Origin of the sequence: Lentzea sp. NPDC102401 (assembly GCF_044765805.1) — a bacterium.
Classification (GTDB): Bacteria; Actinomycetota; Actinomycetes; order Mycobacteriales; family Pseudonocardiaceae; genus Lentzea; species Lentzea sokolovensis.
Genome location: NZ_JBIWKS010000018.1, coordinates 1 through 51,451 on the forward strand (window position 1 = coordinate 1; position 51,451 = coordinate 51,451).

The 51,451-nt window shown below is 69.0% G+C and carries 78 protein-coding genes and 1 rRNA gene (1 of these 79 cut by a window edge); 17 read left to right on the forward strand and 62 right to left on the reverse strand.

Annotated elements, in window-relative coordinates; genetic code table 11:
- The 3 genes from rrf to ACIRG5_RS42220 all read left to right on the forward strand — a co-directional run.
- Window positions 1-93: ribosomal RNA gene (rrf, locus tag ACIRG5_RS42210) — 5S ribosomal RNA — on the forward strand; the annotation flags it as partial.
- An 848-nt stretch (window positions 94-941) separates the two neighbouring features.
- The gene (locus ACIRG5_RS42215; protein ID WP_319981433.1) at window positions 942-2,483 is read left to right on the forward strand and encodes a dGTP triphosphohydrolase; all 1,542 of its coding nucleotides are present in this window, start codon (window positions 942-944) and stop codon (window positions 2,481-2,483) included.
- A gap of 160 nt (window positions 2,484-2,643) precedes the next feature.
- Window positions 2,644-5,430 carry a S8 family serine peptidase gene (locus ACIRG5_RS42220; RefSeq protein ID WP_402916016.1) on the forward strand — a complete coding sequence of 929 codons (2,787 nt, stop codon included), beginning with the start codon at window positions 2,644-2,646 and terminating at the stop codon, window positions 5,428-5,430.
- A gap of 133 nt (window positions 5,431-5,563) precedes the next feature.
- On the opposite strand, the gene ACIRG5_RS42225 is transcribed toward ACIRG5_RS42220, so the two are convergent.
- On the reverse strand, window positions 5,564-6,466 hold the full coding sequence (locus ACIRG5_RS42225) for a helix-turn-helix transcriptional regulator (RefSeq protein WP_245822512.1): 903 nt from the start codon (window positions 6,464-6,466) through the stop codon (window positions 5,564-5,566).
- A gap of 319 nt (window positions 6,467-6,785) precedes the next feature.
- Here ACIRG5_RS42225 and ACIRG5_RS42230 point away from each other — a divergent pair, with 319 nt between their 5' ends.
- Together ACIRG5_RS42230 and ACIRG5_RS42235 are read left to right on the forward strand one after the other, a co-directional pair.
- Window positions 6,786-7,466, forward strand: a complete 681-nt coding sequence (locus tag ACIRG5_RS42230) for an acVLRF1 family peptidyl-tRNA hydrolase (protein ID WP_402916018.1) — start codon at window positions 6,786-6,788, stop codon at window positions 7,464-7,466.
- A gap of 31 nt (window positions 7,467-7,497) precedes the next feature.
- Complete coding sequence (locus ACIRG5_RS42235; protein WP_402916020.1) at window positions 7,498-7,884, forward strand: hypothetical protein; 387 nt, start codon at window positions 7,498-7,500, stop codon at window positions 7,882-7,884.
- A 178-nt stretch (window positions 7,885-8,062) separates the two neighbouring features.
- Here ACIRG5_RS42235 and ACIRG5_RS42240 read toward each other — a convergent pair whose 3' ends face one another.
- Together ACIRG5_RS42240 and ACIRG5_RS42245 are read right to left on the reverse strand one after the other, a co-directional pair.
- The gene (locus ACIRG5_RS42240) at window positions 8,063-8,269 is read right to left on the reverse strand and encodes a DUF397 domain-containing protein (protein ID WP_402916021.1); all 207 of its coding nucleotides are present in this window, start codon (window positions 8,267-8,269) and stop codon (window positions 8,063-8,065) included.
- A gap of 13 nt (window positions 8,270-8,282) precedes the next feature.
- Window positions 8,283-9,140 carry a helix-turn-helix domain-containing protein gene (locus ACIRG5_RS42245; protein WP_402916023.1) on the reverse strand — a complete coding sequence of 286 codons (858 nt, stop codon included), beginning with the start codon at window positions 9,138-9,140 and terminating at the stop codon, window positions 8,283-8,285.
- A gap of 205 nt (window positions 9,141-9,345) precedes the next feature.
- Here ACIRG5_RS42245 and ACIRG5_RS42250 point away from each other — a divergent pair, with 205 nt between their 5' ends.
- The 5 genes from ACIRG5_RS42250 (at window position 9,346) to ACIRG5_RS42270 (ending at window position 10,868) form a co-directional block, all read left to right on the forward strand.
- Window positions 9,346-9,624, forward strand: a complete 279-nt coding sequence (locus ACIRG5_RS42250) for a hypothetical protein (RefSeq protein WP_402916025.1) — start codon at window positions 9,346-9,348, stop codon at window positions 9,622-9,624.
- Between the two features lie 60 nt (window positions 9,625-9,684).
- Window positions 9,685-9,903, forward strand: a complete 219-nt coding sequence (locus ACIRG5_RS42255) for a hypothetical protein (RefSeq protein ID WP_402916027.1) — start codon at window positions 9,685-9,687, stop codon at window positions 9,901-9,903.
- Between the two features lie 4 nt (window positions 9,904-9,907).
- Window positions 9,908-10,225 carry a hypothetical protein gene (locus tag ACIRG5_RS42260; protein WP_402916029.1) on the forward strand — a complete coding sequence of 106 codons (318 nt, stop codon included), beginning with the start codon at window positions 9,908-9,910 and terminating at the stop codon, window positions 10,223-10,225.
- A complete protein-coding gene (locus tag ACIRG5_RS42265) occupies window positions 10,219-10,347 on the forward strand; it encodes a hypothetical protein (RefSeq protein WP_402916030.1) in 129 nt (42 codons plus the stop codon). Before ACIRG5_RS42260 ends, ACIRG5_RS42265 begins: the two co-directional genes overlap by 7 nt.
- Before the next feature lie 314 nt (window positions 10,348-10,661).
- Window positions 10,662-10,868, forward strand: a complete 207-nt coding sequence (locus tag ACIRG5_RS42270; RefSeq protein ID WP_402916031.1) for a hypothetical protein — start codon at window positions 10,662-10,664, stop codon at window positions 10,866-10,868.
- Window positions 10,869-10,987: 119 nt separating this feature from the next.
- Here ACIRG5_RS42270 and ACIRG5_RS42275 read toward each other — a convergent pair whose 3' ends face one another.
- From ACIRG5_RS42275 to ACIRG5_RS42445, 35 genes are all read right to left on the reverse strand, one after another.
- On the reverse strand, window positions 10,988-11,347 hold the full coding sequence (locus tag ACIRG5_RS42275) for a hypothetical protein (protein WP_402916032.1): 360 nt from the start codon (window positions 11,345-11,347) through the stop codon (window positions 10,988-10,990).
- Complete coding sequence (locus ACIRG5_RS42280; RefSeq protein ID WP_402916034.1) at window positions 11,347-12,213, reverse strand: hypothetical protein; 867 nt, start codon at window positions 12,211-12,213, stop codon at window positions 11,347-11,349. The genes ACIRG5_RS42275 and ACIRG5_RS42280 overlap by 1 nt, the downstream gene beginning before the upstream one ends.
- Before the next feature lie 4 nt (window positions 12,214-12,217).
- Window positions 12,218-13,015 (reverse strand): hypothetical protein, encoded by a 798-nt coding sequence (locus ACIRG5_RS42285; RefSeq protein WP_402916036.1) that lies wholly within the window; start codon window positions 13,013-13,015, stop codon window positions 12,218-12,220.
- Entirely contained in the window at window positions 13,012-13,236 is a 225-nt protein-coding gene (locus ACIRG5_RS42290) for a hypothetical protein (RefSeq protein WP_402916038.1), read from the reverse strand. Before ACIRG5_RS42290 ends, ACIRG5_RS42285 begins: the two co-directional genes overlap by 4 nt.
- Window positions 13,237-13,272: 36 nt before the next feature.
- On the reverse strand, window positions 13,273-13,806 hold the full coding sequence (locus ACIRG5_RS42295; RefSeq protein WP_402916040.1) for a hypothetical protein: 534 nt from the start codon (window positions 13,804-13,806) through the stop codon (window positions 13,273-13,275).
- 14 nt (window positions 13,807-13,820) lie between these two features.
- Complete coding sequence (locus tag ACIRG5_RS42300; RefSeq protein WP_402916042.1) at window positions 13,821-14,090, reverse strand: hypothetical protein; 270 nt, start codon at window positions 14,088-14,090, stop codon at window positions 13,821-13,823.
- Window positions 14,090-15,298 (reverse strand): DUF5047 domain-containing protein, encoded by a 1,209-nt coding sequence (locus ACIRG5_RS42305; protein ID WP_402916044.1) that lies wholly within the window; start codon window positions 15,296-15,298, stop codon window positions 14,090-14,092. Before ACIRG5_RS42305 ends, ACIRG5_RS42300 begins: the two co-directional genes overlap by 1 nt.
- On the reverse strand, window positions 15,298-16,110 hold the full coding sequence (locus ACIRG5_RS42310; protein ID WP_402916046.1) for a hypothetical protein: 813 nt from the start codon (window positions 16,108-16,110) through the stop codon (window positions 15,298-15,300). Before ACIRG5_RS42310 ends, ACIRG5_RS42305 begins: the two co-directional genes overlap by 1 nt.
- Before the next feature lie 3 nt (window positions 16,111-16,113).
- On the reverse strand, window positions 16,114-18,693 hold the full coding sequence (locus tag ACIRG5_RS42315; RefSeq protein ID WP_402916048.1) for a hypothetical protein: 2,580 nt from the start codon (window positions 18,691-18,693) through the stop codon (window positions 16,114-16,116).
- Window positions 18,693-19,136 (reverse strand): hypothetical protein, encoded by a 444-nt coding sequence (locus ACIRG5_RS42320; protein ID WP_402916050.1) that lies wholly within the window; start codon window positions 19,134-19,136, stop codon window positions 18,693-18,695. Before ACIRG5_RS42320 ends, ACIRG5_RS42315 begins: the two co-directional genes overlap by 1 nt.
- Before the next feature lie 147 nt (window positions 19,137-19,283).
- Window positions 19,284-19,595, reverse strand: coding sequence for a hypothetical protein (locus ACIRG5_RS42325; protein WP_402916052.1), 312 nt, complete (start codon window positions 19,593-19,595; stop codon window positions 19,284-19,286).
- A 1-nt stretch (window position 19,596) separates the two neighbouring features.
- A complete protein-coding gene (locus ACIRG5_RS42330) occupies window positions 19,597-19,947 on the reverse strand; it encodes a hypothetical protein (protein WP_402916054.1) in 351 nt (116 codons plus the stop codon).
- Between the two features lie 36 nt (window positions 19,948-19,983).
- A complete protein-coding gene (locus ACIRG5_RS42335; protein WP_402916056.1) occupies window positions 19,984-20,394 on the reverse strand; it encodes a hypothetical protein in 411 nt (136 codons plus the stop codon).
- A 22-nt stretch (window positions 20,395-20,416) separates the two neighbouring features.
- Complete coding sequence (locus ACIRG5_RS42340; protein WP_402916058.1) at window positions 20,417-20,791, reverse strand: hypothetical protein; 375 nt, start codon at window positions 20,789-20,791, stop codon at window positions 20,417-20,419.
- A 5-nt stretch (window positions 20,792-20,796) separates the two neighbouring features.
- The gene (locus ACIRG5_RS42345) at window positions 20,797-21,144 is read right to left on the reverse strand and encodes a hypothetical protein (protein ID WP_402916060.1); all 348 of its coding nucleotides are present in this window, start codon (window positions 21,142-21,144) and stop codon (window positions 20,797-20,799) included.
- Between the two features lie 18 nt (window positions 21,145-21,162).
- Complete coding sequence (locus ACIRG5_RS42350) at window positions 21,163-21,501, reverse strand: hypothetical protein (RefSeq protein ID WP_402916062.1); 339 nt, start codon at window positions 21,499-21,501, stop codon at window positions 21,163-21,165.
- Between the two features lie 15 nt (window positions 21,502-21,516).
- Entirely contained in the window at window positions 21,517-24,573 is a 3,057-nt protein-coding gene (locus tag ACIRG5_RS42355) for a phage portal protein (protein ID WP_402916063.1), read from the reverse strand.
- Between the two features lie 59 nt (window positions 24,574-24,632).
- The gene (locus tag ACIRG5_RS42360; RefSeq protein WP_402916065.1) at window positions 24,633-26,252 is read right to left on the reverse strand and encodes a terminase; all 1,620 of its coding nucleotides are present in this window, start codon (window positions 26,250-26,252) and stop codon (window positions 24,633-24,635) included.
- Complete coding sequence (locus tag ACIRG5_RS42365; protein WP_402916067.1) at window positions 26,236-26,637, reverse strand: hypothetical protein; 402 nt, start codon at window positions 26,635-26,637, stop codon at window positions 26,236-26,238. Before ACIRG5_RS42365 ends, ACIRG5_RS42360 begins: the two co-directional genes overlap by 17 nt.
- 347 nt (window positions 26,638-26,984) lie before the next feature.
- Window positions 26,985-27,431 (reverse strand): DUF6221 family protein, encoded by a 447-nt coding sequence (locus ACIRG5_RS42370; protein ID WP_402916069.1) that lies wholly within the window; start codon window positions 27,429-27,431, stop codon window positions 26,985-26,987.
- The gene (locus tag ACIRG5_RS42375) at window positions 27,428-28,072 is read right to left on the reverse strand and encodes a DUF6221 family protein (protein ID WP_402916071.1); all 645 of its coding nucleotides are present in this window, start codon (window positions 28,070-28,072) and stop codon (window positions 27,428-27,430) included. The genes ACIRG5_RS42370 and ACIRG5_RS42375 overlap by 4 nt, the downstream gene beginning before the upstream one ends.
- 225 nt (window positions 28,073-28,297) lie before the next feature.
- Window positions 28,298-28,600, reverse strand: a complete 303-nt coding sequence (locus tag ACIRG5_RS42380) for a hypothetical protein (RefSeq protein WP_402916073.1) — start codon at window positions 28,598-28,600, stop codon at window positions 28,298-28,300.
- Window positions 28,597-29,076, reverse strand: coding sequence for a hypothetical protein (locus tag ACIRG5_RS42385; protein WP_402916075.1), 480 nt, complete (start codon window positions 29,074-29,076; stop codon window positions 28,597-28,599). Before ACIRG5_RS42385 ends, ACIRG5_RS42380 begins: the two co-directional genes overlap by 4 nt.
- Before the next feature lie 2 nt (window positions 29,077-29,078).
- On the reverse strand, window positions 29,079-29,396 hold the full coding sequence (locus tag ACIRG5_RS42390) for a hypothetical protein (RefSeq protein WP_402916077.1): 318 nt from the start codon (window positions 29,394-29,396) through the stop codon (window positions 29,079-29,081).
- Window positions 29,393-29,683, reverse strand: coding sequence for a hypothetical protein (locus tag ACIRG5_RS42395; RefSeq protein ID WP_402916079.1), 291 nt, complete (start codon window positions 29,681-29,683; stop codon window positions 29,393-29,395). Before ACIRG5_RS42395 ends, ACIRG5_RS42390 begins: the two co-directional genes overlap by 4 nt.
- A 10-nt stretch (window positions 29,684-29,693) precedes the next feature.
- Window positions 29,694-30,311: a hypothetical protein gene (locus tag ACIRG5_RS42400; protein ID WP_402916081.1), complete on the reverse strand. Its 618-nt coding sequence runs from the start codon at window positions 30,309-30,311 to the stop codon at window positions 29,694-29,696.
- The gene (locus tag ACIRG5_RS42405; RefSeq protein WP_402916083.1) at window positions 30,308-31,369 is read right to left on the reverse strand and encodes a hypothetical protein; all 1,062 of its coding nucleotides are present in this window, start codon (window positions 31,367-31,369) and stop codon (window positions 30,308-30,310) included. The genes ACIRG5_RS42400 and ACIRG5_RS42405 overlap by 4 nt, the downstream gene beginning before the upstream one ends.
- Window positions 31,370-31,574: 205 nt before the next feature.
- The gene (locus ACIRG5_RS42410; protein WP_402916085.1) at window positions 31,575-33,701 is read right to left on the reverse strand and encodes an FtsK/SpoIIIE domain-containing protein; all 2,127 of its coding nucleotides are present in this window, start codon (window positions 33,699-33,701) and stop codon (window positions 31,575-31,577) included.
- A 131-nt stretch (window positions 33,702-33,832) separates the two neighbouring features.
- Window positions 33,833-34,012, reverse strand: a complete 180-nt coding sequence (locus ACIRG5_RS42415; RefSeq protein ID WP_402916087.1) for a hypothetical protein — start codon at window positions 34,010-34,012, stop codon at window positions 33,833-33,835.
- Window positions 34,013-34,096: 84 nt separating this feature from the next.
- Entirely contained in the window at window positions 34,097-34,264 is a 168-nt protein-coding gene (locus tag ACIRG5_RS42420) for a hypothetical protein (protein ID WP_402916089.1), read from the reverse strand.
- The gene (locus ACIRG5_RS42425) at window positions 34,249-34,446 is read right to left on the reverse strand and encodes a hypothetical protein (protein WP_402916091.1); all 198 of its coding nucleotides are present in this window, start codon (window positions 34,444-34,446) and stop codon (window positions 34,249-34,251) included. Before ACIRG5_RS42425 ends, ACIRG5_RS42420 begins: the two co-directional genes overlap by 16 nt.
- 2 nt (window positions 34,447-34,448) lie before the next feature.
- A complete protein-coding gene (locus ACIRG5_RS42430; RefSeq protein WP_402916093.1) occupies window positions 34,449-35,450 on the reverse strand; it encodes a hypothetical protein in 1,002 nt (333 codons plus the stop codon).
- The gene (locus ACIRG5_RS42435) at window positions 35,447-36,133 is read right to left on the reverse strand and encodes a hypothetical protein (RefSeq protein ID WP_402916095.1); all 687 of its coding nucleotides are present in this window, start codon (window positions 36,131-36,133) and stop codon (window positions 35,447-35,449) included. Before ACIRG5_RS42435 ends, ACIRG5_RS42430 begins: the two co-directional genes overlap by 4 nt.
- Window positions 36,134-36,197: 64 nt before the next feature.
- Complete coding sequence (locus ACIRG5_RS42440; RefSeq protein WP_402916097.1) at window positions 36,198-36,398, reverse strand: hypothetical protein; 201 nt, start codon at window positions 36,396-36,398, stop codon at window positions 36,198-36,200.
- The gene (locus ACIRG5_RS42445) at window positions 36,395-36,646 is read right to left on the reverse strand and encodes a hypothetical protein (RefSeq protein WP_402916099.1); all 252 of its coding nucleotides are present in this window, start codon (window positions 36,644-36,646) and stop codon (window positions 36,395-36,397) included. The genes ACIRG5_RS42440 and ACIRG5_RS42445 overlap by 4 nt, the downstream gene beginning before the upstream one ends.
- Window positions 36,647-36,827: 181 nt before the next feature.
- Here ACIRG5_RS42445 and ACIRG5_RS42450 point away from each other — a divergent pair, with 181 nt between their 5' ends.
- Entirely contained in the window at window positions 36,828-37,082 is a 255-nt protein-coding gene (locus ACIRG5_RS42450; RefSeq protein ID WP_402916101.1) for a hypothetical protein, read from the forward strand.
- 182 nt (window positions 37,083-37,264) lie between these two features.
- Here ACIRG5_RS42450 and ACIRG5_RS42455 read toward each other — a convergent pair whose 3' ends face one another.
- The 21 genes from ACIRG5_RS42455 to ACIRG5_RS42555 all read right to left on the reverse strand — a co-directional run bounded on the left by ACIRG5_RS42455 (window position 37,265) and on the right by ACIRG5_RS42555 (window position 46,519).
- Window positions 37,265-37,546, reverse strand: coding sequence for a hypothetical protein (locus ACIRG5_RS42455; RefSeq protein ID WP_402916103.1), 282 nt, complete (start codon window positions 37,544-37,546; stop codon window positions 37,265-37,267).
- Window positions 37,539-37,685 (reverse strand): hypothetical protein, encoded by a 147-nt coding sequence (locus tag ACIRG5_RS42460; protein ID WP_402916105.1) that lies wholly within the window; start codon window positions 37,683-37,685, stop codon window positions 37,539-37,541. Before ACIRG5_RS42460 ends, ACIRG5_RS42455 begins: the two co-directional genes overlap by 8 nt.
- Complete coding sequence (locus ACIRG5_RS42465) at window positions 37,682-37,888, reverse strand: hypothetical protein (RefSeq protein WP_402916107.1); 207 nt, start codon at window positions 37,886-37,888, stop codon at window positions 37,682-37,684. Before ACIRG5_RS42465 ends, ACIRG5_RS42460 begins: the two co-directional genes overlap by 4 nt.
- Window positions 37,888-38,280: a hypothetical protein gene (locus tag ACIRG5_RS42470; protein WP_402916109.1), complete on the reverse strand. Its 393-nt coding sequence runs from the start codon at window positions 38,278-38,280 to the stop codon at window positions 37,888-37,890. Before ACIRG5_RS42470 ends, ACIRG5_RS42465 begins: the two co-directional genes overlap by 1 nt.
- Window positions 38,273-38,512 (reverse strand): hypothetical protein, encoded by a 240-nt coding sequence (locus ACIRG5_RS42475; RefSeq protein ID WP_402916110.1) that lies wholly within the window; start codon window positions 38,510-38,512, stop codon window positions 38,273-38,275. The genes ACIRG5_RS42470 and ACIRG5_RS42475 overlap by 8 nt, the downstream gene beginning before the upstream one ends.
- Window positions 38,505-38,753 carry a LuxR C-terminal-related transcriptional regulator gene (locus ACIRG5_RS42480; protein ID WP_402916112.1) on the reverse strand — a complete coding sequence of 83 codons (249 nt, stop codon included), beginning with the start codon at window positions 38,751-38,753 and terminating at the stop codon, window positions 38,505-38,507. Before ACIRG5_RS42480 ends, ACIRG5_RS42475 begins: the two co-directional genes overlap by 8 nt.
- Entirely contained in the window at window positions 38,746-39,624 is an 879-nt protein-coding gene (locus ACIRG5_RS42485) for a hypothetical protein (protein ID WP_402916114.1), read from the reverse strand. Before ACIRG5_RS42485 ends, ACIRG5_RS42480 begins: the two co-directional genes overlap by 8 nt.
- On the reverse strand, window positions 39,621-40,079 hold the full coding sequence (locus tag ACIRG5_RS42490; RefSeq protein WP_402916116.1) for a hypothetical protein: 459 nt from the start codon (window positions 40,077-40,079) through the stop codon (window positions 39,621-39,623). Before ACIRG5_RS42490 ends, ACIRG5_RS42485 begins: the two co-directional genes overlap by 4 nt.
- Entirely contained in the window at window positions 40,076-40,360 is a 285-nt protein-coding gene (locus ACIRG5_RS42495) for a hypothetical protein (protein ID WP_402916118.1), read from the reverse strand. Before ACIRG5_RS42495 ends, ACIRG5_RS42490 begins: the two co-directional genes overlap by 4 nt.
- Window positions 40,357-41,106, reverse strand: a complete 750-nt coding sequence (locus tag ACIRG5_RS42500) for a hypothetical protein (protein WP_402916120.1) — start codon at window positions 41,104-41,106, stop codon at window positions 40,357-40,359. Before ACIRG5_RS42500 ends, ACIRG5_RS42495 begins: the two co-directional genes overlap by 4 nt.
- Before the next feature lie 97 nt (window positions 41,107-41,203).
- On the reverse strand, window positions 41,204-42,097 hold the full coding sequence (locus tag ACIRG5_RS42505) for a DUF2303 family protein (protein ID WP_402916122.1): 894 nt from the start codon (window positions 42,095-42,097) through the stop codon (window positions 41,204-41,206).
- Window positions 42,094-42,432: a hypothetical protein gene (locus ACIRG5_RS42510; protein ID WP_402916124.1), complete on the reverse strand. Its 339-nt coding sequence runs from the start codon at window positions 42,430-42,432 to the stop codon at window positions 42,094-42,096. Before ACIRG5_RS42510 ends, ACIRG5_RS42505 begins: the two co-directional genes overlap by 4 nt.
- Window positions 42,429-42,920 carry a hypothetical protein gene (locus ACIRG5_RS42515; RefSeq protein WP_402916126.1) on the reverse strand — a complete coding sequence of 164 codons (492 nt, stop codon included), beginning with the start codon at window positions 42,918-42,920 and terminating at the stop codon, window positions 42,429-42,431. The genes ACIRG5_RS42510 and ACIRG5_RS42515 overlap by 4 nt, the downstream gene beginning before the upstream one ends.
- Window positions 42,917-44,140: a hypothetical protein gene (locus ACIRG5_RS42520; protein ID WP_402916127.1), complete on the reverse strand. Its 1,224-nt coding sequence runs from the start codon at window positions 44,138-44,140 to the stop codon at window positions 42,917-42,919. The genes ACIRG5_RS42515 and ACIRG5_RS42520 overlap by 4 nt, the downstream gene beginning before the upstream one ends.
- Window positions 44,137-45,009, reverse strand: coding sequence for a PD-(D/E)XK nuclease-like domain-containing protein (locus tag ACIRG5_RS42525; RefSeq protein WP_402916129.1), 873 nt, complete (start codon window positions 45,007-45,009; stop codon window positions 44,137-44,139). The genes ACIRG5_RS42520 and ACIRG5_RS42525 overlap by 4 nt, the downstream gene beginning before the upstream one ends.
- On the reverse strand, window positions 45,006-45,263 hold the full coding sequence (locus ACIRG5_RS42530; RefSeq protein ID WP_402916131.1) for a hypothetical protein: 258 nt from the start codon (window positions 45,261-45,263) through the stop codon (window positions 45,006-45,008). The genes ACIRG5_RS42525 and ACIRG5_RS42530 overlap by 4 nt, the downstream gene beginning before the upstream one ends.
- 3 nt (window positions 45,264-45,266) lie before the next feature.
- A complete protein-coding gene (locus ACIRG5_RS42535; RefSeq protein WP_402916133.1) occupies window positions 45,267-45,395 on the reverse strand; it encodes a hypothetical protein in 129 nt (42 codons plus the stop codon).
- The gene (locus ACIRG5_RS42540) at window positions 45,392-45,529 is read right to left on the reverse strand and encodes a hypothetical protein (protein WP_402916135.1); all 138 of its coding nucleotides are present in this window, start codon (window positions 45,527-45,529) and stop codon (window positions 45,392-45,394) included. Before ACIRG5_RS42540 ends, ACIRG5_RS42535 begins: the two co-directional genes overlap by 4 nt.
- Window positions 45,526-45,759: a hypothetical protein gene (locus tag ACIRG5_RS42545; protein WP_402916137.1), complete on the reverse strand. Its 234-nt coding sequence runs from the start codon at window positions 45,757-45,759 to the stop codon at window positions 45,526-45,528. The genes ACIRG5_RS42540 and ACIRG5_RS42545 overlap by 4 nt, the downstream gene beginning before the upstream one ends.
- A complete protein-coding gene (locus ACIRG5_RS42550; RefSeq protein WP_402916139.1) occupies window positions 45,759-46,052 on the reverse strand; it encodes a hypothetical protein in 294 nt (97 codons plus the stop codon). Before ACIRG5_RS42550 ends, ACIRG5_RS42545 begins: the two co-directional genes overlap by 1 nt.
- Window positions 46,052-46,519 (reverse strand): hypothetical protein, encoded by a 468-nt coding sequence (locus ACIRG5_RS42555; protein ID WP_402916140.1) that lies wholly within the window; start codon window positions 46,517-46,519, stop codon window positions 46,052-46,054. Before ACIRG5_RS42555 ends, ACIRG5_RS42550 begins: the two co-directional genes overlap by 1 nt.
- Between ACIRG5_RS42555 and ACIRG5_RS42560 the strand changes: the two genes are divergently transcribed.
- Window positions 46,512-46,775 carry a hypothetical protein gene (locus ACIRG5_RS42560; RefSeq protein WP_402916142.1) on the forward strand — a complete coding sequence of 88 codons (264 nt, stop codon included), beginning with the start codon at window positions 46,512-46,514 and terminating at the stop codon, window positions 46,773-46,775. The two genes, ACIRG5_RS42555 and ACIRG5_RS42560, sit on opposite strands and share 8 nt — an antisense overlap.
- On the opposite strand, the gene ACIRG5_RS42565 is transcribed toward ACIRG5_RS42560, so the two are convergent.
- A complete protein-coding gene (locus ACIRG5_RS42565; RefSeq protein ID WP_402916144.1) occupies window positions 46,750-47,025 on the reverse strand; it encodes a helix-turn-helix domain-containing protein in 276 nt (91 codons plus the stop codon). The two genes, ACIRG5_RS42560 and ACIRG5_RS42565, sit on opposite strands and share 26 nt — an antisense overlap.
- Window positions 47,026-47,157: 132 nt before the next feature.
- Here ACIRG5_RS42565 and ACIRG5_RS42570 point away from each other — a divergent pair, with 132 nt between their 5' ends.
- The gene (locus tag ACIRG5_RS42570) at window positions 47,158-47,589 is read left to right on the forward strand and encodes a multiprotein-bridging factor 1 family protein (protein WP_402916146.1); all 432 of its coding nucleotides are present in this window, start codon (window positions 47,158-47,160) and stop codon (window positions 47,587-47,589) included.
- 92 nt (window positions 47,590-47,681) lie between these two features.
- Entirely contained in the window at window positions 47,682-48,026 is a 345-nt protein-coding gene (locus ACIRG5_RS42575) for a hypothetical protein (protein WP_402916148.1), read from the forward strand.
- A 58-nt stretch (window positions 48,027-48,084) separates the two neighbouring features.
- On the opposite strand, the gene ACIRG5_RS42580 is transcribed toward ACIRG5_RS42575, so the two are convergent.
- Window positions 48,085-49,539 (reverse strand): recombinase family protein, encoded by a 1,455-nt coding sequence (locus ACIRG5_RS42580; RefSeq protein ID WP_402916150.1) that lies wholly within the window; start codon window positions 49,537-49,539, stop codon window positions 48,085-48,087.
- A 40-nt stretch (window positions 49,540-49,579) separates the two neighbouring features.
- Here ACIRG5_RS42580 and ACIRG5_RS42585 point away from each other — a divergent pair, with 40 nt between their 5' ends.
- From ACIRG5_RS42585 to ACIRG5_RS42595, 3 genes are read left to right on the forward strand one after another with little or no spacing between them, the layout of a single operon-like run.
- Window positions 49,580-49,978, forward strand: coding sequence for a sigma-70 family RNA polymerase sigma factor (locus tag ACIRG5_RS42585; RefSeq protein WP_402916152.1), 399 nt, complete (start codon window positions 49,580-49,582; stop codon window positions 49,976-49,978).
- Window positions 49,978-50,457 carry a hypothetical protein gene (locus tag ACIRG5_RS42590; protein WP_402916154.1) on the forward strand — a complete coding sequence of 160 codons (480 nt, stop codon included), beginning with the start codon at window positions 49,978-49,980 and terminating at the stop codon, window positions 50,455-50,457. Before ACIRG5_RS42585 ends, ACIRG5_RS42590 begins: the two co-directional genes overlap by 1 nt.
- A gap of 18 nt (window positions 50,458-50,475) precedes the next feature.
- Window positions 50,476-50,952: a GNAT family N-acetyltransferase gene (locus ACIRG5_RS42595; RefSeq protein ID WP_402916156.1), complete on the forward strand. Its 477-nt coding sequence runs from the start codon at window positions 50,476-50,478 to the stop codon at window positions 50,950-50,952.
- Here the strand turns inward: ACIRG5_RS42595 and ACIRG5_RS42600 are convergent.
- On the reverse strand, window positions 50,918-51,451 hold the 3' portion of the coding sequence (locus tag ACIRG5_RS42600; protein ID WP_402916158.1) for an NAD(P)-dependent oxidoreductase. 42 nt of this gene lie beyond the right edge of the window; 534 of the gene's 576 nt are visible here — the last part of the coding sequence; its start codon lies off the right edge, out of view — the gene reads right to left on this strand; it ends in the stop codon at window positions 50,918-50,920. The two genes, ACIRG5_RS42595 and ACIRG5_RS42600, sit on opposite strands and share 35 nt — an antisense overlap.

A 51,451-nucleotide genomic window follows, 5' to 3' on the forward strand; every position in this document is an offset into this window, starting at 1 on the left:
ACACCCGGTCCCATTCCGAACCCGGTAGTTAAGCCCTTCTGCGCCGATGGTACTGCACTGGTTACGGTGTGGGAGAGTAGGTCGCCGCCGAACTTATTTCGAAGAGGCCCTTGCGGGTCGAGCGCCACAAGCGCTCCCCGCAGGGGCCTTTTTCGTGTCTTGACGTAATGATCGCGCATCCATGGTCGCGCTCAGCGAGCAGGCGGCGATGTGGGTCTCCACACGACCCAGCAGGCCCAGCCCCTGGACTCCCTCTCGGGAGTGCTCCTGGAATAGGTGCCGATCTCGCCGGCAGGTTGCCGGACGTGCGAGCGAGAGTCGGTGCTCACCTCACCAGCAAGAACGAGCGGTACCGGGCACTTGGCAAGATCGATGCCACGACGGCCTCGGCCGTTGCGCCCGAGGACCGCGTCGTGGTCGAGACCGCACTGGCCGCGGCTTTCAAGACGGCCGATGACAGCTACCGCACCTTGCGCGGGCATCGGAATCGTCTGCTCTACACGGCATTGGTGTTGCTGGTCCTGATGACCGTGATCGGCTTGTTCACGTCGTGGCGGGCGGGAATGCTTCCACTGTGCGGGAAGGGCGTCTGCCCGACTGGTGGCGCCTCCGGCAGTGGTGGCGGCTTCTGGTGGGTAGCCGGCTGGGGTGTGTTCGGCGCTCTCGTGGCCGCGACCGTCACCGGGATGAAGCTCGAACTGAGCCTGGCTCCGTACACGTACGGCGTGCCGCTGTTCGTCACGAAGCTGGCGCTGAAGGCGGGAGCGATCGCGGGGCAGAAGCTCGACAACCAGGTGGCACTCATCATGGCGGCCATCGCGCTGGGGTACTCGCAGCAGGTCGGTACCAGGATCCTCGACAGCTACTCGAAGAAGCTGGTCGCCGAGGCCAAGCCCAGTACAGCCGTCACGGCCGCCGACTGGACCGTCTACCGTTTCCGCATGCACAACGAGCAGCGCACCGCCCGCCGGTCGGCGGGAGTGGGCAGGACCGCCGACCTCGCCACGAACCCGTTCCGGGTGGACCGGGACCGCGTAGCGAGCTCCCCGTTCTTCGCGAGGCTCGGTGGAGTCACCCAGGTGGTCAGCTCCACCGGCTCCGGGCTGCTCGTGCACAACCGCCTCACCCACAGCCTCAAGGTCGCTCAGGCGGCGCGCGCCATCGCCGAACGGCTCACCAACCGCCCCGAGCTGACCGCGGTGCTGGAGAAGCTGGGTGGGTGCGACCCCGACGTGGTCGAGGCGGCCGCGCTCGCGCACGATCTGGGGCACCCGCCGTTCGGGCACCTCGGCGAGCAGGTGCTCGACAGGCTGGCCCGGCACCGGTTCGGGTTGCCGGACGGGTTCGAGGGCAACGCGCAGTCGTTCCGGATCGTCACGACCACGGACGTGCGCGGGCCCAAGGCACTGGGGCTCGACCTGACGGTGGCGGTGCGGGCGGCGATGTTGAAGTACCCGTGGACGCGCCACCAGGAGCTTGGCCTGGCGGTGGCGCCCCGTGGTGCCGGCGAGCCCGATGACATGCCGGGCACGGGCAGTTCGAAGTTCTCGGCGTACGTCACGGAGATCAGCGATCTGCGGCAGGCGCGCGAGCCGTTCGACGGGCGGATCGAGTCGTGGCAGCAGACGGTCGAGGCGAGCGTCATGGACACCGCGGACGACATCGCCTACGCGATTCACGACCTGGAGGACTTTCACCGGGTCGGGGTGTTGCAGCACGCGACGGTCGCCGCGGAGCTCGGCACGTGGCAGGCGCAGGCTTTGGACCTCGCCGGGCTCAGTGACGCTGAGCTGTATGCCGAGATTCGGATGCCCGGGCGGTCGCTGGAGACGCTCCGCAGGCGCATGCACCTCAAGGACTCCTGGGTGATGAGCGACGAGGCGTTCGCGCTCGCGGTGCGGAAGGTGAGCAAGGAACTCGTCGACGGGTTGCTGTCGGTGCCGTTCGACGGGTCGGTCGAGGCCGAGCAGGCGGTTGCCGGGTTCAGTGCGCGGTGGACGCGCAGGCTTGTCGACGCCGTTGGCGTGATCGAGGAGCCGACGCCGCGGTCCGGGCATGTGGTGCTGGCCGTTCAGCAGTGGCACGAGGTTCAGGTGTTGAAGTTCGTGCACCGGCGGTTCGTGTTGCTGCGGCCGGATCTGGCTTTGCACCAACGTGGACAGGCGCGTCTGCTCGGTTCGCTGGTGGACGCTCTGGAGCAGTGGGTGACCGATCGGGCAGAGGCGGACCGGTTGCCGCGCAGGCTGCACGATCTGGTGGAGCTGGCCGAAACGGAGTACGCGGCGCTCGCCCGGACGGAGCCGTCCACATTGGTCGGTACGACCGGGGAGCTTCCGGTCGGTCCTGATGTCGTCAGGGGACTGGCGCGGGGGCGGGCCGTCGTGGACTTCGTCGCCTCGCTCACCGACAACCAGGCCGCGGCACTGCTGGAAGCCCTTTCCGGGCGAACGGGTCAGCTGTGGACGGATGCCTTCGTCCTCTGACGATGTTCTGTGAAGTGTGATTGCGTCTGCTAAGTGGGAACTAGCCCAATCGGATGCTGACTGTGATCACGCAAGCACCATACGTTGACGCCTCGACCGGGAATCTCCGGTCGCAGGCCGCGTGCTCGGGGGCACGCCAACGTTCGGGGGAGAAACTCCTGTGCGCCGATCTCGAAGAGGCACGACCTTAGTCACCGCAGGTACCGCAGTTCTTCTGGCCGCACTCACCGCAGTCACGCCGGCGTCCGCTGATCCGGGCAAGGCGTCCAAGACCATCAGCGACCGCACGGCGGCGCAGATCTCCGCGCTGCAGAGCATCAAGAAGTCGCTCACCCCTGCCGAGTCCAAGGTGGACAGCGCACTGGTCGTGGAGGCGCGCAAGCGCGTCTCAGTTGGTACCACGAGCGCTCTTCCGCAGGTGCAGACCGGCGTTGCCGTGACGCCGAAGGCCACCACTCTCGTCGACATCCGTGCCAAGCAGTACTCCGAGGACCTGGTCAACGCTGTCCGCGCCGCGGGCGGACAGATCCGGGCAGTGTCCCCCGAGCACCGCACCGTGCGCGCAGAGGTCCCGGTCGCGAAGATCGCCGAGATCGCCGGGCGTTCCGACGTCGCCCGCGTCGAGCCGGGCAGCGACGCGATGACGCAGGACGTGAAGAACAAGAAGGACACCAAGTCCAAGGCTCCGTCCAAAGAGGACAAGTCGCGCGAGATCGAGCGCCGGCTGTCCGAGAAGCAGCTGTCCGTCCAGGCCGCCAAGGTCGCGGAGAGCGACAAGGCGCACAACGCCGAGGCCGCGCGCGGAACGTTCCGCGTGACCGGTGTCGGCGTGAAGCTCTGCGCGCTGTCGGACGGTGTGAGCTCGCTGGCGGTGTCGCAGGCCTCCGGTGAACTGCCGGCCGTCGACGTCCTGACGGGCCAGGCGGGTTCCGGTGACGAGGGCACCGCGATGCTCGAGATCCTGCACGACCTCGCGCCCAACGCCGAACTCGGCTTCGCCACGGCGTTCAACGGTGACGCGAGCTTCGCGGACAACATCAAGAAGTTGCGCTTCGAACTCGGTTGCGATGTCATCGTTGACGACGTCATCTACTTCAACGAGTCGCCGTTCCAGGACGGCATCATCGCGCGCGCCGTGGACGCGGTCGTCGCGGACGGCGCGATGTTCTTCTCCAGCGCCGGCAACCAGGGCAACGTCGCGGACGGCACCTCCGGCCACTACGAGGGCCAGTTCGTCGACTCCGGTGTGGGCGTCGGCAAGTTCGCCGGCAGCGCGCACGACTTCAACCCGGACCCGAACGCCAAGCAGCTGTTCGACCCGCTGTCGAACTTCTCCGGCGACACCCCGGTGGTGCTGCACTGGGCCGACCCGCTCGGCCAGTCGGCCAACGACTACGACCTGTACCTGGTCAACGCCCAGGGCAACGTTGTCACCTTCAGCCAGAACAACCAGGACGGCGCGCAGGACCCGTACGAGCGCATCAACACCCCGAGCAGCTCGACGGGCACGCGCCTCGCGGTCGTGAAGTACCGCGGTGACGACAAGTACTTCGCGCTGTCGCTGTTCGGTGGCCGGTTCGCCGACACCAACGACGGCCTCAAGAAGTACGTCACGCCGGGCACGACCCGCGGCCACTCGGCGGCCAAGGGCGCGATCTCGGTCGCGGCCGCACCTGCCGCCGCCGCGCTGCCGTTCGACCTGGAGCCCGGTGACCCGGCCAACCCGAAGGGCCCGTACCCCAACGCCTTCGACGGCACGCAGAAGCCGGAGCGCTTCACCTCTGACGGTCCGCGCAAGACGTTCTTCGCGCCGGACGGCTCGCCGCTCGCCGAGACCCGGCAGAAGCCGGACATCACCGCGGCCGACGGCGTGACCACGTCGGTGCCGGGCTTCGCGCCGTTCTTCGGCACGTCCGCCTCGGCCCCGAACGCCGCCGCGATCGCCGGCCTGATCCTGTCCGGCAACCCGACGCTGACGCCCGCTGAGGTCAAGGAAGCCCTTGTGGCCACGGCGATCGACATCGTCGAGTCCGGTGTGGACAACCGCACCGGCGCCGGTATCGTGATGGCGGACCGCGCCCTGCAGTACACGGGCGCGTCGCCGCAGGCACTGGCTCGCGCGCAGAAGCCGACGATCGTCAACGACGCCGACGGAAGCGCTTTCCTGAAGCCGGGAACCACTTCCACGGTGACGGTGCCGGTCGCCAACAACGGTGACGGCTCGGCCGCGTCGACCTCGGTCGTGCTGTCGACGACGTCCGCCGGCGTGACCATCGCGCCGCGGTCCAAGTACTACGGCAACATCGACCCGGGCCAGACCGTCAGCAACACCTACAAGGTGACCGTGCCGGCCTCCGCCGTGCTCGGTTCGGCGGTCAAGCTCGACGCTCGGGTGACCTACTCGGGCGCGACGTCGCCGACGACCACCTCGTTCACGCTCCGCGTGGGTGAGCCGTCACGCACGTTCAAGACGTTCGCGTACGCCGGCGAGCCGCTGGCCATCCCCGACAACGACCAGACCGGCGTCTCGGTCTCGCTGCCGGTCACGGGTGTCGGCGCGGCGTCGAACCTGAAGTTCTCCGTGGACGGCTCCGCGTGCTCCGCCACCGAGGGCTCGACGACGGTCGGCATCGACCACACCTTCGTCGGCGACCTGGTGGGCACGCTCACCTCGCCGTCCGGCAAGTCCGTGACGCTGTTCTCGCGGGCTGGCGGCACCGGCAACAACATCTGCCAGGCCGTGTTCACCGACGACGCCACGCTGCCGTTCTCGGGCGTGACGAGCGCCAACGCGCCGTTCACGGGCTCGTGGAAGGCGGGGGCGCCGCTGTCCTCGCTGACCGCCGACCCCGCCGACGGCACGTGGGTGTTCAAGGTCGCCGACGTGGTGGGCTCCGACCGCGGTTCGATCCGCTCGGTGACCCTCAGCGTCGCCGGCTGGGTGTGATGATCTGAGCTGATGCGACGGAAGGCCCCCGGCTCACGGAGTCGGGGGCCTTCTCGCATCCCAGGAGGGGAACACGGCGAAAGGGGCGCCTCCCAGGCTGGGAAGCGCCCCTCGCACGTCTGTCAGAGCCGAGCTAGCGGTTCGGCCACTCCCACCGGATGCCGAACACACCGGGCCCGAACCCGAGCGCCACGGCGTGCACGCCGCCACCCGAGTCCAGGGTGAGGTTGCGGCGCCGCGACGGCGTCTCGTCGCCCGCGGGCACGCTGTACTGCTGCACGCGCGACGGGAGGTTCGTCTCGTCGAACCGGACCTCGATCACGTACTCGCGCACCGGCAGCCGGAACTTGCGCGCGAACGTGTTGTTGCCCTTGGGGGCGTGGCCCTCGGGGAACACCAGCTGGTATTCCATGATGAGGGTCTCGCCGCGGGTGAGCGGCCGTTCGAACATCATCTCCGCGACCATGATGTTGGCCTCGTGGTCACGGGCGATGCGGCCGAGGTGGCAGTTGCGCACGTTCGTGATCTCGGGGAGCACGTCGCTCTCCTCGGTCTCGAACACGAGCGCCCAACGGTCTGGGCCGTCCTGCTCCGCACGGAGGATCTGCCGCACCCACACTGATTTCTGCCCGCCGTCGGCAGAGATCTCGATGCGGTCGTGCTGGCTGATCCGGCCGAGCTTCAGGTCAGAGGACGTGTCGACCTTCGAGAGCAGGTTCGCGACCCGCTCACGACGCGCCCAGAGGGCGTCGATCGGCATCATCGTCGTCGGGCGGCAACGGCGGCCTCGCGGACGAGGTGGGCCGAGCAGCGCCGAAAGACCTGACTGAGGTACTCCCAGAACCGACTCGAGGTGCCGCAGCGCCTCCAGTGATTCAGGGCGTTCAGGCCGTCGTCGTCCTGACTGCCAGTAGCTGAGCGTCGCGACGCTGATGGTGACGCCGCGCAGTGCCAACCGGTGCTGGATGCGGTCGAGGCTGAGCCGGCTCGCCTTGATCGCGGCCCTCAACGCTTCCGGGAACGGTCCCGTCGTCAAGAGCTGCGTAAGGCTGCCGTGGCCCGTTGAGTCCGTTTCTTCAACGGTCAGTGTTGGTCGACCGGCAGCAGTCGTCATGGTGACTCCCCGCTGTCATAAGATCACGCCCCAGTGACCCTACCCGCCCGTGAACATCGCTGGTCGGAGCCGGATGGAGTCAATGGTTAATCCATACGGTTGATGAGTTCACGCTTTCGAGACTCATCTGTCAAGCGTTGCGAACCCATCAGTAACATCTTCGTGCCGTGCACGGGCTGTGTCGAGTCGGCTCTACTGTGTGCACGTCGGCCGACTCGGCTGTGACCAAGGGGTGGGACGCATGAGCCGAGTGCGGCCGGTTCCAGGCGGGCGGGCCGTCGAGGTCGAGCCGGAACGGATCGAGGGCTGGATAGCCAGGTTCGCCGACCGGCACGGCGCCGCCGAGATCCGGGTGACCGAGGCCGAGGTCGAGATCACAGCCGGCGACGGCGCGACGGCCACGTTCCCGACGCGCGGCGGTACCTCTGTGCGAGAGGTGATCGCGAAGCTGGCGGAGCCCCGCAGGATCGGCCTCGTCCTCGTGCGCCTCGGCGGCCACAGCATCGGCGTGGCGTTCGGCGGCAGGGTCGAGGTGTCGACCACCGACCGCAAGCAGGTCCACGGCCGCATCAGGGCGGGCGGGTGGTCGCAGCAGCGGTTCGCCCGGCGCCGCGAGGGTCAGGCCAGGGTCGCGCTCCAGGCCGCCGCGGACGACGTCGCGAGGGTGCTCGTCCCGCGCCTGGCCGAACTCGACAGCGTGGTGCTTGGCGGCGACTGGCAGGCGCTCGACGTCCTGCGCAACGACCGCAGGCTCTCGGACGTCTTCCGCAAGGCCGAGACGCGCGTCCTGGACGTGCCGGAACCCCGGCGCGCGGTGCTGGACGAAGCCGCGCGACGAGCCCGTTGCGTCGAGATCGTGATCCAGGACACACGGGCAACCGGGCCGAAGCCCGACCGCATGGATACGGGTGAGGGTGCCTGATCCTGGCGCCACTGACCTGCTGGAGCTGCAAGTGCGCAAACGAATGGTGATCGTGGCCGGAGCGGTCGCGCTGGGTGCCATCGGCATCGCGGTGCCCGCCCTCGCGCTGAGCGGTGGCGGCAGCGCGCCCCAGCCCACGACCTCGGCTCCGCGGCCACCCACGTCGTCCCCGGTCTCGACCAGCCCCTCGGCGCCGTCGTCGACCATGCCCGAGGCACCGTCGACCACGGTGCTGCCGCCCACGTCGGCCCCGACGAAGCCGCCGACGACGTGGGCCCCACCGAGCCCCACGTCCTCGCAGTCGCCGGCCCCGCCGATCTCGACCTCGCCACAGGCGACGAAGCCCCCGATGTCCTCCGCGCCGTCCAGCACGAGGCCCCCGAGCTCAGCGCCCGTCGCGACGACGCCGGCCCGGTGAGGAGCCACCGCTGAACTGGGAGGCCGAGTTCACCGACTGCTTCGACCGGTGTGCCGACTCGATGCGCTTCACGGCGTTCCTGCTGTGCGGCAACTGGCACGAGGCGGAAGACACGTAGCGCCGGAGTCTACGTACGACGAGGGGCGCCCCAATATGGAGCGCCCCTCGTTTGTCCAGGTCAGAGCTGGTTTGTCGTGGCCCACCTGATGAAGGCATCTACGGCGGTGCCGTGGAACGGCAGCACCGCGCCGTCCGGACCCTCCTTGAGGTCACGGATGCCGCGCAGCTCGCTGCTGAACCAGGCCATCCCTACACACCCGTCGTTGCCGTTGTTGCTGTAACTGCTCTTGCGCCACGTCCCCGTGGCCTGGGCAAGGGTGGTCATCCCTACACCCCTCTCATGTAGCTCCCGATGCACCCCTGAGGGTAGTCAGCAGCGCTCGGCTGTCCTCGACGCTGGCGGCCTGCTCTGAGAGTCGCTCGAAGACCGCGACGTAATCGGCGAACACCTGACTTCCGCGCTCGTGGTAATCGGCATCGACCAGGTTCTCAAGGAACACCACGTCCATCGCTGGCGCGTTGTCGTGGAAGAGGATGTCGAACGACTCCCCTTGAGCGGCGTGTGCGCCAAGGGCAAGCGGCACCACCTGTAGTTCGACATTCGGCAGTTCGGATACCGCGATCAGGTGCTCAATCTGCTCCGGAGTTACTCCGCGTAGCAGCGCCGACTCGTCGATGACCGCCCGAACGTGCGTCTTGTTGACCTCAAGCACCTGCCGCTGACGCACCCCGCGCAGCTCCACGCTGCGCTCAATCTCGGCATCCGTGCGTTCTGGGTGTCGGGCTTGGGTAATGCGGCGAACGTAGTTCTTCAGCTGAAACAGGCCAGGAACACGTGATGACTGGAACAGCAGAATGCGCTGTGCGTAAGCCTCCCGCTCGATGAAGCTTTTTGCGAAGTTGGGCACGACGTCCCTGTATTCCAAATACGGCCCGTCCGGTTTTGCCTGCTCGGCCATCTGGATGAGTTCGACCTGTTCAGAGCCAGGTACGCCGTAGCAGTTGAGCAGGCTCACGAGCGTCGAGATGCGGATGTTCGAGGTCGCCGCGTTCTCCAGGTCGATGACCGTCGAACGCGCCAGTCGAGTCCGCTTCCGCGTCTCCTCTTGAGTGAGGCCCGCGTCTTTCCTCAGTTTGATCAGGCGTTCCGCCAACTGCTTCCTCAACGCCGGCGGCGGCAACACGGGCTCGGTCATCACGCTCCTCGGGGTGCGGCTGTGCATGGACAGTCTGCCCGCCCACCAGAAGCTCGAACGAGCAGGTTCACCCATTCGGAACGTCGCATTCCCGACGTCGGGAACGCTACATTCGGTGCCGCCGGGTTCGCCCGGTGGCCCACCCCGCTGAGGCTCCCGATGCACGGACTTGGCGGGGCTGGGTCTCCAAGACCGGAGGTGGGCAGTGGACCAGGGGCGCGCGTACGCGATCGCCGTACTCGTCGTGGTTGTCGCCACGGCGATCGCCTCGGTCCTCTCCGTAGCCGTCCGCCAGCGCCGCACTCGACACGCGGTGTTCGCGTTGATCCGGCAGGACTTGACCGAAGTACGTACCGGCCGCGCCCACCTCCACCACGCCCCGTCCGGCTCCTCAACTGGCCATTCGCCCGGCCCGGAGTCGGACGGGCCCCAAGCTGGCGCAGTTCCTCCCCAGCACCTGCGCCAGTACGGCGCGGCGTCCTAGGCACAGGCCCCCCGAGGCCTGGGACGCCGCGCTCCTGAACACATCTGGAAGGACCCGACCATGTCCAGTGACCACTGGCTCAACAGCACACCGATCGGCGCGATCGGCAGCAACGACGAGGGCGTGACCGAGCTGCGCCGTTGCGGGGAGTGCCGCCAGTGCTTCGGCCGACCGCGTGGTTCCGCGCTGACGCACCAGCAGACCGACGAGACGGTGTCGTGTGCGCCGGACGCCGAGGTCGAGCCCCTGGAGAGGGTCGGCCGATGGACCCGGAGGTAGTCCAGTGACCACCGTCGAGCGCGTTCGAGGCCGGCACGTCGAGGGGCGGCCAGTTGCCGATCTGCTGGACCAGGCCGCAGCGCAGGACTGGGACACCAGCCTGCTGTCGGTGCACGCCCGTCGTCATCGGCCGTACGCGCCCATCCCGTCGCCCGCGCCGGTCAACCGCTGGGAGCCGCCCGCCCTGCCGATCCGCTGGACGTGGAAGGGCGCGCTGGACGAGGACGTGGTGACGGCCGACTTGGCCCGCGCCTATGTGCCTGCGGTCGAGCCCGCCACGCTCACCGAACTGTGGTTCGGGTCGAGCCAGACCGCGTGTTAGCCGCCGTCGGAGACGTCACCACCTACTGCTCCTGCGGCGCCTCGTACTCGGAGCGCCGCCAGCAGCACGTCGTGGTCACCGACGATCCCACCTGCCCCATCCACCATCCGCCGAACAAGTAGGCATAGGAAGGAACGCGCTGATGCTGATGACAACGCCACCGCAGATGGGCCACGGATACGGCTGGGAACCGGACGGCCGGGTCCTGTCGACGCCTCCCAACCCCGAGCCCGCCGAGCCCGCCGAGCCCAGCAAGTAGCAGAGACAGCACTGAGGCCCCGTACACCGGCGTACGGGGCCTCAGTCGTTCCGCCGAGAGTGGCGCGCAGGTAACACCCGCAGCGTCGGCACGGACGTAATCGAGGACCATCCATCTGACCAGGGGACGATGATGACCGACCAGAACACGCAGCCCGGCAGCATCAGGTGGGGACGAGTGACCGCCCTCGTCGCCTCGATCGTCGGCCTGCTGCTGCTCTTCCTCGCCTTCTTGACCTTCAACGCCCCGGTGCTGCTGGTCAGCTTCGTGGCCGCCATCGTGGGACTCGTCGCCGGCGTGCGAACCCGGCACGAGGTCGCGATCACCATCGCCGTCCTCGCGATCCTCGGCGGCATCGCGCTCATCATCGGCGTCGCCGTCTAACGCACGACACACGGAAGCCCCGTGCGCCCTGGGGGTGGGAACCAGGTGCACGGGGCTTCGTGGTGTCCGCGGGCCCGAGCGGCTTCAGCTGACCAGGCCGAGGCCGCGCCGCGGACGTTTTAGTCGCCGGTGAGGCGGAACGAGCCTTGCACCACGACAGGCCGCGGCTCCGGCCCTGGGGCCATCGCCACGCCGCCAGCGGTGAGGAACGCGACGAGCACGGTCATCCACTCCTGTGGCGTGACGCCACCGACGAGCACGGGGGCCAGGACGCCAGCGCCGATGACGAGGGCGTGCACCCACGTCTTCACGGCCGTGAGCGCCGTGGTGCTCGGGACGAGCCACGCGCCGAACGACGCGAGCCCAGCCGCGCCGACGACCACGAGGTCCTGCACGTCGATCGAGCCGTCGCCGAGCGCGGTCTGCAACGCGAGCACGACGGTGCCAGCGAGCGCGCTGATCAGCTTCCAGTAGCGCATCAGGCTGCCTCCGGCCGAGCCGTGCGGCGGCCGATCTCGTCGACGACCTCGGCGGCGAGCTCCTCGTCGCGGGCACCGACGATCTCCCGCACGACTGCGAGCGTCGCGTCCAGCTGCGCCCTCTGCGCCGCCAGGGCCGCGTCGTTCTGCTTCTTCACCGCGTCGCGCACGATCTCCTCCGCGCGCTCCGGGGTGAGCGCCGGGTCCTTGGCGAGCGCGCCGACGAGCTTGGTCAGCACGTCGAGCTTCTGGCCGTGTTCCCACGCCCGCAGGTCGAGCACCTGCATGATCGTTTCGAAGGTGACCTCGCCACCCCACGCGTTGACCGTGGTGTCCTTGAAGCTCACGTCGTCCTCCTTGGATGTGTCGACGCCGGGCCAGTGGTCGGCGACAGCGCTTGCGTCGTAGTGCTTTCCGGTCTCCCACGCACGCAGAGCCGCGTTGGCCGCTCGGCCTGCGTCGCGAGGGTGGGCGTACTGCTTGGCCACGGAGCCGGGCGGGATCTCGATCACGCCGTCGTAGTTCGCGACCCACCAGTGCGGCTCGGGGACGCCAGCACGCTGGAACGCAGCGCGCGTCGGTGCCCAGTCGTTCATCTCGTTGACGTAGATCGTCGGGTCCTCGCCAGCCGCCCGAGCGCGGAGCACCCACGGCACCGCGTTGGCCGGCGGCCAGATGCACCCCTCTTCGACGTCGCCGACCTGAGCGGTCTTCTGGCCAATGGCCGAGATCCGCACATGGACCGCGTTCGGGAACATGTCCCACCACTCCTGCGGCCAGGCGTACCTGCCGTCCACGTAGCCCGCGACCATCTCGGCGTCTCGCGGGATTTCCCACGGGGTCGTGGAGTCGTACATCTTGCGCATCGGGTCACCTCCCAAGAGGCAGCAGCGGCGGTGCCGTGCTGGTGGTGGTCGGAGACGGCGTCACCGTTGCCGTCTGGGTTGTGCAGGCGTTGCCCGCGGACTCGGTCGTGCCATCCGTGTAGGTCACGAACCACGTGCAGTCGCGCACCTCGGCGCGTTGCACGCCGCGCCCAGGTGCCCCCGGTGGGCCCGCCGGCAACGGCCCGGCGTCCTGGGTCGTGCCATCCGTGAAGGTGATGACGAGTCGCCCGTCGACGGCGACGACCGACGTGACTCCGCGGCCGGGCTGGCCGTCATCGCCATCGGTGCCGACGACCTGGCCGACGTCCTCGGTCGAGCTGTCCGAATAGGACACGACCAGGCGACCGCCGACGATCGCCGTGCCCACCACTCCGCGACCTGGTGCGCCGGCCGCGCCGGGCTGGCCGACGACCGGGCCGACGTCGCGGCTCGTGCCGTCGTCGTAGGCGATCAACAACCTGCCGTCGACGAGCGCGGTTCCGGCGATGCCGCGGCCAGCTGGCCCTTGCTCGCCCTGAACGCCTTGCCGGGGTTCCGGTGGCTGCACGACCGGCACGCCGCCGAGCTTCTCGACCTGCTGGGCGAGCAGCTTCGCCGCGTTCGCGTTGTTGTCGGCCTGGGAACCGAGGTTGTCGATCGACTGGTACAGCCTGAACACCGCGTAGCTGGAGATCAGCAGCGCGACGAGCACGACGGCGACGACCAGCCACAGCCGAAGGCGCCGGCCGTTGTCGCGCGCATCCTCGGCCGCGTCCTGGACCACCTGATCAATGCGCGTCACGTGCCTTCACCCCCTCGGAACTCCTGACGCAGCTCGTCGAGCTCGTCGCCCGTGATCTCGCCGTCCTCGGCCGCGGCGACGAAACGCTCAAGCGCCCGCTCGGCCGCCGAGGTGCGTTCCTTGTTGGAGGAGCGCACCGTGTTCCACACGAGCGCAAACGTCGCGCCCGCAGCCGTGACGAGCCCTCCGATAGCCGTGAGCAGCGCTGCAACGTCACCCACCCACACCTCCTCGAATCGCCTTGTGGCGCAACGGGTTCATGCCGCGCCCAAGTAGGTCGCTTCGAAGTGGGTGGTGCCGCCGTAGGAGACGTCCAACGTCGCCGACGAGCCGCGGTTGTGCCATGTCCACAGCCGGAACGTGTCGCCGTTGTTGAAGGCCCTGGTGATGTCCACCTTCAGCGTCTGCGGTGGCCCGGTCGAGGCCGGCGCGGTGCGGGTGTCGAGGTCCCACCGCGTCGTGGTCGACGCGGGGCCGAGCCACGCCCACATCTCCAGGCTCGCCACCCACGGGTAGGTCACGCTGCCCTTGAGGTGGAAGCGTCCGGTCTTGGAGACGGTGAACACCCCGCCGGAGTAGGACAAGCCGACCGCCGCGACCGCCGCGGTGTTGAACGTGACCGGCGTGTCCGTGCCGGTGCTGACCGACTGGCCGGTGGTGTCCTGCCGCCAGGCGCCGCGCTGGCCCAGCAGCGCGTTCGTGGCGACGGCGAGCTGCTGCAAGTGCAGCGGCACGTTCGGCGGGTCGCCGAGCGCCGGGTACGGGAGCAGCAGCTCCGTGGTGGTGGGCATGACGCGGTCCCTCCTTACGGGATCCGGAGGCGGCCGACGACCGCGTAGATGTCCTGGAACGGGATGCACAGCACGGTCACGTCCACCGCGAGCGTTGCCTCGGCGGGAGAGAGCACCGGCAGGTTGGTGTAGGTGGTGCCGCCGATCTTCACGGTGTTGGCGCGCGTGCCGGCGTTCCACGCGGTGAGCCGTCCCGAGAGCGCCGGCCTGTACGGGTAGGCCTTGCCGTCGCCGGTGGTGAGCAGCGGCGTGAGGTCCGCGGGATCGATGAACGGTGCGGTCATCAGGGCACCACCAGGTACTTGGCGCGGGTCGTGACGCTCATCGGTCCACCGGCGAGCGGGAACCGCAGGCGGTCGACGACGTGGATTTCCTCGGCCTGTCCTGAGGTCGTCGCGTCCGGCACGGTGCCTGCGGACGCCGTGTTCTCTGGCCAGGTCACGACGACCGTGTCCAGGGTCTCCAGGCCGGGGTGCGGGATCATGTCGAACGACAGCACCGACGGCAGGCCCTTCACCTTGGACATCAAGGTGTCGGCGGCGGCGGTGCACGCGGGCTGGTCGAGCAGCAGCGGCGACGCGAACCGCTTCACGATCCGGCCGAACTTGCCGTACCAGCTGGGCGCGTTGGGTGCCGGGTTCGGCACGCTCGCGCCACCGGAACCGCTCCAGCCCCACGGCGGGTCGCCCTCGGTGGCCTGCTGACCAGTGACCCGCACTGAGGTGTACACGCCGCGGCGGGTGATCTGGCGGGAGACGTTGGACAGCTGGCCGCCCTTGCCCGCGCGCACGATCAGGTCGGCGACCGGGTTGGGCTCGACGACGTCGGAGACGACGTTGAGCTGCCCGAGGTAGTCGAAGAACAGGCGCTTGCCCGACCGCTCGGCGCGGGTCTTCATCATCTCGTAGTAGGTGTCCTCGCCCAGCGGCTGCTGGTAGCCGACCGTCGCCGAGTTGGCGTCGTAGTCGAAGACGATCGCGACGGCTGCGGTGCCGAACACCCCGGCGCTGGAGTGCATCCACGTCTGGGCCTGGTTGGAGTAGAGCAGGCTCGCGTAGAACACCTGGTCGCTCGTGCCGGCCGGGATCGACTGGCTGGAGAACATGTTCTCGGTGTCGCGGACCTGGGCCATGCGGTCCGAGCCGGTGATCCGCAGGGTGCCGTCCCAGCCGGCCTGCGTCACCTCGTCGATGCGGAAGTAGCCCAGCGAGGTCCACTCGAAGCTGCCGCCGCTGACCTCAACCCCATACTCGACGAACAGCTCGGTGCCGTCCGGCAGCAGCGAGCCGTACGGCGCACGCACCTCAAGGTCGATGGTCGAGCGCACCTCGGCGCTGGAGTCCATCTCCACGAACCCGTCGACCACGGCCAGCGGTTCACCGGCGCCTGCGGGCGCCGTCGACTGCGGGAACCCGGTCACGGTGCGCACGCGGGTCTTGGCCGTGTGGGTGCTGGAGACGATGCCCTTCAACGTGTCGCTGACCGGTCGCATCAGCCCACCACCACGTCGGCCGGGCTGCCCACGATCTGTGCGAGCGCGAGGTAGGTGGCGTAGGTGTTGAGCACGTCCTGGTAGGTGGCGTGCTGGTTGAGCACCGACTGGTAGGTGCCGACCGAGCCCGCGTAGGCGTAGTGCGGCTTGGCGACCTCGGCGAGCTGCAACTCGATGCGCCGCTTCGGGCTGTGTGTCTTCGCGGTGCGCCGGGTGACCATGCGCTCGACGACTGCGTACATCGTCGGCACCCCGAGGTCGGCCTCGTCGGAGTGCAGCATGACGATGCCGCCCACCCGCAGCAGGTCGTCGACGGCCTTGTACTCCGCCCACGTGGTGGTGGGGATGAGGATCGACGTCGACCGGCCACCCATCACGTCCGCGGTCGCGGCCGGCGCGCCCTGAGCGATGATCGAGATGAGCTCGTTGCGGCCGCTTCGGGTGATGTCGCCGATGTCGTTCGGGTTGATCTTGCGGTTGAGCGTCGGGTAGCCGACCACCTTGAGCCAGGCGGTGGCCGTGATGGACACCGCGGTCGCCAGGGCGTAGGCCCACGTGTTGGTCGCGGCGCTGTAGACGGCGTAGTCGACCGAGCCCGCGCCGGTGCCCGACCACGGGAACTCGTAGTCGTAGGCAGTGACGGCGCTACCGCCACTCACGGGCACGGCCTGGGCGCCCCGCACGGTGTCCCACGTGCTCCCACCGGCGGGGCGCACGTAGTAGCGGACCGCGAGGTCCCCACCGGCCCAGCCGTTGGATTGCAGCACCACGCGCGACAGGGTCGCGTCGAAGGTGGCGGTGATCGCCGCCATGGCCTACCACCCCCGCCCGGTTCCGGCCGCCGCCGCACGGCGGGTGCCACGGTTGGAGGCGTCGATCTCGGCGCGCACCATGCCGCGGAACTCGCGGCCGTCGATGAACACGCTCACGGCCGGCGAACCCACCGAGATGGACGGCGCCGTCGACGAGCCCTGCGCGAGCGACGCGGAGAGGGCGCGAGGTGTGCCGCCCTCGGCGAAGCCACGGGCACCTGAGAGCAGCGCACGACGCCACGCGTAGATCGCGCCGTGGCCACCGGCCGCGTCCACCTCGGCCGCGGTCAGCACGTGCTCGTCACGGCTCAGGGCGAACAGGCCGGCGCGGTCGTTGGTGCGCGAGCCTGGCCCGGTGACCTTGCCGTTGAAGAACGGCCGGCCACCGGTCGCCAGGCGGCCCGCCGAGGCGATGCCGCCAGAGCCGTTCACCGAGGTGTAGATCTGGATCGTCTTGCCGTTGTTCATCCGGATGAAGTTGTCGATCACGCCCTGCGCGCCGCTGGTGTTCGCGCCGACGTTGAGGTTGGCTCCTGACCTGCCGATCTGGCCGAGGATCTGCTGCAACGCCTGTCCAGCGGGCACGGTGTTGCCGTTGAGCTCCACCGTGCCGGTGCCGATGTTGATCTGTTCGATGATCTTGTTCAGGGCGTCCTGGGCGGGCATGGCCTGCCCGTCGATCATGACGGTGGCCTTGCCTGCCGCAATCTCCTCCAGCACGGTGCGCAGAGCGAAGCCCGCGCCGTTGTTGTTGCCGTTGATGTTCACGGTGCCGGAGGACTTGTTGACGCTGTTGATCAGCTTGTTGAGGTCGAGCTGCGCGGCGAAGGTGTCCGCGGTGACCTCCAGCTTGATGCCCGAGCTGCGGTTCTTCGCGATCTTGTCCTTCTCGACCTGCCAGAAGTTCGAGTCCCCGACCCAGTTGCGGATGTCGTTGCGGTCGCCCGGCTTCGCGGCCGGCGCTTCGAACAGCTGGCTCCAGAAGTCCTCGCCCAGGCCCTCCTTCGCGCGCTCGGCAGCGGTCGGAAACCCGCTCAGCGAGTTGAGCGCGTCGGACAGGCCCTTGTTGGTGGCAGCGTCGATCGTCAGCAGACTGCCGATCGTGAAGCCGGCCGCGCTGAGGCCCTGCAGCTGGCCGAGCTTCCCGGCGATGCCCTTACCGCTCTTCGGGTCGCCCACCGCGTCGCCCGCCGAGTTGGCCTTCTTCTCGATGTCGCCGAACATCGCGGGGATCCCCGCGCCCCACGTCTTGACCTGGTTGAGCACCTGCATGCCCTTGTACGCGACGACCAGGCCCAGCACGACCGGCGTCAGGGCCTGGATGACGTCCTTGTTTTCCGAGAGGAACCGGGCCATGCCCTGAAGCAGCGGGCCCGCGGTCTCGATGGCGTTCACCAGGAACTGGCCGACGCCCTGCGCGAACCCCTGCGCGGCCGGGCCGAGATCTCGGATCAGGGGACCGACCTGCTCCAGCGCCGACCTGAGCACGTTGCGAGCCACGTCGGCCGTGGTGCGCAACGTGTCGCCGAGCACCTTGATGGCCTGCTGGCCCTCGGCGCTGTCGAGGAAGTCCTCGATGGCCTGGGTGCTCTCCTCGATCCCTTCGAGGAAGTCACGCTCGCCGTCGTTGAGGCCCTTCCAGAACTTGCCGCCGATCTGCCCGACGTTGGTGAACACGCGGCCGAGATCCTTGGCGGTGTCGACACCTTCGTCGATCAGGTCGTTGATCCGGCCGGTCTTGACGCCTTCCGCCACCCACTCGCGGAAGTCACCGGTCAGGTTCGCCACGGCCTTGCCGAGAGTGACCGTGCGCTGTGCGCCGACGCCGCCGAGCTCCAGCAGCCCGCCCAGCACGTTGCCGAGCGCGGGCTCCAGTTCCTTCGTCGTCTTCGTGGTCGCGCCGAGGATCTTGTTGACGGCCTCCACAGAGGACGGCGCGAGCAGCGCCTTGGAGGCGTTGCGGCCCATGAGGTTGAAGTTCCCGGCGATGTCGCCGGTGCCCTTCTCCAGGAGCGGGAAGTACCGCTCGGCGAGGTCGCGGACGTCGGTGTCGAAGCCCGCGAAGAACCGGCCTTGCACCAGCTTCTTCAACGCCGCCAGCCGGTCGCTCTGAGCCCGGATGGCCTCCGCGGTCTTCACCGCGGCCGGCGCCATCTTCTTCGTGGCCTCGGTCCACTCCTCCGGGCTGCTCGCCTCCAGCGCGTCGCCGAACCCCGACGTTGCGAGCTTGAGCACCCCGATGCCCACAGCCCCGGTGGCGGCGATACCGGGCAGCGCCAGCAGGCTGCCCGACAGCGAGCCGACGACCGCGACGGTGCCGGCCACCGCCGAGCCCGCGCTCTGGAGCGTGCCGACAGCGGAGCCGAGCTTCAACACGCCCGTGGCCGACGACGCCAGCGCGCTCGCGACCTTGTCCGCGCCCTTCGTCGTCGCCGCGACGAACAGACCCTGTTCCTTCTCGGCCGCCTTACGCAGCCGCTCAAGCTCGCGTTCCTGCTCGCGCACAGCACGGCGCAGACCACCGGTCGACTCGCCGTCGAGCTTGGTCTTGATCGTGCGCTCGGTCGTGCTGTTCGCGGCCATCAGAGCCCACCCCACTTACGGAGCACTTCGTCCGCGGCCTCGTTGAACTCCCGGTCGATGTAGCCGCGCATGTCCTCGACGGTGGGGAAGAAGAAGTAGCCCTCGCCGTTGAACGGCCGGAACTGCTTCAGCGCGTGCGAACCGAACTCGGCGCCGAACAACACCTTGAACGCGGGCACCCTGTTCGAGCCGACCCGGCGGGTACCGCCCGCCACGACCGTCGGCACCCGGTCCCGCTGGGCCCGGATGGACGGCACCATCAGCGCGGACTGGGCGTTGGCGCGCGCCGCGGACTTGATGTTGACGGCCAGCACGCCCGCGATCGACAGCGACGCCGCACGCATCTCCTTGTCCGCGTCCTTGGGCAGTGCCTTGAACTTCGCGAGGGTCGGACGGAGACCGGTGATCCGGATCGTGACCGTGATGGTGCGCTTCTCGGCCACGTGGATCACCTCACCCCTTCATCGGTGGCCCGTCCTGTTCGGACGGTGCTGCTTGTTCGTGCAAGATCTCCAGTGCGGTCTCCCAGGCACGCGGGCCGCGTGCCTCCCACTCGCTCATCGCGATGCCAGTGGCGATCGCGAGCTCGATCAGGAGTCGCTGGTGGGAGCCGCGGGGGTAGGGACCTCGTCGTCGACGTCCTCGCCAGCGCTGGGCTCTTCAGAGCCGAGCTCGACGTCGGCCAGCTCCTGCAGCTCGGTGAGCGTGCCGGTCCACAGCTTCTGGCGCTTCAACGCCGCGTGCGCCAGCGAGTACAGCTCGCCGACCTTGTAGCCGCGGCCCAGCAGCATGCCGAACGCGCGATCGGCGCCGGCCTGCTCCCACACGAGCTGGTCGCGCGGGCCCGCCGTCACCTTGATCTGCCTGCCGTCCTCGAACGACACATCGAAGGTCAGCTTCACGTCAGGCCGCCAGCTTCTTCACCGCGCGCGTCACCGACGCCACGGCACTGAAGTCGACGAGGGCCTTGCCAGGGCCGGTCACGGCGTCGAGCGGCTGCCGGTAGTACTGCGGCAGCGGGATGTCCTTCGTCGCGCCGGCCGCGACGGTGACGATGCGGTCGGCGATCGCGAGGCCTTGGAACGTGTCCGGGGTCTGCACCGTGACGGTGACCGAGACGCCGGAACCGTTGTCCACGGTCATGAAGTAGCCGCCGCCGCACTCGGCGATGTCGCCGTCAGCGTTCGGCGCGGTCATGTTGGCGGCCAGGCCGTCAGCGGTGATGCTCTGCGTGGGCGGGGTACTCCGCGCCATGGCGAACTCCTTACGTGGTCAGAAGAAGTGGCTGAATCAGGCGCGGGCGTAGACCGGCTTGCCGATGCACTGAAGGACGATGGTCTGCGTCTCGGTGGTCTTGACCTCGCCGCCGACGTTCGGCGCCTTGATGCGCAAGTTGCCGGTCCACTGGACCTGCTCATCGACGGTGCCGGGGTGGTGGACGATCGAGAACGCGGCGTCCTCGCCGTCGTTCGTCATGAAGTAGTCGGAGATCCCGTTGACCCTCCAGTCGCTGTACAGCGTCAGCGACAGCGCCCAGTCCGGATCGGTCTCCTCCCGGTCCTCACCGTCCGGGCAGTAGCTGTAGATCTTGTTCCCGTCCTCGGTGTTGTTCTGCAGCTCCCAGTTGCTGATCTGGCACTCGTAGGAGTTGCCGCCGATGGTCAGGTTGATGACCTTGAGCTTGCGGTTGTGGAGGCTCACGGCCTGGCTCCGTTCCTTGTCATCACAGGCTCACTTCGACCGTGAGCAGGTAGCACGGCAGCGCCTGGCCGCCGGCCTCGTAGTTGCCCGGCGACGCGGACCGCACGATCACGCTGTTGTCGGTGTTCTCGTGGATCGCCTGCGCCACCTGGGAGACCAGCTTCAGCAGCCGCTTGAGCACGTCCTTGTCACCGGACGCCATCACGATCACCGGATACGTCGCCTCGGTCGCGTCCGCGCCGACCGCCAGATCCAGCTCCGGTGCGAACACCAGCGCGGCCGGAGGCCGGAACGTCGCCGCCGGGTCGTCGTAGACGTTGACGCCCTTCGCGAACCTGATGGCCGCCTTGATCTGTCCCATGTAGTCGAACGCGTCGTTCGAGTCGTCGTCCGCCACGGCCGTCACCCCACCCTCGGGATGGCATGCCGGCCGATCCGCAGCAGACGATCGATGTCCGCGTCGAACGACGGCACCCGCGCCGCGCCGAGCTCGGCCATCGCGACCAGACCGCCAGGCGAGCGGCGCCGGGTGTCCCAGCGCCGCGCCAGCATCACCGTGCCCAGCTTCAGATCCTCGCCAGGCAGCGGCCGGGAGGACGGCTCACCGGTGAAGTTGAACCGTCCCTTGTGGATGCGCTCAACGAACGTGACCGCCGCATCGAACACGCGCCGCAGCCGCTGCTCATCGCCCTCGGCCAGGTCGTCCTGGTCCTCCTGGTCGATCTCGTTGAGCAGCTCGTCGAACGTCACCCACCCCGGCATCGCGTGTCAGCCCCGCTGCGTTCGGCTGCGCTCGAACTGCTCGCGCTCGAACCGCTGCATCTCGTGCTCGGCGACGTAGCCGCCCTCGACCGGCACGGACCACGCGGGAAGACCCTGCGGGGTCTTGTGCACCGGCTCGTCGATCGGCGTCACGCCCTCCGGGGCCTGCTTCGGCTTGTCCGGATCCGCCCAGCTGTCGATGAACGCGATGACGTCGGCGCGCTTCATCTCGGCGAAGAACTCCTCGTCCTTGCCGGAGATGTGGACCGCGTACGCCTTCTGCGCATCGAGGTCCGAGCCAGGCCCGCTCAACGGCGGGCGCTTCATGGTGACGGGTTCCGTCATGGTGTCCACGACCCCTTACGCGGTCTCGTCGTAGCTGTAGGCCCGCACACCGTCGGTGCGGGTGCAGGCGAGGGCCTGGTAGCCCCAGATGCCGATCTCGACGGTCTTGACCTGGTACTCGAAGTCCAGGCGCCTCGGCGTGGTGGCCCAGCCGTGCACGTCCTCGCGGTTGAACAAAAAGCTCTTGTTCGCGGCGCCCGCGGTGTAGGGCAGCGCCCAGGCCGGGCGGCCGGCCAGGCCGCCGACGTTGAGCGAGCCGAACAGGTTGCCGGTCAGGCCGTCCGCGTTCTGCGCGCCGATGATCGGGAACAGGCTGCGGCCGGTGTCGTCCTGGGCGTTGGTGAGCGCCGTGTACAGGCCCTGCTCCAGCTCGAAGTCCTGGAACCGGAAACCACCCCTGACGAAGTGCAGGCCGGCCAGCGAGGCCTTCACCGCCTTGGCGAGCGCCTTGTCGGCCAGGCCCGCGGTGAGGGTGAGCGTGGTGACCGTCAAGCCGGCGAGCAGCGTCGCCGACGCGATCTCCAGAGCCTCGTCCCAGGCGCGCAGCATCTGCCGCCACACGATCGAGGACAGCTGCGGGTTGCCGCCCTGATCCCACGCCTCACGCGTGATCTCGATCTTGCCCGACACGGCGGACGGCGTGATCGTCTGCGCCGTGGTGGTCAGTGCACCCGGCGTCGGCTCGGTGTTCTGCGTGTGCGCGGCGACCAGGCCCGAGCTGGTGTTGAACTTCGGCAGGACGAAGGGGGTCGCGTCGTCGAGGGTGCCCTTGCGGATCGCGTCCCAGATCGGCGTGCGGTACGTCAGCTGGTCGACGTACAGGTCCGGCCGGTTGATGGCCGGGTTGAGGCTGGAGATGTTGCCGGTCGTGACCGCGAACTCGGCGCGAGCCCTGGCGAAGTGGTCCTTGAGCCAGTTCTGGACGCGGTCCTTCGCCTCCTCGTCGCCCTTGAGACCGGAGATCATGTCCGAGCTGAAGTCGTGCTCACCGCGGCGGCCGTCGAAGCGGTACAGCGGCTTCTCGTTCACCTCGAACTGGGCCTTGCCCTGGCGCGGGTCGACGAACTCCGGACCCTCGCCGCCTTCGCCGCGGCCCTGCTTCTGCTGGGCCTCGACGAGCGCCGTGATCGCGTCGCTGATGCCACCGGCGTTCGCCGTGAACGCCTCGACCGCTGCGGTGAACGCCGCGACCGCCTCCGGACCCAAGACCGGCGCCGCGGCCGGGGTCTCCTGCTCCGTGCCGGTGCTACCGGGCATGTCCGTGTTCCTCTCGTTGCGGGATGCTGCGACGCTCGTGACACGGGCGTCGTCAAAAGCGGGGGCGGACGTGATCGCACAACCCCTGAGCTGGCCGGACGTGACGACCTTGACCAGGTCGTCGTCCGGGTCGCGGGTCCACTCGGAACCGTCGCCGTCGAAGTCGACCTCGATCGAGAACCCGTCGAGGACCTTGTCCTCCGCGAGGCTGAGCACCTCGTCGCCAGCGGCGCCGCGCGCCACCTTGAACGAGCCCCACAGACCGGGAGCCGTGTTCTTCAGGTCGGACGCGTACGCCACCGCAGTGCGCCGGTCGTGCTCGCGGTTGAGCTTCACGCGCGACGCGTCAGCCCACTTCAGGCTGTTCGGCTTGAACGACCACTTCGACCAGCCCGACCGCGCGACCTTGTTCCACGGCACCAGAAGCCCGGACACCGTGCGGGTCTCGCGGTCCACAGTGAACTGAGCGTCCGCAGCCGACAGGGAGAACGAGACCACCGCCGAGGTGTCGTCCTCGGTGGCCTGCTCCGGGCGGATCAGCGGGTTGCTGAACTTCACGGCCACCGGTGCGGTGGCCTCGGTACGGGCACCGGGCATGCCGGCCACCTCCTGGGACTTCGAGGGACGGGCACGGTTGGCAGCCGAGGGCTCGACCGGCACAGCCGGGTAGCGCTCCTTGCTGCGGATCTCAGGCACGGAGATCGCCTCGATCTCGGTGCCGATCTTGTAGGTCTGCCACCGGGTCAGCGGGTCCGCGCGCAAGTACTCGTCGAGCTCGAAGAACACCTTCCGGCCGCGCGGGGTGATGTCGTTCATGGACAGACGCGACGTGACCGCACCCATGTACGACGCCAGCGTGTCGTTGATGCGGTCCTGCCGACGGTCCACGCCGTTCTGGTAGGTCCTGCTGGTCGTGCTGACGCCCAGGTCCTCGGGATCGATGCCCATGGCGTTCGCCAGGCCGATCGTGACCTGCTTCTCCAGCTCGACCAGCTGCATCTCGGCCGGGGACGGCGAGTCGACGCTGTTGTAGGTCAACGAGTTCGGCACGTAGCCGGTCGAGCGTTCCCGGCGGGCCTGCTGCCAGGCGTCGAGGATCTCCCTGATCTCGTCGTCGTCGGCCTGGTCGGCGCCCTCGGCCGGCGTGAAGTAGTCCTGCGGCCTCGGATCCCTGGCATACATCGCCTGGACCTGCTCCAGCAGCACGGCACGGCGGATGGTCCGTGCAGCGGCTTCACGCAGCGGCGGGTTCGGGCTGTCGAACCGGATCATGTCCCGCGCCGGGGTCTCGACCCCGTTGACCCACACCGATCCGCCCGGCAGCTGCTGGCCGGACGGCAGCGTGCGGGCCTCGCGCCACTTCTCGCCCGGCGGCTCCATCGACACGGTGTGCACGTCGCAGTGCATCGCCGCAGTCGGCCAGCCCACCGCATTGCGGGCGGTGACCTTCCACCACGAGATGGCGTCGAACACGAGGTCCTCGACGGTCTGCGCCAGCACCACGATGTTCGCGACGTTCGGATCGATCTGGTCCACCAGCGGCGAGACGACCACCTGGTTGTCGCGGTCACGGGTGACCAGCGGCAGCGTCGAGATGGCGCACAAGATGTTCCGGCCGCGCAGCACCGCGGGCACCGACAGCGCGGCCTTCCGCGAGACCGGCGAGTTCGACAGCGTCGCGCTCGCCAGCTGCACGAGGTCGTCGACGGGCGTGATGTCGAGGCTGAACGTCACCGACGGAGAGGCCGGCGTCTCGGCGGCGCGCTCGAACACCGCAGGCCCCGGCAGCCCCAGCAGTGTCCTCAACCAGCCCATGATCGAAGGCTAACAGGAAATCTTCCTGGCATTCACAATGCATTCGAAAGGATTTCCCGTCACGCGGCGTTCTGCCCCTGACGTGCCGAAGAACTTCCCGCCACGATCACCCGCTGCCTGCCTGCGGCCTTCACCGGCGGAGGCATCGTCAGCGCCAGGTGAACCACGCCCGCCGTGCCGTACGCGGCATCGCAGTTGCCCGCACCTCGACGCACGAACCGCCACCCGTCACCCGAGTGCAGCTTCTCCGCACCGACCAAGTGCGCCGTGATCAGCAGGTCACCGTTGAACTCCAGGTTCTCCGCCTGCACCTGCGCCGACAGCTGCATGCACACCGCCGACGCCGAGGTGATCTCGATGACCTCCACGCCCTTCGGCGGCCACACGCCACGCGGGTCGTCGGCCTTGCGCTCGGCCAGGCTGCCCGCCAACGCCGCCGCAGGGCCCTTCGGGAACCAGCCGAACAGCCGCGGCTTCAACCGCTTCACCAGCGCGGGCAGCTCCTTCGCGCAGTCACGCAACGCGTGCTCGCCACTCCACGCCTTCACCACCTGCACCCGCACCTTGCCGTTGTCCAGCAGCGCGCCGGCCATCAACGTGGCGTGCGAACCGTTCGGCGCCACGTCCAGCACCGCCGCGATCCGCGTGCGGGCGGCGGCTAGCGAGAACGCCTTGAGCCGCCGTGCCGCGCCCACGCCGATCGAGATGTCGCAACGCTCCAACGCCTGCGCATCGATCGCCGGGTCCAGCACCGGGACCATCATGCAGAGCACCTCGGTGTTGAACTCGGCGAGCTCCTCACCGCCGTTCTCCATCGCCCGCCGCGCCTCGGCCTGCAACGTCACCAGCCGCAGACCACGGCGCTCCAGGTTCGGGTTCGCCATCGCCAATGCGGCCGGGTCGTCCGCGCGCGCCCCCAGCGGCGCCGACCACTCGAACACGCCCAGCTGCGGGTCCGCGCTGTCCGTGCGCAGCGTGTCGACGCCGTTCTCGGACTTGATCGCCGCGGACCGCAACGACTTCAGCACCACAGCGGAGGCGTCGCCCTGGTTGGTGATCGCGAACGCCTGCGCGTCGTCAACGGCGTTCATCGCGTTGTACGCGGCCGACCAGGCCTTCCAGTTCGGGTGCTCGCGGAGCTCGTCGAGGATCAGCCGGTGCACCGTCAGCGACCGGCCACCCTTGCGGTTGCTCGCCGCGATCTTGTAGCGACACTTCGCGGACGTCCGCAGCATGTTCTGACCGTTGGTGCGACGCACACCCCGCGCCGGGATCCGCTCGGCGAGCTCCTCGATGCCCTCCGCGATCTCAACGGCCTTCTCCCAGCTCTCCTGGGCGTAGTCGAGGTTCGTCGACGTGCCGAGGATCAGCTTCTGCCGCTCCACGAACAGCCAGTAGAGGCTCAACACCACTAAGACGTGGGTCTTGCCATTCTGTCGCGCGACGATGACCAAGACCTTGCGAAACCGCGGCGACCCGTCCGGCAGCAGCTCGCCCGCGTGGATCACGAGCCAGCGTTCCCACGGGTCCAGCGGCATCTCGAGGATGTCCTCGGCGAACCGCACCACCCGGAACCCGTAGCTGGTCTTGGGAGTCAGCGCGCAGCCGCAACCGCACGGACCGCGCCGGCCGGTCACCAGCGGGGGCGTGAACAGGCGTGGCTTAGTGCTTCCGAGCACCTTCAGCGTCGTCGATGAGGGCGTCGAGCTTCGCGCGCTTCGAGTCGGCCTTTTCGTCGTCGCGACCACGGGCAGGGCCCCCCTTCTGCATCGCAGCACGCGCCTTCGGGGAGGCCCCCAGCGACTCCAGAGCGGCCTGAAGCTTCGGCCCGAGCTCGGCGAGCACGGCCTGGTGCTCGACGCGCCGCTTCAGCGCCGCAAGCTGGTTCGCGGTCGAGACGTTGTCCGGCTCGATCAGCGAGGCCTGCTCCGCGATCTCGGCCGCATCGTCGATGGTCTGCGCGTACCGCTCAATCAGGCGCACGAGTGCAACGTCTTCAGGCCGGCGCTTCACCGCAGCCACGGCGCTCGCCACCGCAGACGCCATCGAGTTGTCAGCGGGCACGAGAATCACCTCCGCGCGGGCCCTGACCTCCACCAATATCGAGGTCCAGACCTCCAGCTTAGTCGAGGTCTGGACCCCCAAGATCGCCCGAAATCAAATCGGGGAGAGAGAGGACATAAGGACGCGGATGTCCGGGGTGGGTCAAGGCCGGGAAAACCGCAGGTCAGAGGGGGTGCCGCTGATCATCCACTGTGGACACCTGTTTCCGCAGGTCAGAGGCCTGCGAATGCATTCCGGCTGCGGCCCGGTGGCGACGCCCCCTGACCCCCTCGGAGGCGGCGGCGGTGTGCCAGCTGGCCCGCCCGTGTAGCCACCCTCGCGCGGTGCCACCCAGCCGCGGCGTGCGGTCACGGTCGCCACCGCCACTCTTCGCGGTAGCCAGCGCGGTGCTGGTGGGCCAGGCCGAGGGCGCGCACCGTGCCGCACGGGTAGGGGTCGTTGTCCTCGTTGCACAGGTCACGGCCATCGCTCCGGACGAAGTGCAGGTCGAGGATCGCGGTGTGTGCGTCGCACTCGGCCACGGCGGAGCGTGGGTCGTTGAGCTCGATGTGCTGGCCGTCGACGTCGAGCAGGTCTTCCTCGTACCGACCCAGGCCGGGCGCTGCGCCAGCACGGCGCGAGGCCACGCCAACCTGGTAGCCGTCGCTGTGCTGGACGGTGACGCCGAACCGGTATCGGTCGTAGGTCCACGTCGGTGCGGGCCCATCAGGCAGGAACGCTGTAGCCATCGCACGCTGGCGCTTCTCGGCGATCTGCTCGCGCAGCCACGGCACGAGCTCGTTGGTGTCGCTCACGCCTGCCGCCTCTTGAGCTTGACGGGTCCGTAGTTGCCAGCCACCTTGGTCCAGGACTCCGGGTCGCCGTCGAGGTCGTCGAGGCGCAGCCAGTATTCGCCTCCGGTCGAGCGGAGCCACTGCACTCCCGTGGCGTCGTCGACGATCGAGCCGGGTGGTGGCTCCGGGTCGTTCGCGGTCATCGCGTTCTCGTTCCACCACCTCCACTCGGCTCGGTAGTCCTCGTGGCGCTGGTAGGCCAGGGCGACGGCCCGTACGGTCTGGCACGGCCACTCGTCGTGCTCGCGGTAGCGGAACCGGTTGCCGCCCGCGTCTTCGTCGGTTCCGGTGTAGACGCACGTGGGGCACTCGATGTCGCCGTCACGGTTCTCGTGAGGTGTGTGGAGGCGCAGCAGCTCGCGTTTCGCCTCGACGTCGTCCAGCGCGCGCCTGGGGTTGAACCGTTCGATGTGGGCGATCTCGTTCGGCCAGGAGTGCCCGACGACGAGGTTGCCCTCGCCATTGCGGACCTGCATGCCGACGCTGAAGTCCGCGGTCCAGTGGGCCGTGTGTTCCTTGCCGGGCATGCGCGTGAACGCCTTGCGGGCGGTCTGCTCGTCTTCGGCGAGGCGGGCGTTGATGAAGTCGAGCAGCTCGGTCACAGCTGTCCCTTCCGTTGGTGCGGGACGGATCGGCGGCATAGCGGGCGCGGTCGCTGGCTTCGCCGACACGTGGATTGGTGCGGTCGGGCTGATGGTATTGCCGCGGCTGCGGGCGAGCGCGCGATCGAGGCGGTTGGCCTCTGCTTCGGTTACGGCGCGTTCGAGCTCCTTGCGGAGCGCGGGCATGCAGGCCTTGAGGGTGTCGCTGAGCCAGCCGCCCATGGCTCAGGCCATCCGGACGGCGAAGCCGGGTAGGCCGAGGCCGAAGTCCGGATCGGACGACGCGGGCCGAAGCGGCGCGCGCAGCTCGGTCTCGTCGACGCTCACCCTCGGCGCTCCTGGTGACAGGCCGGCGGGTACGCCGATCCAGCGGAACGGCTCGTCGCAGTCGAGGCAGCGGATGCGGATCTCCGCCGTGTAGCCCTTCACGGGGCCGTCGTCGCCATCGGTGAGCCGGTGCACGCCCACGATCGACTCGAAGTTCTCGTGTGGACATGCGCGGTCGGGATCGATGTTGGTCGTGGTCATGGTGCCTTCTCGCTGTTCTGCTGGCTGACGAGCTGGGCGACCTCGGACATCGGCACGAGCATGTACTCGGGCGTGAGGCTGATGAACGGCAGCTCGGTGCCGATGGGCGTGCCGTCGACGCTGCGTGCGCGGATGGGGTTGTGGTGGCCGCCGATCTCCTCGACGTCGACGCGGTGGTGCTTGGCGAGTTCGGGCAGCAGGTGCGTCCGGACGAGGGTGACCAGGACGGCGCGCCAGTCGTCCGGGTACGTGATGCCGTGCTCGTCGAGGTAGTCGAGGACCTGGTCGGGGATGGTGCCGTCGTCGAAGCCGTACTTGGACAGCAGCGAGGACGAGTCGAGATGCAGCGTCGGCTCGTCGCCGGTGTGGCGGCACTCGCCGGTGCAGTTGATCTGGCCGCAGTGGTGCACGTGCAGCTTGGGCTGGCAGCGCGGGCACGGGCACGGCAGGTTCTCGGTCGGGATGTCGTTGGTCATGGTTACCACCAGGTCATGGGTCGGGGCTCGGGGTCGAGCGCGTTGCTTGGGCGTTGTGCGCAGAGCGGGCATGCGGGGTTGTGGGTCTGGGGGTCGCCGATGTGGAGGTTGCACGGGGTGCAGCTGGCGACGAGGTGGGCGGGGTCGTCGCCGGTGATGGCGCGGCCTTTGGTGTGGTGGACGGTGTCGGCCCAGCGGGTGCAGATGGTGGGGATCTGGACGGTGCAGCGCCCGCCGGTGTCGAGCTGGTTTTGCTCGAGCACGGCGGCGCGGGTGCGTCGCCATTGGCGGGTGCTGCCTCCGGTCCAGCCCTTGCTCATGCCTGGGCGTGGCCGATCGCGACGCGCAGTTCGGGGGTGAGGTTGCCGCGGAGCCAGCCGGCGTCTTTGTCGCACAGGTCGAGCCAGCACGGCGTGATGTCGTCGGTCTCGATGATGTACGCGCAGGTGGCGGGTTTGGTGCAGCGCCAGCAGGCGTGGTCCTCGGCGGTGCGCTGGTCGATGGCTTCGCCCTGGCCGGCGTGGCCGGTGGCCGAGGGCGGGAGCACGACGGTGCCAGCGAGGATGTAGTCGAGGAGTTCGTCGGCTGGGATGTCTTTGTTGGACACGAGGGTTTCCTTACCTGGAGAGGGCGGCGCGGACGAAGCAGTCCTTGGCTTCCAACAACTTGCGCAGGCCGGCGGACAGTTCGGGGCCGTCTGGGATGTTGTCGACCATGGTCTGGGCGAGCTCGGCGCAGGCCTTCGAGACGGGCTTGAGGTCTCCGCTGAGGTGGCCGTACTCGAAGAACTTTGCGAAGTGTTCGGTGGACTGGTGGCGACCGTTGGTGTTGAGCATTGCGTGATCCTTTCTGGATCGAGTGGTTGCTGATGCTGGGCGCTTCGGTGTCCACGCCACGTAGTTCGCGACGGACACGAGCCCGTCGCGGCAGGGGTGCGGGTCCCACAGCTCGGCGCCGCGTAGGACGACAGCGTGGAAGACGCCGCGTGGTGACTGGCCGAACGCGAGTCCGAACGTGACGGGCACGGTGAGCGGTTGGTACGTCACGCTGTAGCCGTGCGCCGCGCCGAATCCGATCAGCCGTTCGAGCCAGTCGGGGTAGAGCGCGAAGTGCGGCACGTCGTCGAGGTCGAGGTTGAGCAGGGACGCGACGGCGGCCTGGAGGCAGTTGCCGGGCAGTCCGCTGCCGTCGCCGACCGTGATGGTCTGGGTCACCCGTCCTGGTTGGCCGGTCATGCTGCTTGTCCCATGTTCGCGAGCACGACGCGGCCGGGCACGGCGGCGTGGCCCATGGTGTTGCCGCTGCCGTTGTTGCGGTACATCAGGGCGATCGTCACCGTGCCGTCCTCGATGTCTCCGGCCTCGACCACCCACCACGTGGGGCGAAGGCCACGCGCGAGTGAGACGGCGGTGTATAGCCCGCCGTAGCCAGCGGCAAGAGGTGTGTCCGTGCCGCTGCTGAGGTAGCGGACCGGCACGCCGCCGACGATGGCGGCGAGGTCGTAGACGGCTTCCTGGTCCGTCTGGTGCAGGTGTTCGAAGCTCCACAGCAGTTTGTCGCCTGCGGCTGCCGGACTGGTGGCGCGGAAGTCTGCGGGGCAGGCGGTCCAGGTGCCGCTGTCGCCGCATGGTCCGAAGGTGCCGGTGACAGCGGCGGTGCGGCCGAATCCCTTCAGCGTGCCGTCCGCTCCGTCTGCACCTGCGGGGCCGGTTGCGCCCGCTGGTCCTTGGGCGCCAGTCGCTCCGTCTGCACCGTCTGCACCGGCGGGTCCCGTTGCTCCGGCCGGGCCTTGTGCGCCGGTGGCCCCTGCCGGACCCTGCGCGCCGGTTGCTCCTGTGGCGCCGGTGGGACCTGCGGGCCCTTGCGGGCCAGCTGGTCCCTGCGGCCCGGCCGGGCCGGTTCCGCCGCCACCCTCCGCGTGGGTGTGGTTGACGAGCGCGAACACGTTGCCGGGCACGGCGCTGGGCAGGGTGGTGAGCTGGTTGAGCTTGAGCGTCTGGCCGGCGTTGCCCTCGGGGACGTGGACGGCCCATCGGCCGTTGATCGCGGTGCTTTCGATCTCGATCTCGGGCGCCCAGCCCTGCGGCGCGATGGCCGGGTCCCACGGGTCCGGGATCGTGATGCTTCCGGCGCCTGCAACGAGGTCGGTCCAGGGTGTGGGGGCGAGGCCTGCGATGACCTCGTCGGTGAGCACGGTGCGCGGCAGGTGCCAGCGGACTTTGCCGGTGGCGGGGATCAGGCCGGCCACGTCGGTGGTGATCTTCCACGTGATGGTGACGGTTCCGATCGGCATGGCGGTGCTCCTGTCGCAAACCTCAACTTCGATCGAGGTACTGATCGTAGAGGCATTGGTGCTGCTGGTGATCAGGTGAAGCGCACGCTGCGCTAGGCTCGCCGCGTTGCTGTGGGCGTGTCGGGTGCGCCGGGTTGTGCAGTGTCAAGGGGTAGCAGGGCGGTCGGCCCTCACGCAGGCGTTGGCGTGAGGGCCGTTCCTGTGTCTACAGGTCGTCGTCGAGGTCCGCGGTTGATCGCTCCGCGAGGGCCTGGCGGACGGCGCCGGGGTCGACCGGGTACCGGTTGCCGGTCGAGGGCACCTTCACACCGAGCTGGGCGAGCTGCGCGACGAGCGCCTTGCCGTTGAGCGTCCGGTATGGAGCCCAGTTCGGCGCGAGCTCGCGCAGCCGAGCGGGGACATCGGCCGCGTTCACCTTCTCGTGGCCGAGCGCGTCGGCCAGGTCCTCCAGCAGGTCTCGCCGTTCGGTCTCCAGCGCGCGCCTGGGGCTGCCCACGGGCAGCGCCGGGTGCACCAGGCCCATCGCCCGCTCGATGACGTCCTCGGCGGCGTCGAAACCGTCCTCGCGGGCCTCGATGTAGAACCACTTCAGCAGCTCGAACGTCTCGTCGGTGGTGCCGGTCGTGATGGCCGTGCCGCGGTCGACGTTGAACCGCAGCTCGGTGGCCCGGATGCCGGCGCGGAACGAGCCGTCGCCGAGGAAGCCGTCGTTGTTGCGCCAGGTCTTGACGTAGAAGCACACGTTGATCGCGACCTGCTCGACCAGCGCAGGCGGGATGGCCGCGGCCCGCGAGGACTGGGTGTCGAACGCGAGGATGACGCCGGTCTTGCGCCCGCGCTTGACGATGTTGACCGCGATTTCACCGGCTTCCTTGCCCAGCTCGGCGTTGCCGAACAGCTCGTGGCACTCGGAGAACCCGGCGACGATCGGCCGCAGGTCGTGATGCTTCTCGGCCAGCGCCCGCGTGACCTTCTTGACGCCCAGCTCGGCCAGCCGAGCCTCACGCCGGCCAACCTCCTCGTACAGCTCGTGCAGGGCGGCGAGCGCGTCCTCGACGACCTCGACGCCGGTGCCGCGCTCGTAGCGGGCCAGGCGTGGCCGGTAGACGTCGAAGTCGCCGTTCCCGGCGAACACGTACACCCACAGCTCGGCGAGCGGATCCAGGGCGGCGCCGAGCATGACCACGCGGACGGCGTTGGACTTGCCCTGTCCGGGCAGGCCACCGAACACCATGTTCGCCTCGACCAGCGGCGGGGCGATGAGGTCGCCGCGCTGCGACACCCCGAGGGGCACCGCCTTGAACACGTCCACGGTGCCGGAGGTGAGCAGCGGGTAGGCGGGCGCGGGCTTGCGTCCGGAGCCGCTGTCGGCGACCCACAGGTCCACGTAGGTGACGGGCTTCTCGGCCGCGGTCGGCCACACCTCGATCTGCTCGCGGAACAGGTTGCGGGCCAGCACGGCCCGCTTGTCCGCGATCATCTCCGGCGTCACGCCGAACGGCAGCGAGAACACCGCCTGGTAGCCCTTGTTGTTGACCCGCGTGGGCGGGGTGTGGAACTCGACCGTCCACCCGTCCTTGAGTGCCTTGTTCAGGGCCGGGACGCCCAGGTGCACGAGGGCCTGGGCGATGCCGCCGGGCGTGACGATGCTGCTGGCTTCCTGCCTCTTCACGGGCGACACGGCCCAGTCCGGCGCGGTGCCGGTGCGGTTGCCCTCGCGCCACGCCATGACGCCCACCAGGAACGGGGACGCGATGAGCAGCGGCAGCCACGCGACCGCGACCACCGTGGCCACGAACCGGATGAGGTCGAGCACGCCGCCCAGGAACCCGAGGAACGTGCCGACGCCGGCCAGCTGGGCGACCAGCGCGGCGACGAGCAGCAGCACGACGAGCGCGGCGAGCGAGCCGACCGCGACCTTGGCGAACCCGGCGGCGACCTTCGGCAGCTCGGTCAGCCGCTTGTGCCGCTGCTCGATCGCGAGCGAGCGCCGGTCGAGCGCCTCGGCGACGGCCTGCCGGTCGCCCGCAGCCTCGGCTGCGCGCAGGTGCCGGTTGTACGGGGCCAGCGTGCGGGCGTCGCGGTACTTGGACGCCCAGGAGCCGAACCCGGCGGCGACCGTGACGAGAGCGCCGGCCGCGGTGCGGGCACGGCGCCGGGTGGGCTCGTGCTCGACGACGCGGACGATCGTCGAGGGCACCCACCGGGCTGGTCGCCGCGGTGCGGCGTCGTCGACGAGTTCGCCGTCGAGGACCTCGGGCGCCGGTTCGACGTCCGCCTTTCGGGTAGGGAACGGGACGACCTGCCCCGTGCGCTCGTCCGGCTGTGCCACGATCTTGAAACTCCTTCGGGAGTGGGACCAGGCGGGCGGCCAGATGTCGAGTCCGGAGCCGCCCGCCTGGGGCTATCTCGTGCAGGTCAGCGCCATCACGGTGCGTGCGTGACCTCGCGGTCCATGCCGGGTCAGCACTCCTTGCAGGTGTCGATCAGGGCCTGGCTGGAGGGGCAGGAGTCCGTTCCGGTCAGCGGGCACGCGGTGGGCTCCCCCGAGGCCACGGGCAGCGACCAGCGGGTGCAGACGGGCGTCGACGTGGTGGCGCGGGCGGGGATCGGGGCGGGCGTGTGGTCGAGGACAGCGGTCATGGCAGGCGCCTTTCTGGGCGTTGTTGTGAATGTTGTTGTGGTGCAGGGAATTGCGGTGTGCAGGGTCAGGGACGTGTCAGAAGGTCAGGGCTTCTTGGCTGCGATGCAGCCGGGGCAGGTGGTCTTTCCGAACCAGACGCTCTTGCCGGTGCCGCTCGGCATCTTCACGCCGCACAGGGCCTTGAACGAGCCGTCCCACAGCGACCTGCTGCCCTCGTGCACGAGTTCCTCGGGCATCAGCCGGCCGTCCATTCCTTGACCTGCCCCAGCTCCGCGGGGGTCAGGGACTCGGTCCAGGTGTGCCCGCAAGCGGGGTTGCTGCACCGGCAGGCGAGCGTGTTGCCATCGCGGCTACCCGAGTAGGCGGAGTGGTCGCACTTCGACCTCGGCGTGGCCACCGGGGTCACGGGAACGCTCTTGCCGCGTCCGAACATGGTCAGTTCCTCTCGTGGTTGCGGAGCAGGTGGGCGAGGGCGGCGCCGCAGCCGAGAACGACCACGGGCAGGCAGGACACGAACGTGGTGATCTGCCACGGCGCGACGGTGACCCCGGCGGCCTTGAGCAGGTGGTAGCTGACTTGGCCGCCCATGCCGAGCACGAGCGACCCGAGCGCGGACCACATCGCGAACCGGCGGGCCAGCAGCGTCGGGGCGACGCCGGACAGCCACACCCACAGGGCGTACGCGGCGTAGGCCTCCACGCCGATCGGCAGCGTGATCGCCGTGTTGATCGTCCAGCCGTCGCCGATGCCGGGCAGCAGGTTCACGAGGCCGAAGCCGGCCATCTCGCCGAGGCCCACCCAGCCGCCCCAGATCGCCACGAACGCCGGGAGCGCGAGAAGCAACACCGGCCACGCACGCGGCGGCGTGCCGGTCGGTGCAGCCGCGGCAGGTCCCGCCGTCGCGGAGACCGGCGCCGGGGACTCGGCGGTGCCGTGGTGGGCGGTGTCGTCTGCCGCCGCAGTGACGGCGGTCGCGGGGGCGTGCCGCACGTCGGTGCCGGGCTGGTCGGCGGGAGCCGCGGTCACCGGGGCGTTCGCTCCGCTTGCCGCACCGTGCGCCGCCTTGACCGCCGGGCTTGCCGCGGCCGTAGCCGGGCTTGCCGCAGGCGCTGACCTGCGCACCTCGGCGATCCGGTCCCGTCCCCACCTGTCGGAGTAGCCGAACATCTTGCCGAGGGTCTTGCCGCTCAGCTCGGGCAGACCGGCGGCGGCACGCGCGGCGACTTCCTGCCGGGCCAGGTCCCGCGCGTCTCCGCTCTCGAAGGCCTCGGCCGTGCCGCCCGGTTCGTCGGCGGTCTGCTCTCCGGCGACCATGGCGGCCGACTCGATGCTCGCGGCAACCGGCTCCGACAGATCGCGGAGCGGCGCCGTCTCGGTCTCCCGGTCGTAGGCGTCCGCCGTGGCGATGGCGGTCAGCACGTCGAGCTTGCTGCTCACTGGCCGGCCTCGCCCTCGGCCGCGTCCGCCTGGCCCTCGTCGAGCGGCTTGCCGTTGGCGTCGCAGCGCACGAGCGGCCCGTACTGCCTCGCCGCCGTGATGAAGGTGCGGGGCTCGTCGCTGGTGACGTGGTCGTGCTCGGTGTCCCCGGCGACGCTGTGCAGCATCAGGGCGCCGTCGTCGTCCTGGCGGAACACGAACGGGTACAGGCCGTCGTTGCGGTGCTCGCTGGTCGGGGCCTCGCGCCAGAACGCCGGGCCGTCGACGAGCTCGGCGACTGGGGCCTGGTCCTCGTCGTCGGCGGGCGTGAGGCGGTGCTCCAGCTCGTGGTACAGCCACGTCCGCAGCTCCCAGACCGCTTCGTCCACCTCCGTCAGGCGGCCCAGCAGACCCAGCAACGCCTTGGCGTCATGCGTCTCTTCCAGCGCAAACGACGTCTCGTTGAGGCTGTCGTGCGCGGTGCTGACCAGTGACGCCGCCGCCCTGATGGTGTCGGCGATCGTCAGCCGGACCGGGTGCTTGCTGTCGCCGCCGGGCTTGTAGCTGGCCTCGACCAGCACCAGCGGCACCTCCGTCTCCTGGTCGGCCGCGATGCCCTCCGTCGTCGCGATGGTCAAGGCGTTGGCCTCGGCCCACTCTTCGAGGTTGTCCGGGTCGGACACATAGCCCTGAAAGCTGCTCATGGGTGTTGCTCCTTGCACATGTGATCGAGAAAGCGGAAGAAGTTGTGGAGCACGGAAGTGCTGGTCAGGAGCTGTACGAGGCGGGCACCGGGGTGGTCACGGTGCGGCGGGCCTGGTCGCCCGCGTCGGCCAGGCGCTCGGCGACGTCGGCGACCAGGGCGGCCACCACGGCGACGATGCGCGCCAGCAGGGCCAGCACGGTCACGAGGACCAGGGCGACGGCGGCGGGCACGGTGAGGCGGCGCAGGCCGCGCACGGTGCTCACTTCTGCTCACCGAACCGGGCGCGCAGGCCGTCGCGGTCGGTGCCCTCGTAGCCCTGGAGGTAGCGCAGCAGGCCGTCGTAGGCGTCGACGCGGCCCTGCGTCTCGCGGCTGCCGCCGTTGTTCCTCTCGGCGATCGCGGTGGAGGTGTCGAACTCCCACAGGATCCAGCGCACCAGGTCCACGTACCTGCCGTCGCGCTGCACGTCGGGGGTGTCGGTCGGGGCGTTGTGGGTGGCAGACTCGGCCACGGGTCCTCCTGGACGCTCAGGTTGGGATCAAGGCCCTGGCCTGGTGTTCCCGCACCGGTCAGGGCCGTTTTTGTTGGGTGAAACTGCCTCATTACTGTCTTGCTGATGCGACAGTAATGAGGCAGCATGGGCCACGTCAAGGTGTTTCACCCAAGAGACAGGAACGGATATGCTCCAGCGCGTGCCCAGGCCAAAGTGGACGCCCAAAACCGACGCGCAACGCGACGCCATCGCCGCAGCTCTCCGCGCCAAGAAGACCTCCGACGAGGCCGAGGGCAAGATGTGGAAGGCGGTCGCAGACGCCATCGACACCGGCGTCCCGGCGGCCTTCATGGCGGACGCCGTCGAGCGGTCCAGGGCCACGCTGTACCGGCACGTCGACCGGCGACCGAGCACCGAGGACACCGACGCCGAAGGCGCCGAAAGCCCCGAGTGAGTTACCTCGAGGCAACGGCCCCGGAACCCCTGATTCGAGGGGGTCCGGGGCCGTTTTACGTGCCGGTCCGGACGTCTAACTCAGCTAACTTTCCGCAGGTCAACCGGTGAGTGAGGCTTTCGGTCGCCGCGAGTTAGGTTCGTAACTCGCGGGCTGCGGACCTCACTGGCCGGCCGCGCCGCTCAGTCGGGGTAGGCCTTGGCGGTCGGCACGGTGCCGAGGTAGCCGTTGCGGGCGGCGGCGCCCGTCTCGACCACGGCCTCCACGTTCACCTCGAACGTGCCGATCCGCGGATGCGGGGTCTCCAGCGTTACGGGCGGAACGCTGGTGCCGAGCAAGGCGCGCGCCACGCCAGCCTCGGCTCGGTTCAACGCGTCGCGGTGGTCGACGGCACGCACGGTGGTGAACACCGTCACCGCGACACGGAATTCGGGAAGGTCGCCTCCGGTCTGGGGCTCAGTCACTGGCGGCTTTCCTCTGCTCGATGGTCTTCTTCAGCTGCGCCTGGGCCTTCAGGAACTCGCGGAACTCGGCGAGCGCGGCCAGGTCTCGTGCCGTTGGCCGGCCTCGGCCGCAGGCGATGACGGGCCGCTCGTCGGTCATGTCCCACCTCCAGCGGTGATCGCAATGGCGATGCCGGTCAGTGCGCCCACGGTGAGCAGTGCGATCGCGGCCCCGGCGAGTGGGGTGGGCCGCTGCCGGGTCTCGGTGGTGGCCATCTCCAGGAGCTGGCAGAGCGCTGCCGCGCTGATCAGTGCGACGGCGGCACCGATCAGCGCGTAGCTCCAGGGCCCGAGGCCGGCCACTAGATGGTTCCGAACTTGCCGAAGTCGGGCAGGGCGTTCGTGCCGTCCGCGCGGCCCCAGAGGTGCAGGGCGCGGGCGTGGATGTTGATGTGCTTGGTGGGCGGGACGAAGCACTGGTAGGCGGTGCCTGTGGTGCCCCAGACGGCGCGGTGCAGGATGCCGAGGTCTTCGTAGGTGGGCAGGCCGCTGGCGCGGCTGATCGAGGCGTGGATCCACGCTCGGTCCTTGTCGACGTCGAAGAACCACGACTCGTAGAAGCCGCTGACGATGATCTTGGCGTCGCCGTCCTTGGCCACGAGCTGGCATCCGTCCGGTGGCATCGGCTTAGGCGGCCCCCAGAGCTTGGGGCCCAGGGCTTTGCGGATCTCCAGGGCGTTGATCAGGTCAGCCACGGTCCGCCTCCTGGCGCTGGAGTCGGACGATGGCGAGCGCGAGGTAGGAGGCGATCGTGCAGCGGTGGAAGTCCTTGTTGACGATGCTGGCGGCGAGGGTCTCGGCGGCCTGCTGGTCGCTCAGGTCGTCGAGGGTCTCGCGGGAGTCGCGGACCATGGCGTCGAGCGCGTCCCGCATCACGGCGTAGATCTGGTCCGCGTGGGCGGTCTGGGCGGGCGTGCGTTCAGCCACTGGTTGCCTCCTTGGCGCAGCACTCGTGTTCGGTGGGCATCAGGCCGGCGCGGAAGGCGCGGGCGACGAGGTTGGTGCGTCCGCGTGCGTGGAAAGCCTGGGAGAGCTTGCGGATCTGGTACTTCACCGTGCGGTTGCTGAAGAACACCTCGTCGGCGATCTCCCTGTCGGTCTTGCCGTCGGCGATCAGCTGGAGGAGGCGCTGCTCGTAGCCGGTGAGGTTGGGGCGTCGGTCAGCCACGGCTGAACCACCTCTGCCACCACGGCGGGCGGGCCTGGACCATGCCGCGGAGTTCGACGAGCGGTCGGCCGGTGACCGGAGGTTCGGGTGGTCGGGGCGGGCACTCGCCGAGGAGTTCGGCGCGTTCGGGCATGCCAAGGGGGAGCAGTCGCGCCGCTGCGGCCTGCTCGGCGCCGACGAGGGCCTGGGGCTCGTCGGCCGGCCTCGGCTCGTTTCGGGTGCCGTCCGGCAGGACCTCGGGGCAGCATGCGCAGGGCGGTGTGTGGTCGCCATGCCAGATCACGCCGGGCGGCTGAGTGTCGTTTTCGTGCATGCCCTGGTGGTCTGGCGGAAGCGTGCACTGGTAGCGCGTGTGGCCCCACCATCCGATTGCACCGCAGTGGTTCGGCGCGGGGATGTCGCAGTTGTCGTCGGTGGGTGCGGGGAACCACTCGGCGAACTCGGGCAGCATGCCTGCGCTTGCGAGCCGAGTGGCAGCTTCCTGAAGCGGGGGAATCAGCGGCTCGCCGCGGTGGTCGGTCCATTCGTCGGACGCGGCGAGGTAGCCGAGCTGGCGGGCTTCGTTGAGCTCCAGGACGCGCTCGTCGCAGCGAGCGCGGCGGTTGAACGCGGCTTCGAGTCGGTCGAGCATGGCCTCGTCGACGATGACGGGATCAGGGCTCAGGCCGTGCCCCTGATCGGCGGCGCTCACGGGCGTCATGACCGCGTTGGGGTGGATCGGGCCGTCGAGGATCTCGGACGGCTCGGCGTAGGCGAGCTGGTAGAGGGAGCGCCAGACGTCCCGGCAGGGGTCGGAGCAGAGCGCGGGGACGGTGTCGGACTCGTGCGGTGTGGCGCAGTGCCAGCACGGCCGGGTGGTTGTGGTGGTCACCAGTCCTCCCCGCAGTTGCAGGCGTCGCAGTCGAGGCAGTGGCCGGCGTCGCAGGTGCCGCCGGGGCCGTGGCCGCAGTTGCGGGGCTCAGAGCCGTCCGGGCAGTAGCACTCCATGTGCGGGCACCCGTTGGGGCACAGCGAGTTCAGCTCGATGGTCCTGCACTTGGGGCACACGTCGCCCTTGGTGTCGCAGCGCCAGCCGAGGGTGCGCAGGTGCTTGCGGGCGACCTCGAAGCGCGCGGCCTGGTCGTCGTCGACGCTGACGAGGTAGTCCGCTTCGACGGTGGTGCCGCACCCGTCGCAGAACACGCCGACCTGGGTCGGGAGGTAGCGCTCGGACCGGATGGCGTCGTTAACGCGTCGTGCGGTCTCGGTGTCGGGGTGCGGCGGGATGAAGCCGCGAGGGTCGGCCCTGTGATCGTTTTCGAGGGCGGGAGGCGTCTGGATGGTCATCCGGTGGCCTTTCGTGGCTGTGCGGGCGTTTGAGGGCCCGGTTCGGGGTGCTCTGGCTTGATCACTGCGGTGTCGGATCGCGAGTCGTGGAAGCGGCCGACGAGCTCGGCCCATCCGTTGCGGCTGGGGCGCTTGCAGGGCTGGCGGGCCGCGGCGCCGCAGAACGGGCAGGGGCGGAGGAGCGGGTTGTCCTCGACCTCGTCGGGCACGTCGCCGTGCGGGCCCCAGCGGAAGAGGCCGGCGCGTGTGCCGCCGGTCTTGCGGCGGCCCTGCCGGGTCACGACGCGCTCCGGTCCGGTGGTCTCAGCTGGATGACCGGGGCGACGGCTGCGATGCCGCGTCGGCAGATCGGGCAGCGGGGCTTGCCGTCGCGCCCTGGCGCCGCGAGACCGTGCTCGCACCGAACTTTTTGCGCACGCGGGGGAACGTGAGTTTCAGGATCAAGTTCCGCATCGGGAGTCTTGGATTGCTCAGGTTCCTGTTCCAGCTCGGTCCGAGGTGCCGCTTGCGGCGACTCGGTTCGCAAGGGGGTCTGGGGGCGGGCGCTCGCCCCCAGTTGGTTGGTAATGGTTGGTTGCGTCAGATGGGTCTGACGGGTGTAGTCAGATGGGTCTGACTCGTGGGGGATAGGCGACCCGTAAGACGTATCTGACGGGTCCGGCTGCAGCTCAATCCCCAACCCGTCAGATGGGCCTGACGGATTCTGTGGATCTTCCGGGGTCAATCCGTCAGATGGGTCTGACTGGTTGAGAGGGATCCGAGGCAGCCGCACAGCGGTTTTGCCCCGTCGCACGGTGGTGATCCAGCCTGCGGCCTCGATCTCTTTGAGCATTTCGAACACCCGCTGGCGTGACCGTCCCATCTTGGACATCAGCCACGGGGCGGACGGCTTGCAGTTGCGGCCGTCGACGTCCATTTTGGTGCCCAGCAGCAGCATGAACGCCTTGAGATGCCACGGAAGTGCCGAGTCGAGAAGGGCGCGTTCCCACTCGAAGCGTCCGGCGTGCGTGGGCGTTTCGGTGGCCATGAGGCAGCGGTCCCTTCGGCGGTGATGGTGTTGCAGGGCGGGCACAGGGCCGCGCGATAGGGCCGGTGCCCAGGAGAAGTGGGCACCGGCCAACGCACTACTGGGAGGCTGCGGCCAGCGCGGCCGGAGCGGTGCCCTTGAACAGCGGGACGTAGGCGTGGACATCGGCGCGGAGCCGCTGGAGGACCAGCGCGAACGCCTCTTCCTTCACACGATCGGGACGCAGCAGCGCGTAGCCGATCCGCAGGTTGCCGTTGTTGAGCCGGTAGCGCAGACGCGCGGTGACGTTGACGGCGTCGACGCCGAGCCACGGCGCGAGGCGCACTGTGAACACGGTCGGGATCTCCAGCTCGCCGGAAGCGCCGGCGCGGGCGTCGGTCTCCTGCTTGTAGGTGAACGAGGTGTCGCCCGACTGCCGCTTGATGCCGCCGGAGTAGTTGGAGCCGACTGAGGCGCGGAACGTCGTGGCGATCTCGTACATCGTCGCGGCGTCCGGCTCGACGACCGTGTGCGCGACGTTCTCCAGGAAGTCGGCGAACCACTCCTGGTCGCCGAGCTTGTCGTTGAACTCCAGCCAGCGCTGCCAGTCCGGATCGACCTTGAGCGCGAGCTGGGCGGTGTGCTGCCGCCACCCTGCCACCGACGCGGTGGCGTGATCGTCGAAGACCGCGGTGACCTTGTTGCCGTTGACGTCGGCCCACATCGTGGAGTGGTCGATGTCCGCAAGGCGGTTCACGAGCTGGCCGAAGTCGGCAGGGTCGTTCACGGCCACCGTGCCACGCGGGCGGCGGGGGTTGAGCAGGTGCTGTTCGAGGTCGACGACGCGCACAGACTCGTCGCTGCGCATGCGTTCCGCGATGAACGACGCGTCCGACGCGATGTCCCGCGGGTCGACGGTGAGCTTGCGGAAGATGTCGACGTTCTCGGCGGTCATCGGGGTCGCGACGACGCCGAGCTCCGTGGTGGGCTCGCTCGTGGGTTCGGTGCTCATCGTGCGTTGGACTCCTGTTCGAACAGCTCGTGCTGGCGGGGGTCGTTGCGGTGCATGCCGCCGTCCTCGTCGAGGAAGAAGATCGACGTGCGCGGGTCGAAGGCCGGCTTCTTCGTGGTGACCGACCCGGCGACCACGACGCGTTCGCCGCCGCTGCCCTTGTCGGGCGTGATCTTGAGCGTGATCGTGATCGAGCCGGGCTTGTTGGTCTCCCGGACGGCCTTGAGTAGCTCGGTGAGCTCGTGCGAGGCGGTCTCGTTCAGGCGGCCCTTGTCCGTGTTCACGAGCGCCACGGAGAAGTCCTGCTGCGGTGCCTCATCAGGCGTGTCGGTCACGCTGTGTCCTTTCCGGACTGTTCGATGTGGTTGTGCACCACGACTTGCGGATGGGTCGTGAGGCCGCGCAGTGCGACAGCGGCGGTGAAGTGCGCGGCGGCGATGTCTGCCTGCGCGCGGGCGAGCTCGAACCGGTCGCTCGTGTTCACCAGGAACCGGGCGGTCATGAGGCGCCCTTCGCCTTCGCGGATGTGCCACGCTGGCGTCTTGCGGTTGCGGCCTGCGACGTTGTCGAGCACGTCGGCGCGCTCCATCAGGTCCGCAGCGAGCTCGCGCAACTGGGCGGCGGCGAGCGGAACCCCGATCGCGCGGCCTGGGTCGTTGGCGAAGAGCAGTACGGTCCTGTCGCCAGGACTCGTCCTGGACACGTCGAGGAACGAGGCGCCGTCCTTGCCTTCCCAAATGCGACTGGAGACGGTGCCAGGCACCCCAGGCTGCGATGCGCTGGTGGGGTCTGCATCTGGCGCCTGGTCGAGGTTGCCGGTCATGGCGTGTCCTGCGCATCGGCGGACGCGAACTCGGCGAGCACGATGTCGAGGGCGTTCACCGGGTTCTCGTCCTGGCTGATGCGCTCCAGCAGGTCGATGACGCCAGCGGCCTCAGCGCGCGTCAAGTCGCTCGACGACGTCACGCGCTGGCGGACGATCAGGCTGATCGTCTCCAGCCGCTCAGCGCGGTCACTGACCTGGCACGCCGTCAGGAGCGTGTGCACCTTCTTCAGCTGCTGCTGCGTCGCTGGTGCCTTCTCGCCGTTCGGAGCGAACTTGTCCTGGAGCCCGGCCAGCTCTTCCCGGACGACCTCGGCGACGTTGTCCGCTGGCACGCCCGGCGGTTCCTCGGCGACCGAGGCCGAGGCCTCGGCCGGCTTCTGGGGCGCGGCCTTCGCCTTGGTGGTGCTGGCGACTTCGGCCGCGGTGACCCGCTGCGGGAACGCGTCCTCGACGGTGAGGTTGCCCTCCTTGATGGAGTTGCCCGCGACCTCCAGCTGAGCGACGTCGCGCGCCGTCCAGTCGGCGACGGGCTTGCCGACGCGAGCCTCCAGGCGCCGCACGTCGACACCCCACGCGTTCTCGAAGCCGCGGGTCACCCGCGCCACCCGCTGCGCCACGGTCAGCCCGTCGCCGGGGTTCTCCAACGTCGCGTAGCAGCGCTGGGTGGCCTCCTCGAGGAACCAGTCCGGGATGACGCGGCGGATGCACTCGCGCAGGCGCCGGGCGGCGTTGCTGGTGTTGACCTCGTAGACGTCGCGGCGGTCCTGCAGCTGCTCGGCGACCTTCGCGCCGTTGACCGTCTTGTCGCGGACGTGCTGCACGATCACGATCTGGGAGAAGCGGGAGTTCGACTCCAGGTCCCAGGCGAACGCGAGCATCTCGGACTGGCCCACCGAGTGGTCGATGGACAGCTCGGCCATGCCGAAGTCGAGGTTGCCCCAGATCCGGCCGAGCTCCTGCAGCAGCTTGATCGTCGGGCCCTGCACGGTCTGGCCGCCGCGCTTGTACTCGTAGAACGCGGTCTTCGCGAGCGACGGCCGAGCACAGGCTTCCTGCATGGCGCGGATCGCGGCCTGGACGTTGCGAGGCCACTGGCGGGCGACGAGCACGGCGGCCTGGACCTGGGCGACGGCGCGGGACTGCTCGATCGCCGTGCCCTGGCCGAGCCGCGGAGCCATCGGCGCGGCGGGTGGTGCGATGTCGATGGTGGTGCTCACCAGACGGTCTCCTTGGTCAGGTTCTTCGCCGCCCACGCGGGCGGCTCGATCAGCTCGATGTCGTTGCTGTAGCCGGGCCATTCGCCGGTGGCTTGGCACTCGGCGAACACCTCAAGGGCCAGGCGGTTGTCCTCGCGGCCGATGCGCCGGAACAAGCCGTCGAGCTCGACGACCTGGACCAGGTAAGGGGGTGTCTTCTCCTGGAACACGAACAGGAACACCGGGTGCTCGGCGATGCCGAGGGCCTGGACCGCGTCGCAGTACCAGTCGGCCTGCATCGGGTACCGGAGGTTGTGGATGGCCTTCGCGATCGACTCCTGGTCGACGGACACCGTGGTCTTGTAGTCGGGGATGATCAGCCGCCCAGACGACGAGATCTCGTTGGGCAGCCAGTCGAGGCGGGCACGCCGCCATACCCCGTAGCGCTCGTCGAACCAGAACAGCGACTGCTCGGCCTGGCCTTGGCCAGCCGCGAACAGCTGGCCCGCGATCGGGTGCTCCGCGATCTTGCGGGCCATCGCCTGCACGGCCTCGTGGTCGTGCGCGAGCAGCGGCACCTTGCCCTGTTCGCGCGCGAGCTTCTTGGCCTCCTGCGCGGCCTTGGTTCGCCAGTCCCGCGCGTCGACCACGGCCAGCTCCGGGCCGGTACCGAGGACGTACTTGTGCGCGGCGCTGCCGAAGTCGAAGACCTTCTTGTGCTCTGCGGCGCGGTGGTCGACGGCGTACCGGAACCGCGCGGGACAGTCCAGGATCAGCTTCGCTCCGGACGCGGACAAAGAACCGCCCGGCACGGGGTCTGAGTGGTAGACGTCCTCGGCCAGGTCGTACACGCCCGGCTTGGTGATCGCGGTACGGCCGTCATCGGTCATGCCGTGACCGCGCCGGTCAGTTCGTTGACGCGGATCTTCCCGGCGTTGCGCAGCTCGAACAGTCCGATGAGCAGCTCCAGTCCGTCAAGCTGCTCGATCCGCGCGGTGGCCACCGTGTAGACGAACCCGGTCGTGCCGATGTTGGTCTTGCCCCACCGGATCGCGCCGGCCTTGACCGCGGCCAAGGCCTTGCTGCGAGCGGTCTTCTGGCGCTCGCGCTGCTGGGCGTCGGGGTGTGCGTAGAACGTCTTCATGCGTCAGGCGTCCTTCTCGGTGTCGTCCTGCTGCTTGGCGTCATCGGGATCGAGGTCCTGGTCGAACGGGTCGTCGTGGCTGAGCCATCGCTGGAACCAGCTCGTCTTGCGGGGCTCTTCGGGCTTGGTCATGAGGTGACCCCGGTGATGGCGACGAGCAGCGGCAGCAGCAGGAAGACGAGCAGAGCGAGCACGGTGTCGTGGGCCTCGCTGAGCTGGGCGAGGTCGAGGCCGGCGAGTGGCTCGAGGTCGAGGCGGTGGCTCATCTCGGCCGCCGCTCGTACCGGTGCCGGCCGACGATCGTGAGCCAGCCGAGCAGTCCCAGCGCGACGGCGACCAGGCCCTCGTTGATGACGTAGAGCGAGGCCTCCGGCCCGGCGCCGATGTGTACGGCCATGCCGCTCACCAGCACGACCGTGAGGGCCAGAACGGTGATGGCCATGACGCGGAGTAGGTCGCGCGCCACCGTGCCGAGGTCGATCAGGAAGCGACGCATCAGGAACCGGCCAGACGTGCCACGATCTTGTCGGCCTGCTGTCGCCAGTACTCGGCTTCGGACCGGCGGTAGCGGGCCGCCTGGTGGAGCGCCTGGAACTCCAGGAACGTCGTTTCCTTGCGGTCTGCGGCGGCTTCGACCACGTCCGCGAGGCGTAGTTCGATACCCGCCAAGCTGCGGAAGTTCTCGATCTCCCGCAGCTTGTCCGAGGGCAGGCTGACCAGACGTGCGTTCCACTGCTCGCGCAGCAACTCGTACTGGTCGTTGAGCTGGGTCTTGGTCCAGTGCCGCATCAGGCACCCCGCACGAGGTCGTTGAAGCGGCGGGCCTCGACCAGCACGGCCTCGTAGGTGTCGTTGTGGCCGCAGGGGTTGTCCCACCGGTCGTAGGTCATGCCGATCCCGTAGATGTGGCTGTGCAGCTCCATCAGTTCCTGGCCGCGGGGACCGCCGCAGGCGGGGCAGACGGCGGGGATGGTGACCGTGCGGACCGCGGTGATCGAGTTGATCGAGGTGCCACGGTCGAGCACCCGCACGTTCATCAGCGAAACCGGGGCCTTCAACGGTGCATCGAGGCGGACGGCCTGGCGGAGCTGCTCGACGGCTGCGGTGAGGACCGTCGGCACGAGCAAGTCCCTGTCGATCGCGAAGTCGTGCATCGCGATGACCTCGGCGATCGCGGTGTCACGGGCGGTGGTGACCGGCACATCGGCGACGGCGTCGATGGTGCCGGAGAGGGTGAGATCCTTGGTGGTGAGCACGGGTACCTCCGTGGTCGTGGCGGGCCGTTCGGGTAGCGACGAACGGCCCGCTTCTCGTTTCGGGGCTTTGGTGCGGGAGCCGACGAGCGGCGTGAAGTGGGCCGACTCAGGCGGCTGGGGCCTTGCGGGCACCTGTTGGGCTGGGCCCGAGCAGTGCCGCGAGCTGATGGCGCTGCTCGGGACGAAGTGGGGGAGCGTCAGCGACCAGCGCGGCGATGCGCGCGTCGAGCTCAGGAAGCGGCGGGAACACGGTTGAGGTCCTCGGCGTCTTCGGGCGTCTCGTCGGTGTCCACCTCGCCGGTCAGCTCGGCGACGGTCGTGCCGAGTGCGGTGGCGAGCTTGCGCAGCACCGTGATGCGGGGGTTGGTCTTCGCACCGGACAGCAGCTGGGACACGTAGGGAAGCGACACGCCCGCTTTGCGGGCGAGTTCCGTGCGGTCCCACTCCCGCTGGATACGCAGGCGGTGAAGGTTCACCTGAAGAGCGGAGGGGGTGTGGGGGCTCATGGGCGCAAAGCGTAGAGCAAAGCGGCGCAAAGCGGCAATAGATTGCGCAAAGCGGGTGACGTTTGAGTCCGTTAGATGTTGATGTTAGGCAGCCCTCGCTTTGCTCCGCTTTGCTGTGGGATGCTTGTACGCGTGAGCAGCAACGATGAGCGGGACTGGCCGCTGGGTGAGGTCCTGGAGGGTGCGCGCAACCGGCTGCTGCTGTCGCGCAAAGAGGTTGCCCGGCAGGCCGGCATCAGCGACACGTTGCTGCAAACCTATGAACGCGGATACGAGCTGCGACGGGGCATTCGCTTCGACGCCAACCCCAGTCCCGAGAAGGTCGCCGCAGTCGCGCGAGTCCTTCAGCTCGATGTCGTCGAGACCCTGGGATTGGCCGGCCTGAGCGTCCGCGGCAATCCCAACCAAGAGCACGACACCGAAGAGGCGTACCTCGGCCTTGAGGCGTACTTCGATGCGCTGAAGCGAACGAAGGGGACTGAGGCAGCGCGTGCGGCGGTTAACCGTCTGTATGCGGTACTGAACGCTGCGCCGAACGCCGCACCCGATCGGGACACAGGATGACCCGATAGGACTAGTAAAACTCCTGATGTTGTCACTACAACCAAGCTAGGTTGACCCCCTGCCGGGCGATCAGTCCAACTGGGAGGGGATAAGTGACCGTCAAAGCCCTGGTCCTACTTCTGCTATTCACGGCCGTGCTGACTACAAGCACGGTGCTCGTTTCCCTTGTCGCGAATCCGAGCGACGGCGCCGAAGTAGCAGCTGGCCTGCTCCGGCTCGCGACCGCAGTCAGCTGGATCGTCCTCGCGATCTTCTGGGTGGGCAGCAAGATCCTCAGCACGGTCGAGAACGCCCGCATCGAAGCGCTCGCGCAGATTGCAGGCTTGGCCGAGCGATGGGGCGACAAACTCCTTGCTGCCGAGCTTGAAGCGCGCTTGTCGGATGCCGAACAGGGATCGGTCACCAGTATCGAGTGGCTGCACAGGCGTTCGAACTAGCGTCAACCTCCGCCAGCCGGCCGGTCTGCGTCCTTCCCCGCGGCCGGCCGGTGGCGTCTCACCTCAACGACACGTTGACCAGCTTCTCGGCCATCAGCAGACGATCTGCTGGCGTCGACCAGCGCGTCAATGGCCTGTCGCCCTCGCCCTTCGGCAACAGCCTGACCTCTCTCACCACCGCACTGACGATCGACCTTCGCGCGGCGATGCTCAACGCGTCCCAGCGAGGGCGCGCCGTCGCGGCCGTGAACTCGCCATCGCCCATCAGCGCGAAGGCGGCGGCCTGTCCGGATAGAGCCGCGACTCGTGCACGTGCCGCGGTGAGACGCTTCTGGATGCCAGCGTCGAACTGAGCGGCCAGGGCAGGACGCATCCGGCCGGCGTTGACCTCCACCTCCAGTTCGCGGGCTTCTGCCTCGACCTCGCCCAGCTTCTCGTACGCGTCGTCCATGTCCTTGGCGTTGGTGTCGAACACGTCGCGCGCGTCCGGCAGCGCGAGCCGAGCCAGCACGACACGAGTCACATACTCGTCGGCCTCCGGCATTCCCACGGACGAGCATCCGTCTGCGAGACATCGATAGCGCGGCACCCGCCCGCCTTTGCTCGGGTGGGTGTTCACGTCCCCATGCGGCCCGATCATCAAGTAGGACAGCAGGTACGTCAGCGCTCCTGGCGGCGAGGTCTTCCTGTCCGGTTCAGCCAGAACCGAGCGTGCGCTTTCCAGTGCCTTCCGGCTGACGATCTTCTGCCAGTTTCCTTGGCTCTGTTCACCGTTGTGCACACGGATACCGGCGTATGCGAGATTGTTGGCGATCTGCCGAATTGACTGCCTTGCCCACTTGCTGGTGCCACCGTCACGCGCATTCGGTGTGGGGACTCCTCGCGCATCGAGATCGCGCGCGATGTTGATGATCGGGTCGCGGGCCCCTACCCGGCGGATGATCTCTTCCACGATCGGAGCGTGCTCGTTTGGAACTTGCGTGAAGTTTTCGCGATCACGAGGGTCGTACTCGCGGCTATAGCCGTAGGGTGCGATGCCGTGTGGTCGTCCGGCAATCGCCGCTTCATCGACGCCCCGGCGGATGTCCACCGACTTGATCTCAGATTCGTAGGCGGCGTCGTTGCCGGAGTCGGCCAGTGTCTTCCACTCACGAGGAATCCACGGACGGTATGCGTAGTCGTCGCGCTCGGAGTAGATCAGGACCTTCAACGCGCGGCAGGCCGACAGGAACGGGTGCCACGTCTCAGGAGTGCGGTCGCCGCGGCTGGCATCCCATAGCCACACGAAGCCAATTCGACCGGCCTCCACATCGGCGACGAGACGCGGCCAGTCTTCTCGGACCTTTCCGCTTTCTGCGCCGAATCGGCTCGCGCTTACCTTGTCGCGATATGTGTCGAAAACGGGGAGGCTTCTTGCTGCGCACCGCTCGGTGCCCTTCTTCACCTGGTCTTGGACCGAGATGAACTTGCCCTTCGACTGGCGTGCGTAGATCGCCGCTCCGCGCTGGTCCATCCGCCTACTGTAACCCCAGCGCCAAGTATCTGAGGACGTCATGCAGTCGGCGTTCTTGAAGCTGTACCTGGCCGGTCCCAAGCTCGCGGACCGGTCGGGGCTGGAGCCGTACCTGCGCCAGATCGTCGTGCGGACGTTCCTCGCCGAACGCCGCAAAGTGCGCTGGCGCCGGGAGAAGCTGACTGACGCACCCCCAGAGGGCCTGTCCTCCGTCCCCGCGGCGGAGGACAGGCTCGTGGTGTGGCAGGCGCTCACCGCCGTGCCCGCACGGCAACGCGCTGTCCTCGTGCTGCGCTTTTGGCACGATCTGAGCGTCGAGGACACGGCGGCGGCGCTGAAGTGCTCGACGGGCACGGTGAAGTCGCAGAGCAGCAAGGGCCTGGACGCGTTGCGGCGCAGGCTCGGCCCCGAATTCGATCATCTGAGGCTGGAGGTGTGATGGTTCGCGAAGACGACCTGCGGGCGACTTTCTCCGCTCTGCACCAGGAAGAGGCGCCGCCGCGGGCCATCACGGCGGCCGACCTCATCCAGCGCGGCCAGGCCGTGCGATCCCGGCGCCGCACCATCGCGGTGGTCGGCAGCGGCCTCGCGACCGTGGGGGTCGTGGCGGTGGCGCTTGCCGTGCTGCCCGCCGCGGCACCCGTGGAACCGGCGACACCAGTGCCGTCCACGACCACCACGACGTCGCCGGTTCCGTCGCCTTCCTCGTCGCCGGTCTCCGTCGGGTCACCGTCGGCCACCAGGACGCCGGCGAACACCACGCCGCGGTCCAGCGAGGTCGTGCTGCCGCCCGCCTCCGCGCCACCTGCCTCCGCACCACCCACCTCCGCGCCGCCCAGCACGTCGTCGATCGTCACGAAGCCCCCGATGTCCTCAATGGGACAACCGGTGTCCACGACCCCCTCGGCCGCCGGCTGAGCGGCACACTCTCCGGGCATGAGCGCTCAGATCCGCCTGGTCGAGGTCACCGACGCCAACCGGGACGCCGTCATCGCCGTGCACGTGCACCCCGCGCAGGAACGTTTCGTCGCGTCCGTCGAGAAGTCCTTCCAGCACGCGCGGGAGAACCCCGAGGCCAAACCGTGGTTCCGCGCGGCCTACGACGGGGACACGCCCGTCGGGTTCGTCATGCTGAGCTGGAACCTCGTGCCCAGGCCCGGTCTGCGCGGGCCGTACTTCCTGTGGCGGCTGCTCGTGGACGCCGGGCAGCAGGGCCGTGGCTACGGCACCGCGATCCTCACCGAGGTCGTGGCGCTGCTACGCGAGGCGGGTGCCACGGAGTTGTACACGAGTTGCGTGCCGGGGGAGGGGTCGCCCGAGTCGTTCTACCGCGCGTTCGGGTTCGAGCCCACCGGCGAGGTCGACGACGACGGTGAGCTCATCCTGCTGCTGGACCTCGGCTCGCGACCGTGAACCGGCGGTCCTCGCCGGGGCTCTCCAGTTCGTCGAGCACCGCGACGGCCAGGTCCTCGGCCGAGATCGAGGACGGGCCGGTGAGCAGCACGTCCGTGCCACGCCGGTAGACGCCGCTGCGCTCGCCCGGTTCGAGCAGCGCGGGCGGGCTCAGGTAGACCCAGTCGGCGCTGTGCGCCTCGCACTCGTGCAACTGCCGCATGCTCGCCTCGGCGACGGAACGGATATGCGGTGGTACGTACCGGTCGTCGTCGAGCACGAGGCCGGTGCCGTCCGGCGTTCGCAGCGGTGCGGCGCCACCGACGACGAGGACCCGTGTGCGGGTCGCGAGTGCCGCGTCGAGCAGCACTGTCGAGGTGACGCCGGTGGTGGCCACCACGGCACCGTCCACTCCGGACAGAACGCTGTCCATCAGCTCGCGGTCGGTGGCGTCACCGCCGGCGCCGCGGGACACCTCCGTCACGTCGTGCCCGCGCCGCACCGCCTCGGCGACGACCCG

Excerpts from the sequence above, each read along its gene's own strand:
- ACIRG5_RS42215 (WP_319981433.1), top strand. The coding sequence starts at position 942 with ATGCACAACGAGCAGCGCACCGCCCGCCGGTCGGCGGGAGTGGGCAGG.
- ACIRG5_RS42230 (WP_402916018.1), top strand. The coding sequence starts at position 6,786 with ATGAGCCGAGTGCGGCCGGTTCCAGGCGGGCGGGCCGTCGAGGTCGAG.
- ACIRG5_RS42240 (WP_402916021.1), bottom strand. The coding sequence starts at position 8,269 with ATGACCACCCTTGCCCAGGCCACGGGGACGTGGCGCAAGAGCAGTTAC.
- ACIRG5_RS42245 (WP_402916023.1), bottom strand. The coding sequence starts at position 9,140 with ATGACCGAGCCCGTGTTGCCGCCGCCGGCGTTGAGGAAGCAGTTGGCG.
- ACIRG5_RS42255 (WP_402916027.1), top strand. The coding sequence starts at position 9,685 with ATGTCCAGTGACCACTGGCTCAACAGCACACCGATCGGCGCGATCGGC.
- ACIRG5_RS42275 (WP_402916032.1), bottom strand. The coding sequence starts at position 11,347 with ATGCGCTACTGGAAGCTGATCAGCGCGCTCGCTGGCACCGTCGTGCTC.
- ACIRG5_RS42280 (WP_402916034.1), bottom strand. The coding sequence starts at position 12,213 with ATGCGCAAGATGTACGACTCCACGACCCCGTGGGAAATCCCGCGAGAC.
- ACIRG5_RS42295 (WP_402916040.1), bottom strand. The coding sequence starts at position 13,806 with ATGCCCACCACCACGGAGCTGCTGCTCCCGTACCCGGCGCTCGGCGAC.
- ACIRG5_RS42300 (WP_402916042.1), bottom strand. The coding sequence starts at position 14,090 with ATGACCGCACCGTTCATCGATCCCGCGGACCTCACGCCGCTGCTCACC.
- ACIRG5_RS42305 (WP_402916044.1), bottom strand. The coding sequence starts at position 15,298 with ATGCGACCGGTCAGCGACACGTTGAAGGGCATCGTCTCCAGCACCCAC.
- ACIRG5_RS42310 (WP_402916046.1), bottom strand. The coding sequence starts at position 16,110 with ATGGCGGCGATCACCGCCACCTTCGACGCGACCCTGTCGCGCGTGGTG.
- ACIRG5_RS42315 (WP_402916048.1), bottom strand. The coding sequence starts at position 18,693 with ATGGCCGCGAACAGCACGACCGAGCGCACGATCAAGACCAAGCTCGAC.
- ACIRG5_RS42330 (WP_402916054.1), bottom strand. The coding sequence starts at position 19,947 with ATGGCGCGGAGTACCCCGCCCACGCAGAGCATCACCGCTGACGGCCTG.
- ACIRG5_RS42350 (WP_402916062.1), bottom strand. The coding sequence starts at position 21,501 with ATGACGGAACCCGTCACCATGAAGCGCCCGCCGTTGAGCGGGCCTGGC.
- ACIRG5_RS42355 (WP_402916063.1), bottom strand. The coding sequence starts at position 24,573 with ATGGGCTGGTTGAGGACACTGCTGGGGCTGCCGGGGCCTGCGGTGTTC.
- ACIRG5_RS42380 (WP_402916073.1), bottom strand. The coding sequence starts at position 28,600 with ATGACCACGACCAACATCGATCCCGACCGCGCATGTCCACACGAGAAC.
- ACIRG5_RS42385 (WP_402916075.1), bottom strand. The coding sequence starts at position 29,076 with ATGACCAACGACATCCCGACCGAGAACCTGCCGTGCCCGTGCCCGCGC.
- ACIRG5_RS42390 (WP_402916077.1), bottom strand. The coding sequence starts at position 29,396 with ATGAGCAAGGGCTGGACCGGAGGCAGCACCCGCCAATGGCGACGCACC.
- ACIRG5_RS42400 (WP_402916081.1), bottom strand. The coding sequence starts at position 30,311 with ATGACCGGCCAACCAGGACGGGTGACCCAGACCATCACGGTCGGCGAC.
- ACIRG5_RS42405 (WP_402916083.1), bottom strand. The coding sequence starts at position 31,369 with ATGCCGATCGGAACCGTCACCATCACGTGGAAGATCACCACCGACGTG.
- ACIRG5_RS42415 (WP_402916087.1), bottom strand. The coding sequence starts at position 34,012 with ATGACCGCTGTCCTCGACCACACGCCCGCCCCGATCCCCGCCCGCGCC.
- ACIRG5_RS42420 (WP_402916089.1), bottom strand. The coding sequence starts at position 34,264 with ATGGACGGCCGGCTGATGCCCGAGGAACTCGTGCACGAGGGCAGCAGG.
- ACIRG5_RS42425 (WP_402916091.1), bottom strand. The coding sequence starts at position 34,446 with ATGTTCGGACGCGGCAAGAGCGTTCCCGTGACCCCGGTGGCCACGCCG.
- ACIRG5_RS42435 (WP_402916095.1), bottom strand. The coding sequence starts at position 36,133 with ATGAGCAGCTTTCAGGGCTATGTGTCCGACCCGGACAACCTCGAAGAG.
- ACIRG5_RS42460 (WP_402916105.1), bottom strand. The coding sequence starts at position 37,685 with ATGACCGACGAGCGGCCCGTCATCGCCTGCGGCCGAGGCCGGCCAACG.
- ACIRG5_RS42490 (WP_402916116.1), bottom strand. The coding sequence starts at position 40,079 with ATGACCATCCAGACGCCTCCCGCCCTCGAAAACGATCACAGGGCCGAC.
- ACIRG5_RS42500 (WP_402916120.1), bottom strand. The coding sequence starts at position 41,106 with ATGGCCACCGAAACGCCCACGCACGCCGGACGCTTCGAGTGGGAACGC.
- ACIRG5_RS42505 (WP_402916122.1), bottom strand. The coding sequence starts at position 42,097 with ATGAGCACCGAACCCACGAGCGAGCCCACCACGGAGCTCGGCGTCGTC.
- ACIRG5_RS42515 (WP_402916126.1), bottom strand. The coding sequence starts at position 42,920 with ATGACCGGCAACCTCGACCAGGCGCCAGATGCAGACCCCACCAGCGCA.
- ACIRG5_RS42525 (WP_402916129.1), bottom strand. The coding sequence starts at position 45,009 with ATGACCGATGACGGCCGTACCGCGATCACCAAGCCGGGCGTGTACGAC.
- ACIRG5_RS42530 (WP_402916131.1), bottom strand. The coding sequence starts at position 45,263 with ATGAAGACGTTCTACGCACACCCCGACGCCCAGCAGCGCGAGCGCCAG.
- ACIRG5_RS42535 (WP_402916133.1), bottom strand. The coding sequence starts at position 45,395 with ATGACCAAGCCCGAAGAGCCCCGCAAGACGAGCTGGTTCCAGCGATGG.
- ACIRG5_RS42540 (WP_402916135.1), bottom strand. The coding sequence starts at position 45,529 with ATGAGCCACCGCCTCGACCTCGAGCCACTCGCCGGCCTCGACCTCGCC.
- ACIRG5_RS42545 (WP_402916137.1), bottom strand. The coding sequence starts at position 45,759 with ATGCGTCGCTTCCTGATCGACCTCGGCACGGTGGCGCGCGACCTACTC.
- ACIRG5_RS42550 (WP_402916139.1), bottom strand. The coding sequence starts at position 46,052 with ATGCGGCACTGGACCAAGACCCAGCTCAACGACCAGTACGAGTTGCTG.
- ACIRG5_RS42565 (WP_402916144.1), bottom strand. The coding sequence starts at position 47,025 with ATGAGCCCCCACACCCCCTCCGCTCTTCAGGTGAACCTTCACCGCCTG.
- ACIRG5_RS42580 (WP_402916150.1), bottom strand. The coding sequence starts at position 49,539 with ATGGACCAGCGCGGAGCGGCGATCTACGCACGCCAGTCGAAGGGCAAG.
- ACIRG5_RS42585 (WP_402916152.1), top strand. The coding sequence starts at position 49,580 with ATGCAGTCGGCGTTCTTGAAGCTGTACCTGGCCGGTCCCAAGCTCGCG.
- ACIRG5_RS42590 (WP_402916154.1), top strand. The coding sequence starts at position 49,978 with ATGGTTCGCGAAGACGACCTGCGGGCGACTTTCTCCGCTCTGCACCAG.
- ACIRG5_RS42595 (WP_402916156.1), top strand. The coding sequence starts at position 50,476 with ATGAGCGCTCAGATCCGCCTGGTCGAGGTCACCGACGCCAACCGGGAC.